Origin of the sequence: Sphingomonas sp. ERG5 (genome assembly GCF_000803065.1) — a bacterium.
GTDB lineage: Bacteria > Pseudomonadota > Alphaproteobacteria > Sphingomonadales > Sphingomonadaceae > Sphingomonas.
The window spans coordinates 1-57,671 of the sequence record NZ_JSXI01000048.1 but is presented as its reverse complement, the minus strand read 5'-3'; the positions used below and the strand labels follow the sequence as shown (position 1 = coordinate 57,671).

At 63.6% G+C, this 57,671-nt stretch carries 49 protein-coding genes (1 of these 49 running past the window's edge); 35 read left to right on the top strand and 14 right to left on the bottom strand.

Annotated features, from left to right (window positions below):
* From OO12_RS16590 to OO12_RS16580, 3 genes are all read left to right on the top strand, one after another.
* Nucleotides 1-3: the 3' end of a response regulator gene (locus OO12_RS16590; RefSeq protein ID WP_034159827.1), read on the top strand. The gene continues 387 nt to the left of window position 1, outside the view; the window shows 3 of its 390 coding nt (coding positions 388-390); its start codon lies beyond the left edge, outside the window; the stop codon is at nt 1-3.
* Between the two features lie 82 nt (nt 4-85).
* Nucleotides 86-1,024 carry a helix-turn-helix domain-containing protein gene (locus tag OO12_RS16585; protein WP_034159826.1) on the top strand — a complete coding sequence of 313 codons (939 nt, stop codon included), beginning with the start codon at nt 86-88 and terminating at the stop codon, nt 1,022-1,024.
* Nucleotides 999-1,760, top strand: coding sequence for a DUF1223 domain-containing protein (locus tag OO12_RS16580; protein ID WP_052215970.1), 762 nt, complete (start codon nt 999-1,001; stop codon nt 1,758-1,760). The genes OO12_RS16585 and OO12_RS16580 overlap by 26 nt, the downstream gene beginning before the upstream one ends.
* 44 nt (nt 1,761-1,804) lie before the next feature.
* Here the strand turns inward: OO12_RS16580 and OO12_RS16575 are convergent, their stop codons facing one another.
* Complete coding sequence (locus tag OO12_RS16575; protein ID WP_235364834.1) at nt 1,805-2,641, bottom strand: methyltransferase domain-containing protein; 837 nt, start codon at nt 2,639-2,641, stop codon at nt 1,805-1,807.
* Between the two features lie 42 nt (nt 2,642-2,683).
* On the opposite strand from OO12_RS16575, the gene OO12_RS16570 reads away from it, so the two are divergent.
* From OO12_RS16570 to OO12_RS16550, 5 genes are read left to right on the top strand one after another with little or no spacing between them, the layout of a single operon-like run.
* Entirely contained in the window at nt 2,684-3,415 is a 732-nt protein-coding gene (locus tag OO12_RS16570; protein ID WP_034159824.1) for a ComF family protein, read from the top strand.
* A 31-nt stretch (nt 3,416-3,446) separates the two neighbouring features.
* The gene (gene grxC, locus OO12_RS16565; protein WP_034159823.1) at nt 3,447-3,704 is read left to right on the top strand and encodes a glutaredoxin 3; all 258 of its coding nucleotides are present in this window, start codon (nt 3,447-3,449) and stop codon (nt 3,702-3,704) included.
* Nucleotides 3,701-4,522, top strand: a complete 822-nt coding sequence (locus tag OO12_RS16560; RefSeq protein ID WP_034159822.1) for a carbon-nitrogen hydrolase family protein — start codon at nt 3,701-3,703, stop codon at nt 4,520-4,522. The genes grxC and OO12_RS16560 overlap by 4 nt, the downstream gene beginning before the upstream one ends.
* Complete coding sequence (locus OO12_RS16555; protein WP_034159821.1) at nt 4,522-4,962, top strand: DUF1178 family protein; 441 nt, start codon at nt 4,522-4,524, stop codon at nt 4,960-4,962. Before OO12_RS16560 ends, OO12_RS16555 begins: the two co-directional genes overlap by 1 nt.
* Nucleotides 4,963-4,995: 33 nt before the next feature.
* Nucleotides 4,996-5,568, top strand: a complete 573-nt coding sequence (locus tag OO12_RS16550; protein ID WP_034159820.1) for a hypothetical protein — start codon at nt 4,996-4,998, stop codon at nt 5,566-5,568.
* Between the two features lie 23 nt (nt 5,569-5,591).
* Here OO12_RS16550 and OO12_RS16545 read toward each other — a convergent pair whose 3' ends face one another.
* Nucleotides 5,592-6,533: a LysR substrate-binding domain-containing protein gene (locus OO12_RS16545; protein ID WP_034159819.1), complete on the bottom strand. Its 942-nt coding sequence runs from the start codon at nt 6,531-6,533 to the stop codon at nt 5,592-5,594.
* 124 nt (nt 6,534-6,657) lie between these two features.
* Between OO12_RS16545 and OO12_RS16540 the strand changes: the two genes are divergently transcribed.
* The 6 genes from OO12_RS16540 to OO12_RS16515 all read left to right on the top strand — a co-directional run bounded on the left by OO12_RS16540 (nt 6,658) and on the right by OO12_RS16515 (nt 11,588).
* Nucleotides 6,658-7,527 (top strand): pirin family protein, encoded by an 870-nt coding sequence (locus OO12_RS16540; protein WP_034159870.1) that lies wholly within the window; start codon nt 6,658-6,660, stop codon nt 7,525-7,527.
* A 138-nt stretch (nt 7,528-7,665) separates the two neighbouring features.
* Complete coding sequence (locus OO12_RS16535; protein WP_034159818.1) at nt 7,666-8,568, top strand: pirin family protein; 903 nt, start codon at nt 7,666-7,668, stop codon at nt 8,566-8,568.
* A gap of 20 nt (nt 8,569-8,588) precedes the next feature.
* Nucleotides 8,589-8,990, top strand: coding sequence for an OsmC family protein (locus OO12_RS16530; RefSeq protein ID WP_034159869.1), 402 nt, complete (start codon nt 8,589-8,591; stop codon nt 8,988-8,990).
* Nucleotides 8,987-9,547 carry an NADPH-dependent FMN reductase gene (locus OO12_RS16525; protein WP_034159817.1) on the top strand — a complete coding sequence of 187 codons (561 nt, stop codon included), beginning with the start codon at nt 8,987-8,989 and terminating at the stop codon, nt 9,545-9,547. Before OO12_RS16530 ends, OO12_RS16525 begins: the two co-directional genes overlap by 4 nt.
* On the top strand, nt 9,544-9,972 hold the full coding sequence (locus OO12_RS16520; RefSeq protein WP_034159816.1) for an OsmC family protein: 429 nt from the start codon (nt 9,544-9,546) through the stop codon (nt 9,970-9,972). The genes OO12_RS16525 and OO12_RS16520 overlap by 4 nt, the downstream gene beginning before the upstream one ends.
* Before the next feature lie 74 nt (nt 9,973-10,046).
* Complete coding sequence (locus OO12_RS16515) at nt 10,047-11,588, top strand: DUF4403 family protein (RefSeq protein WP_082006596.1); 1,542 nt, start codon at nt 10,047-10,049, stop codon at nt 11,586-11,588.
* 13 nt (nt 11,589-11,601) lie between these two features.
* Here OO12_RS16515 and OO12_RS16510 read toward each other — a convergent pair whose 3' ends face one another.
* The 3 genes from OO12_RS16510 to bla form a co-directional block, all read right to left on the bottom strand.
* Nucleotides 11,602-12,924, bottom strand: coding sequence for an alpha/beta hydrolase family protein (locus OO12_RS16510; RefSeq protein WP_034159815.1), 1,323 nt, complete (start codon nt 12,922-12,924; stop codon nt 11,602-11,604).
* A gap of 227 nt (nt 12,925-13,151) precedes the next feature.
* Complete coding sequence (locus OO12_RS27550) at nt 13,152-15,542, bottom strand: serine hydrolase (protein WP_082006595.1); 2,391 nt, start codon at nt 15,540-15,542, stop codon at nt 13,152-13,154.
* Entirely contained in the window at nt 15,517-16,542 is a 1,026-nt protein-coding gene (gene bla, locus OO12_RS16500) for a class A beta-lactamase (RefSeq protein ID WP_034159813.1), read from the bottom strand. Before bla ends, OO12_RS27550 begins: the two co-directional genes overlap by 26 nt.
* A 300-nt stretch (nt 16,543-16,842) precedes the next feature.
* Here bla and OO12_RS16495 point away from each other — a divergent pair, with 300 nt between their 5' ends.
* From OO12_RS16495 to OO12_RS16455, 9 genes are all read left to right on the top strand, one after another.
* The gene (locus tag OO12_RS16495; protein WP_052215975.1) at nt 16,843-17,436 is read left to right on the top strand and encodes a helix-turn-helix domain-containing protein; all 594 of its coding nucleotides are present in this window, start codon (nt 16,843-16,845) and stop codon (nt 17,434-17,436) included.
* A 538-nt stretch (nt 17,437-17,974) separates the two neighbouring features.
* Nucleotides 17,975-19,024 (top strand): DUF1611 domain-containing protein, encoded by a 1,050-nt coding sequence (locus tag OO12_RS16490; protein WP_052215969.1) that lies wholly within the window; start codon nt 17,975-17,977, stop codon nt 19,022-19,024.
* Complete coding sequence (locus tag OO12_RS16485; RefSeq protein WP_052215968.1) at nt 19,021-20,190, top strand: YkvI family membrane protein; 1,170 nt, start codon at nt 19,021-19,023, stop codon at nt 20,188-20,190. Before OO12_RS16490 ends, OO12_RS16485 begins: the two co-directional genes overlap by 4 nt.
* Complete coding sequence (locus tag OO12_RS16480; protein ID WP_052215967.1) at nt 20,187-21,272, top strand: alpha/beta fold hydrolase; 1,086 nt, start codon at nt 20,187-20,189, stop codon at nt 21,270-21,272. The genes OO12_RS16485 and OO12_RS16480 overlap by 4 nt, the downstream gene beginning before the upstream one ends.
* Nucleotides 21,273-21,311: 39 nt before the next feature.
* Nucleotides 21,312-22,940 carry an N-acyl-D-amino-acid deacylase family protein gene (locus OO12_RS16475; RefSeq protein ID WP_034159811.1) on the top strand — a complete coding sequence of 543 codons (1,629 nt, stop codon included), beginning with the start codon at nt 21,312-21,314 and terminating at the stop codon, nt 22,938-22,940.
* A gap of 189 nt (nt 22,941-23,129) precedes the next feature.
* Complete coding sequence (locus OO12_RS16470) at nt 23,130-24,563, top strand: serine hydrolase domain-containing protein (RefSeq protein ID WP_052215966.1); 1,434 nt, start codon at nt 23,130-23,132, stop codon at nt 24,561-24,563.
* A gap of 51 nt (nt 24,564-24,614) precedes the next feature.
* Nucleotides 24,615-25,625, top strand: a complete 1,011-nt coding sequence (locus OO12_RS16465) for a dipeptide epimerase (RefSeq protein ID WP_034159810.1) — start codon at nt 24,615-24,617, stop codon at nt 25,623-25,625.
* A 37-nt stretch (nt 25,626-25,662) separates the two neighbouring features.
* A complete protein-coding gene (locus tag OO12_RS16460) occupies nt 25,663-26,958 on the top strand; it encodes a metal-dependent hydrolase family protein (protein ID WP_034159809.1) in 1,296 nt (431 codons plus the stop codon).
* A 501-nt stretch (nt 26,959-27,459) separates the two neighbouring features.
* A complete protein-coding gene (locus OO12_RS16455) occupies nt 27,460-29,454 on the top strand; it encodes a serine hydrolase domain-containing protein (RefSeq protein ID WP_034159808.1) in 1,995 nt (664 codons plus the stop codon).
* Between the two features lie 692 nt (nt 29,455-30,146).
* On the opposite strand, the gene OO12_RS16450 is transcribed toward OO12_RS16455, so the two are convergent.
* The gene (locus OO12_RS16450; RefSeq protein WP_235364833.1) at nt 30,147-32,729 is read right to left on the bottom strand and encodes a TonB-dependent receptor domain-containing protein; all 2,583 of its coding nucleotides are present in this window, start codon (nt 32,727-32,729) and stop codon (nt 30,147-30,149) included.
* On the opposite strand from OO12_RS16450, the gene OO12_RS29160 reads away from it, so the two are divergent.
* Both OO12_RS29160 and OO12_RS16445 read left to right on the top strand, forming a co-directional pair.
* On the top strand, nt 32,713-32,982 hold the full coding sequence (locus tag OO12_RS29160) for a hypothetical protein (RefSeq protein ID WP_235364832.1): 270 nt from the start codon (nt 32,713-32,715) through the stop codon (nt 32,980-32,982). The two genes, OO12_RS16450 and OO12_RS29160, sit on opposite strands and share 17 nt — an antisense overlap.
* 295 nt (nt 32,983-33,277) lie before the next feature.
* Complete coding sequence (locus OO12_RS16445) at nt 33,278-33,754, top strand: MucR family transcriptional regulator (RefSeq protein WP_034159807.1); 477 nt, start codon at nt 33,278-33,280, stop codon at nt 33,752-33,754.
* 80 nt (nt 33,755-33,834) lie between these two features.
* Here OO12_RS16445 and OO12_RS16440 read toward each other — a convergent pair whose 3' ends face one another.
* Nucleotides 33,835-34,134, bottom strand: a complete 300-nt coding sequence (locus tag OO12_RS16440) for a hypothetical protein (protein ID WP_160296831.1) — start codon at nt 34,132-34,134, stop codon at nt 33,835-33,837.
* Complete coding sequence (locus OO12_RS16435; protein WP_034159861.1) at nt 34,134-35,207, bottom strand: Glu/Leu/Phe/Val family dehydrogenase; 1,074 nt, start codon at nt 35,205-35,207, stop codon at nt 34,134-34,136. The genes OO12_RS16440 and OO12_RS16435 overlap by 1 nt, the downstream gene beginning before the upstream one ends.
* Before the next feature lie 122 nt (nt 35,208-35,329).
* On the opposite strand from OO12_RS16435, the gene OO12_RS16430 reads away from it, so the two are divergent.
* The gene (locus OO12_RS16430; RefSeq protein ID WP_034159806.1) at nt 35,330-35,794 is read left to right on the top strand and encodes an Lrp/AsnC family transcriptional regulator; all 465 of its coding nucleotides are present in this window, start codon (nt 35,330-35,332) and stop codon (nt 35,792-35,794) included.
* A 704-nt stretch (nt 35,795-36,498) separates the two neighbouring features.
* Nucleotides 36,499-37,251, top strand: a complete 753-nt coding sequence (locus OO12_RS27000) for a TetR/AcrR family transcriptional regulator (protein WP_082006593.1) — start codon at nt 36,499-36,501, stop codon at nt 37,249-37,251.
* 300 nt (nt 37,252-37,551) lie between these two features.
* On the opposite strand, the gene OO12_RS16420 is transcribed toward OO12_RS27000, so the two are convergent.
* The 6 genes from OO12_RS16420 to OO12_RS16390 form a co-directional block, all read right to left on the bottom strand.
* Nucleotides 37,552-39,021 (bottom strand): MFS transporter, encoded by a 1,470-nt coding sequence (locus OO12_RS16420; RefSeq protein ID WP_052215962.1) that lies wholly within the window; start codon nt 39,019-39,021, stop codon nt 37,552-37,554.
* A gap of 14 nt (nt 39,022-39,035) precedes the next feature.
* Entirely contained in the window at nt 39,036-41,561 is a 2,526-nt protein-coding gene (locus OO12_RS16415; RefSeq protein ID WP_034159805.1) for an alpha-L-rhamnosidase-related protein, read from the bottom strand.
* 460 nt (nt 41,562-42,021) lie between these two features.
* Nucleotides 42,022-42,444, bottom strand: coding sequence for a hypothetical protein (locus OO12_RS28120; protein ID WP_152616482.1), 423 nt, complete (start codon nt 42,442-42,444; stop codon nt 42,022-42,024).
* 132 nt (nt 42,445-42,576) lie between these two features.
* Nucleotides 42,577-43,794 carry a DUF3089 domain-containing protein gene (locus tag OO12_RS26995; RefSeq protein WP_082006591.1) on the bottom strand — a complete coding sequence of 406 codons (1,218 nt, stop codon included), beginning with the start codon at nt 43,792-43,794 and terminating at the stop codon, nt 42,577-42,579.
* A gap of 226 nt (nt 43,795-44,020) precedes the next feature.
* Nucleotides 44,021-45,151 (bottom strand): DUF3089 domain-containing protein, encoded by a 1,131-nt coding sequence (locus OO12_RS16395; RefSeq protein ID WP_160296830.1) that lies wholly within the window; start codon nt 45,149-45,151, stop codon nt 44,021-44,023.
* A 25-nt stretch (nt 45,152-45,176) separates the two neighbouring features.
* Nucleotides 45,177-47,519, bottom strand: coding sequence for a TonB-dependent receptor (locus tag OO12_RS16390; RefSeq protein WP_034159802.1), 2,343 nt, complete (start codon nt 47,517-47,519; stop codon nt 45,177-45,179).
* A gap of 283 nt (nt 47,520-47,802) precedes the next feature.
* Here OO12_RS16390 and OO12_RS26990 point away from each other — a divergent pair, with 283 nt between their 5' ends.
* The 8 genes from OO12_RS26990 to OO12_RS16345 all read left to right on the top strand — a co-directional run bounded on the left by OO12_RS26990 (nt 47,803) and on the right by OO12_RS16345 (nt 57,513).
* Nucleotides 47,803-48,690 carry an AraC family transcriptional regulator gene (locus OO12_RS26990; RefSeq protein ID WP_052215959.1) on the top strand — a complete coding sequence of 296 codons (888 nt, stop codon included), beginning with the start codon at nt 47,803-47,805 and terminating at the stop codon, nt 48,688-48,690.
* Between the two features lie 70 nt (nt 48,691-48,760).
* Nucleotides 48,761-49,942 (top strand): amidohydrolase, encoded by a 1,182-nt coding sequence (locus OO12_RS16380; RefSeq protein ID WP_034159855.1) that lies wholly within the window; start codon nt 48,761-48,763, stop codon nt 49,940-49,942.
* On the top strand, nt 49,939-51,543 hold the full coding sequence (locus OO12_RS16375) for a GMC family oxidoreductase (protein ID WP_034159801.1): 1,605 nt from the start codon (nt 49,939-49,941) through the stop codon (nt 51,541-51,543). Before OO12_RS16380 ends, OO12_RS16375 begins: the two co-directional genes overlap by 4 nt.
* Nucleotides 51,540-53,018 carry an aldehyde dehydrogenase family protein gene (locus OO12_RS16370; RefSeq protein WP_052215958.1) on the top strand — a complete coding sequence of 493 codons (1,479 nt, stop codon included), beginning with the start codon at nt 51,540-51,542 and terminating at the stop codon, nt 53,016-53,018. The genes OO12_RS16375 and OO12_RS16370 overlap by 4 nt, the downstream gene beginning before the upstream one ends.
* Nucleotides 53,008-54,159 carry an MFS transporter gene (locus OO12_RS16365; RefSeq protein WP_034159800.1) on the top strand — a complete coding sequence of 384 codons (1,152 nt, stop codon included), beginning with the start codon at nt 53,008-53,010 and terminating at the stop codon, nt 54,157-54,159. Before OO12_RS16370 ends, OO12_RS16365 begins: the two co-directional genes overlap by 11 nt.
* Nucleotides 54,160-54,163: 4 nt before the next feature.
* Nucleotides 54,164-55,261 carry a DUF2817 domain-containing protein gene (locus OO12_RS16360; protein ID WP_034159799.1) on the top strand — a complete coding sequence of 366 codons (1,098 nt, stop codon included), beginning with the start codon at nt 54,164-54,166 and terminating at the stop codon, nt 55,259-55,261.
* Nucleotides 55,262-56,038: 777 nt separating this feature from the next.
* Entirely contained in the window at nt 56,039-56,515 is a 477-nt protein-coding gene (locus tag OO12_RS16350) for an RNA polymerase sigma factor (protein ID WP_034159797.1), read from the top strand.
* On the top strand, nt 56,512-57,513 hold the full coding sequence (locus OO12_RS16345) for a FecR family protein (RefSeq protein WP_052215956.1): 1,002 nt from the start codon (nt 56,512-56,514) through the stop codon (nt 57,511-57,513). Before OO12_RS16350 ends, OO12_RS16345 begins: the two co-directional genes overlap by 4 nt.
* Nucleotides 57,514-57,671 lie beyond the last annotated feature (158 nt).

Genomic DNA, 57,671 nt, shown 5'->3' with positions numbered 1-57,671 from the left:
TAGCAAGCCGCCGAATTCTCCCGGCGCGCAGTTTGTAACCAGGACCGCGCGGCTCGCGAACAGGGTGCATAACCCTGGAGATGTCGTGCTGCCAGACCCCGTTCTCGACCGCTTGCTCGTCACGCTCGATGTGGCGGTGGATATGCTGGCGATGTGCGACGTGCGGCGCGACGCCCACCTGATCGCCGGAGCGAACGCGGCGATCACGCTGCATTATGTTCTGTCCGGCACGCTGCATCTGACGGTCGGCGTTCAGCCGGCGATCGTCTGCGGCCCTGGCAGCGTCGTGCTGGTCCCGCCCGGCATGACCCAGAGCATCACCGCGGATACCGTCGCGGCCGCTGGCGATCTGCGTATCATGCGCGGTCTGGTTACGGCGAACATATCCGGCTCATTCGGTCTGCTCGATGCGGTCACCGCGCCGATCGTGGAGAATCTCGGCGATCTCGAGATTGTCCGTCTGGCCTATACGCGCATGATCGAGGAGGTCGATTCACCCGACCTGGGATCGCGGGCACTCATTGCCGCATTGATGAAGATGTCGCTGCTGCTTCTGCTACGCCGCCACTTCATTCATGCCGGCCACAGTCTGAATTTGCTGCGCAGCATGCGCGATCCCCGGCTGGGCAGGGCGATCGGCGCCGTGCTCGACAAGCCGGCATCGGCGCACAGCGTCGCCAGCCTGGCTGGCGTGGCAGGGATGAGCCGCTCGGCCTTTGCACGCGAATTTTCCGGTGCGCTGGACATGAGCCCGATGGCGTTCGTGACTCGTACCCGGCTGCGTCGGGCGGCCGACCTGCTCGGGTCGACCGGCATGCCGATCAAGGTGATCGCCGCGACGATCGGCTTTGCGAGCCGCAGCCATTTCAGCCGGGCGTTCGCAGCGGTCTATGGTATGGATCCGAGCGCTTTCCGCGCGACGGGAAACGGGAAGGATGCGTCGCCGCCATCGCGGATGGCGGCGACGGTGAGGCGCAACGGCGGATTGGAGACAGGATATGAATCGCTTGGTCGGCAAGCATAGGATCGGCGTTATCAGTGCCGGGGTGCTGGTTACCATTGCCGCGCTCGGTGCGATCGCCTTGAACGCTGCGCCAAATCCCGCGCCAAATTCCGCGACTGACTCGGGCGCCAGCGCGGCGGCGCCGGCCGTGGTGGAGCTTTATGAAAGCCAGGGTTGTTCGAGCTGCCCGCCCGCCAACAGCAATGTCAACGCGCTGGCGGATCGGCGCGACATCCTCGCACTCAACTTCGCGGTGACTTATTGGGATCAGCTTGGCTGGAAGGACACGTTCGCCAAGCCGGCCTATACGGCACGGCAATGGGATTATGCCCGTGCCGCCGGGCGGCCGCAGGTGGCCACGCCGCAAGTGATCATCAATGGGCGTGGCGCGGTGGTCGGCAACGACCCGAAGCGCCTCGCGGCGGCGATCCGCGACAATGCACGAGGCAATACCGGTCCCGTCATCACGGTCGCGGCGGGCAAGGTCATGATCGGCAAGGGGCCGTCGAGCGGTCCCGCCACGGTCTGGCTGGTGCGCTATGATCCGCGCGATCTGGTCGTGCCGATCCGCGCCGGCGAGAATAATGGGCGGACTCTGGCGCATCGTAACATCGTGCGCTCGCTCGCGGCGGTCGGCACCTGGAAGGGAGGCGCGACGACGCTGGAGCTCCCCGCTGGCGGCGACGCCAATTATCGCAGCGCAATTCTGGTCCAGCAGGGACAGGGCGGAAAGATCGTCGCCGCTGCGCGCCTTTGACGGCTGGAGCTTGATCCAGCTGCGCCGTCTTGCTGGATCAAACTCTAATCGCGGCGCTTGAGCGCCTCCGCGAGCGAAGCAACGCCGCTGCCGCGTCGCGCCGGCTTGGGTTGCGACTCATCGGGCGCCCAGCCGGTCAGGAAGACGATATCGAACCGCTCGCCGGTTCGACTATCGCCATCGCCCCGCGCGGCAAACGCCTGCGCCGCACGCGCGAGCGTGTCGCGGCGCAGCGGCGGGGTGCCCGGCAGCAAGTTGGTCGCCGCCATCCCACGCAGGTCGCGGAACAGGCTCCAGATGTCGCGATACCGCACCGTCAGCGTCTCGACATCGGCGACGGGCAGGGCGAAGCCCGCGCGCATCAGCAAATCGCCTGCCGAGCGGACATCGACTTGGGGATGGATCCGTGCCGCCGGCCGTTCGCCCTCGGCATCGCGCAATACCGCACGAAGCGTCGACAGGCTGTTGCCGCCCGTGAACGCCGCCATGAACAGCCCGTCAGGCCGTAGCGCCCGGCGGGCCAGCGCCAGTGCGCCGGGCAAGTCGCTGACCGTGTCCAGTGTCCCGGCAGCAACGATCAGGTCGAACGAGGCGTCGGGAAAGCTCGGCTGGTCTTCATCGGCCTGAACGCCTTGCGCCCGGTTCGCAAACACCGCACCCGGATCGCTTCTGACGATCCGTGCGCCTGCTGGCGCGACGAAGGACCCGTCGAAACAGCCGAGGTCGAGCACTTCGGAGAAAGTCCGGGTCACCGACTCAAGCCGCTCGGCAATCCCGTCGAGCATTGCCGCGCGCAGAAAGTCATGCGCGGCATAATCCGGCGCCGCGCGGTCACGGCGCAGGCGGCGGAGATTACGATCGAAGATGTCGGGTGGCGTCACGGGCGGGCTTGTGCCGCGTACGCCAGGCCGCGACAAGGGGGCGTGACACCATTTGCGCCCTTCCGGTTCGTCGCTGGCCTGGCGTTGCCGCCACGCTGCCCCGGCTGTGGCGCGGTGACGATCGAGGATCATCGCTTCTGCGTCACGTGCTGGAGCGCGCTGCGCTTCCTTGGGCCGCCCTGGTGCGCGGGATGCAACACGCCCTTTGCCTATGACCGGGGCGAGGGGGCGCTTTGCGCCGAGTGCCACCAGGCGCCGCCGCGTCATGCCGGGGTGCGCGCCGCCGTTGCTTATGGCGATGTCGCGCGGACCGTCGTGCTCAAGCTCAAATATGGCGGCCGTACCGCCTATGCCGAAACGGTGGCGCGGCAGATGGCGCGGCTGATGCCGGCACAGGCCGATCTGTTCGTGCCCGTGCCGCTGCATCGCTGGCGGATCTGGTCGCGCGGCTATAATCAGGCGGCACTCATCGCGACCGCGCTGTCACGCGCCAGCGGCCGTCCAGCCGACCTGACCATTTTACAGCGCATTCGCGCCACGCCGTCGATGCGTGGGCTGGGGCCGCGCGAGCGCGAAAAGATGGTCGCGCGTGCTTTTCAGATCGATCCCGCACGCAAGGACAGCTTGCGCGGCAAGGCCGTCATTCTCGTCGATGACGTGCATACCAGCGGCGCGACCAGCGACAGCTGTTCGCGGATCCTGCTGCGGGCGGGGGCGGCCAGCGTTACCATCCTGTGCTGGGCGCGGGTGCTCGATGCCACCCGGAACGATTGACAAGCGGCGGGCCACACCACATTTCGGGGCCATGGCAAAAGTCGAAATCTATACCAAGGCCTTCTGTCCGTATTGTTCGCGGGCGATGAAACTCCTGTCCGCCAAGGACGCCCAGGTCGAGGAATTCGACATCACCATGGGTGGTCCGAAGCGTGCCGAGATGCTCGACCGGTCGAATGGGCGCAGCACCGTCCCGCAGATCTTCATCGACGGCTGGCATGTCGGCGGGTCCGATGAACTTGCCGCGCTGGAGCGCGAAGGCAAGCTGGACGCGCTGCTCGCGGCATGAAGATCGCTTTGCTTCAGATGACCAGCGGGATCGATCCCGCGGTCAATGCGGCGACTCTGATCGATGGCATCGCCCGGGCCGCAGCGGGTGGGGCAACCATGCTCTTCACTCCCGAAATGTCCGGCCTGATCGACCGTGATCGCGAACGCGGGGCAGGCAATATCACGACCGAAGAGCTGGATCCCGTGCTCGCCGCGGTGCGTGCCGCCGCTGCTCAACATGGCATCTGGGTCCATCTCGGTTCGCTTGCCTTGCGGCGGGGCGACGGAAAGCTCGCCAATCGCGGTTTCGTGATCGACGATAGCGGCGCGATCCGTGCGCGGTACGATAAGCTGCATTTGTTCGACGTCGATCTTCCGACCGGAGAGAGCTGGCGCGAATCCGCCAGCTATGGTGCCGGCGACACCAGTTCGGTGGTCGAGACGCCTGCGGGCAATCTCGGCTTGTCGATCTGCTATGATCTGCGCTTCGCCGATCTGTATCGTGCGCTCAGCAATGCCGGTGCGACTCTCCTCGCGGTGCCCGCCGCCTTTACCCGCCCGACCGGTGCGGCGCACTGGCATATCCTGCTGCGTGCCCGCGCGATCGAAGCGGGCGCCTATGTCGTCGCCGCGGCGCAGACCGGCGTGCATGAGGATGGCCGCGCGACTTTCGGCCATTCGCTGGTGATCGATCCCTGGGGTGAGGTCGTGCTCGACATGGGCGAGGATGCCGGGATCGGCTTTGCCGAGGTCGATCCGGCGCGCGTCGAGGATGTGCGCAGCCGCATTCCGGTATTGATGCATCGCCGTTCGATCCCGGCCGTGACGATCGCCTGATGATCGTCTTCGATCTGAAATGCGGCAGCGACCATGTTTTCGAGGCCTGGTTCGGATCGAGCACCGCGTTCGAGGAACAGCGCGAGCGCGGCCTGGTTTCCTGCCCTTATTGCGGCGCGACCGATGTGATCAAGGCGGTGATGGCGCCGAGCATCCCGGCCAAGGCCAACAGCAAACCCGCCACCCGGAATCTTCCGTCACCCGAGGTGATGAAGGCTGCGTTCGAGGCGCTGGCCGCGGCGCAAGCCAAGGCGCTCGAAAGCTCCGAATGGGTCGGCCGCGCCTTTGCCGACCGCGCCCGCGCCATGCATGTCGGTGATGAAGCGGCCGCTCCGATCCATGGCCAGTCGACCGCCGCTGAAGTCAAGGATCTGGTCGAGGAAGGCGTGCCGATCGCGCCGCTGATCGTACCGGTCATCCCGCCTGAGGCGCTGAATTGACGGTCACGGGTTAAGCGGGAAGGGCGGGCGCGGATGCTTCTGAAGCGCCGGGTTCTGGACGGTATCGCTGATGGAAGGATCACGCTCGTGTTTCGGCGCTGGCGCCGGCCGACCGTGAAGTCCGGCGGAACATTGACGACGGTCGTGGGGCTTCTCGCCATCGATGACGTGTCGATGATCGATGCGCAGGCCATCACCGAACGGGACGCCATTCAGGCGGGCTATGACGGCCTCGCTGCTTTGCATGCGGATCTGGCGTCGTGGCCCGTTGGTGATCTTTATCGTATCGCAGTCGAGCTGGCTGGCGATGATCCCCGCATCGCCTTGCGTGAGGATGATCGTCTCGGAGAGGAAAGCCTGGCGCAAATCCTGGCGAAGCTCGCGCGGTTCGATCGCGCTTCGGCCTGGACACGACGGACGTTGGACCTGATCGCGGCCCATCCCGGCATCCGTGCCGCTGAACTGGCCTCAATGGTCGGCCGGGATACCGCACCCTTCAAAGCGAATGTGCGTAAACTCAAGGCGCTGGGCTTAACGGAAAGCCTCAATGTCGGTTACCAGCTGTCGCCACGCGGTGCGGCGCTGCACCGCCATCTCCACCTCTGAGCAAGGCTTCGGGCCCGAGGTGATCAATCGACGGCCACCGCATCGAGATTCTGCAGCGATCGCCCGGCGGTCTGGCGCTGCCTGACGCACTCCTGCGCCAGGAACTCGATCAGCGCTCGCACTGAAGGCAGCAATCCGCGGCGCGAAGGAAATACGGCATGGATGATGCCGGCGCGGGGACGCCATTGCGGCAGAACATGGATCAGCCGCCCGGCCTCGACATCTTCCCATATCATCAACGTCGGAAGCTGGACGACGCCGACGCCCGCAACCGCCGCGTCACGCAGCGCGGCCATATCGTCGGTGACGAGCCGGGGCCGGTGCGGCACCATCGCCGTCCGGCCATCGGCATGATGGAGCTGCCAGTGATGGTCGCGGTGCGCCGGCCCGAGATCGAGGCTGGGAAGATCATTGAGGTCGGCCGGCGAACGGAGCGTGTCCGGCAGCAATGCCGGGCTGGCGACCAGGCACTGGGTGCTCTCGTCGAGCCGCCGCATGATGAGATCGCTTGGCTCCAGCGGCGGGAAGCGCACCCGAATGGCGATGTCGAATCCTTCGGCGATCAGGTCCACCCGGCGATTGGTGCTTTCCAGATGAATGTCGACCGCGGGATTCTCGGCCAGGAACCGCGCAATGATGGTGCCGAACTGGAAGGAGAGCAGGGCGGTGGGGCAACTCATGCGTACCACGCCGCGCGGTTCGGCGCGCACCGCGGCGATCACTTGCTCGGCGGCTTCCGCCTCGACCAATACGGCGACGCAGCGATCATAATATTCGCGGCCGATCTCGGTCACCGAGAAGCGGCGCGAGGATCGGTTGAGCAAGCGCACGTCGAGCCGTTCCTCCAGCAGTGCGATGCGCCGGCTGAGCTTCGATTTCTGGATATTGAGCGCGCGTCCCGCCGCCGCGAAGCCGCCATGATCGACCACCTGCACGAAATAATAAAGGTCGTTCAAATCCTGCATCGTCCTGTTGATAGGACGATGCGTCGATTTTGACAATCTTTCGACGTTGTCGTCGCGCGGCTATCTCCATTGCAACAGCGCGATCGGCCATCTGGACAAACGCCGACCGCTTCGGAGAAACGCCATGAGCAAGAAGATTCTCGGCCGTTACGGCAACAATCGCGGCCATTGGGTAGGCGACGGTTTTCCGGTTCGCTCGCTCTTTTCCTATAATGGCCTGGGCGCGCATATCAGCCCGTTCCTGCTGCTCGATTATGCGGGGCCGCATTATTTCGAGCCGACCACCGACCGGCGTGGCGTGGGGCAACATCCGCATCGTGGATTCGAAACCGTCACCATCGTTTACGACGGTGAAGTCGAGCATAAGGATTCCGCCGGCAATGGCGGCATCATCGGTCCCGGCGATGTGCAATGGATGACGGCGGGCGGCGGCATCCTGCATGAGGAATATCATTCGCCGGCCTTTGCCAAGACCGGCGGCCCATTCCGCATGGTGCAACTCTGGGTCAATCTGCCCGCGAAGGACAAGATGGCGCCCGGCGGCTATCAGGGTATCGTGAACGCCGATATCCCGGTCATCGATCTGCCCGACGGCGCCGGCACCGCCCGCATCATTGCCGGCGAGTTCGGCGGCAGCAAGGGACCGGCCAAAACCTTTACGCCAGTCAATCTGTGGGATGTGCGGCTCAATCGCGACGCGGACCTCATGCTTGATTTGCCCGAAGGCCATACCGCCATGCTGGTCGTGCTGACCGGCCATGTGACGGTCAACGCCACTCAGGCGGTTGGTGAGGCGGAAATGCTGCTGCTGGGGCGCGAGGGGAGCGATATCGCGATCCATGCCGACGGCGATGCTATGTTGCTGGTGCTGACCGGCGAACCGATCGACGAGCCGATCGTCGGCCATGGCCCGTTCGTCATGAACAGCGAAGCCGAGATCCACCAGGCTGTGGATGACTTCAACAGCGGCCGGTTCGCCCAGATGGCGGCCTGACCCTCCGAATCCGGTTCCCCTTTTCGGGGGACCGGATTCACGCCGTCGGGATCGGAGCCGTCACCTCGATTACGACGCTGCCAATTCCACATGTTCCGTTATGATCGGCGGCCAAGAGGCGCCGGCAGGAGAAATGTCATGATCGAGATGGTGATCGAACAACGCCGCCGCAGCCTGGGTGGCGGACTGGAAGTGGGCCGCGTGCTGCCTTTCGCGAAGCGGCGAATGGTCGGGCCATTTGTGTTTTTCGACCATATGGGGCCCCTTGATCTTGGCCCCGGGGTGGATCGTTCGCTGGATGTCCGCCCGCACCCGCATATCGGCCTTTCGACCATCACCTATCTGTTTTCCGGGGAGATCATGCACCGCGACAGCGTCGGTTCGGTGCTGCCTGTGCGCCCGCAAGAGGTCAATTGGATGACCGCCGGCCGGGGGATCACGCACAGCGAGCGGTTCGAAAAGGCCCGGGCGGAGGGCGATCATCTCCACGGCATCCAGGCCTGGGTCGCGCTGCCGCAAGCGGATGAGGAAACCGATCCTTCCTTCTCGCATCACGAAGGCGACGACTTGCCGCAATGGAGCGACGCGGGCGTGCATGGCCAACTCATCGCCGGCAGTGCCTATGGATTGTCCGCAGCGGTGCGGACGCACTCGCCGCTGTTCTACGCGCATCTCGAAATGGAACCCGGCGCGACCGCCGAAATCCCGACCGATCATGCCGAACGCGCGCTGTATGTCGCGACCGGCGCGGTGGAGGTTGACGGGGCCGTCTACGAAGCGGGCAAGATGCTCGTGCTGGGCCGGGGTGCGTCAAAAGTGCGCGCCACCTTGCATTCGACCGTGATGGTGCTGGGCGGCGAACCGATCGGCGAGCGCTTCCTGTACTGGAACTTCGTCTCTTCGTCGCAGGACCGGCTGGCCCAGGCGGCGGCCGACTGGCGGGCCGGGCGGATGAAGCTGCCCGACGCCGATGATCAGGAATTCATCCCGCTCCCCGATTTTCCGCCACCGCCGGTGGCATCGCCGGAGGCAGCGCGATGATTCCGGGCGTCGATTATACTTTGAGCCGGGTCAGCGCCGCGATTGGTCTTGCGCCTTATGCCGTTGCGATCGAGGCCGGCCACCACCGGCTGACCGCCGATGAACCGGTGAAGCTGGGCGGGCAGGGTGCGGGCCCGGCGCCGTTCGACCTGCTGCTGTCCGCGCTCGGCGCCTGCACTGCCGCGACGCTCAAGATGTATGCCGAACGCAAGGGCTGGCCGCTCGAAGGGCTCGACGTCGATCTGACGCTCATCCGCAACGATCAGGGCGACCGGATTGAGCGCCGGCTCCACCCGAAAGGGCCGCTCGACGCCGCGCAGCGCGCGAAGCTTGCCGATGTCGCCGAACGAACGCCGGTGACGCTGGCGATCAAGAACGGTGTCATGATAAATACCGAACTTGTGGGGGAAGCAGCATCATGACGCGGATCATCGGTATTGCCGGCAGCCTGCGGCGGCGCTCGTTCAATCTCGGCTTGTTGCGCGCAGCGGCGGAAGTGATGCCGGACGGAGCGACGCTCGACGTCCATACCATCAATGACATCCCGCTCTATAACGCCGATGTGGAGGCCGCGGACGGCCTGCCGCGCGCCGTGGTCGCGCTCAAGGAAGCGATCGTTGGGGCCGACGGCGTGTTGCTGGCGACACCCGAGTATAACAATGGCATTCCGGGCGTGTTCAAGAACACGATCGACTGGCTCTCGCGTCCGGCGGACGATATCGCCCGAGTGTTCGGCGCAAAGCCGATCGCGATCATCGGCGCATCGCCCGGCGGTTTTGGCACGATCCTGGCGCAGGATGCCTGGCTGGGCGTGCTGCGCACGCTCGGCACCCGGCCATGGTTCGAAGGGCGTTTGCTCGCCGCGCGCGCCGGCGGGCTGTTCGATGCCGAAGGGCAACTGACGGACGAAACCATCCGCGCCAGGCTGACAATCTTCGTTGCCGGCTTTGCCGCGTTTATCGAGCGGAGCAATTCATGAGCGATCTTGTCAGCGTCCATGTCACCGAGACTGGTGACAGCCCATTCTCCGTCCGGATCGAAACCGGCGGCCATGCCCTGGTCGGGGATGAACCCGAAGCGATGGGCGGCGCCGATCTCGGCCCGTCGCCCTATCAACTGCTGGCCGCGGCGCTGGGCGAATGTACTGCGATGACGGTGCGCTGGTTCGCACGCCAGCGGCACTGGCCGGTGGACCATGTCGCGGTGGACGTGACGCATGAAAAGGGTGCGGTCGAAGGGCGATCGGGCAGCGTCGATATCTTCCGCAAGACCGTGATGATCCGGGGCGACGCGCTGACTGAGGAACAGCATCTGCGTTTGCTCGACGTCGCGGCGAAATGCCCGGTGCATCGCACGCTCGAAAACGGCTCATCGATCGTCACGCTGGATGGTCGAACCGAATAGCGACGGCGGCATGGATGCCGGGCCGGTAATGCGATAGGCTCAGGTGGGCAGAGCGGCAGGATCACGACCTATCCATGATTGATACTTGGAATCCCGGTGCCGGCCGTTATCGAGCGATCGCGTCGCTGTCCCGATTTCTGCATCGACTTTTGTGGAAACCCGCGCTGCTGCTGGGCGTCACATTGCTATCGACATCCTGCAACAAGACGACGGGTAATCCGGCGCCTCCGAAAAATCAGTCGCCGGCGGCATTGCCGCAGCAGACATCGACGATCGTCGTTCCGATCACGGTCAATCTCGCCGATCTCGAAGCGGGCCTTAACCGGCAAACGCCGCAGATTTTGTGGCGGATCGACGAGTTCGTGCCGCAATGCGTGCCGGCTCAGCGGCTGAAGGTCTTCGGCAAGAAACTGAAGGTCACGCCGACCTTGCATTGCCGGATCGCCGGGCAAGTGACGCGCGGCCGCATCAGCCTGAGCGGCAGCGGCAAGGTGCTGAAGATCACCATGCCGATCCGGGCGGCGATCAGCGCGAAGAATGTCGGCGGCATCATCAAGCAGAAGACCGCGACCGGTGCCGCGATCGTGCGGGCACAAGCGAAACTATCGGTCGATCGCACCTGGTCTCCCGCCGCCAAGGTCCAGATCGATTATGACTGGACCGATCCGCCCGGCATCGACTTTCTCGGCCAGCGAATCCGCTTCACCAGCAAGGCTGACGCCAAGCTGAAGTCGGTCGTCGCGAAGCTCGAGCAGGATTTGCCGAAGGAACTCGCCAAGCTCCGCATGCGCGACCGCCTCCAGGGCCTGTGGAAACAAGGCTTCGCGTCGATCCTGCTCAACCGCGAGCGGCCACCGGTGTGGATGCGCGTCACGCCGCGCGAATTGGGTTTCGACGGATATCGCGTCGTTGGCCGCAAGCTCGAGATGACGCTCGCGGCGGAAGCGCTGACCGAAACATTCGTGGGCGATCGTCCATCCCCTGCGACGCCGACCGCATTGCCGCCCCCTTCGCCCCGGCCTGGCGCGAAGGGGTTGCGCTTCTTCATCCCGGTTCTCGCGGACTATGTGCAGCTCGAGCCGGTGGTCGAGCGTACGCTTGGCAAGCTGGCGAAGAAAGGCATCACGCTGACCGGTATTGGCCCCGTCGATGCGGAATTCGGCAAGGTGACGATCTATGCCACTGATGGCGAGCGCATGGCTGTGGGTATTCAGGCGAAGGTCCAGCAACGCGGCGGTCTGCGCGCTGCCACCAGCGGCGAGATCTGGCTGTCGGCCACGCCGTTCAATGAGCCGAACTCGCAGCGGGTCGCGGTTCGCGACCTGAAGATCGCAGGACAAACCGACAGTCGCGCCGTGAACCTCCTTTTCTCGCTGTTCGAGGATCCGGTGGTGCTGGAGAGAATCCGTACGTCGCTGACGCATGACTTTGGCGGCGATTATGAAAAGGTGCTGGTTGCGGCACGCAAGGCGATCGCCGGCCATCGCGAAGGCGATTTCGTGTTCGCCGCCACGGTGTCGACGGTGACGAACGGGACACTGAAAGTCACCGGGGAGGGGTTGTTCATGCCGGTGCAGGCCTATGGACAGGCCAGCATTCGCTACCAGCCACGCTAGGGCGGTCGGACGCTCAGATATAGTCGTCGATCCAGTCGAACAACCGATGGTTGCTCACCGCGCTCGCGCCTTCCTGGCAGTGCAGCAGGCCGGTATCCTCGGCGTCGAACAGCATGAAGGTCTTGGGGCAGCGCAGCGCGTCGTACAGCTGGCGTGCCTGGCCGACGCTGGTGTTTTCGCCGCTACCGTCCATCACCAGGGTGCGCGCCTTGATCTTGGCGACCGAGCTGACATTGGAATATCTCCTGAGTTCGATCAGCAAAGCCGATGGCGATCGGACGCCATGTTTGGCCATGGCGTCGCGCATGAACCAGCGAATGAGCTGCTGCTGCTCCATCAGTGCATATATCTCGCGGTCGAAGCGTGCGGGGTCGCTGTCCAGCAGCGGCAGCAATTCGGGAATATGGAGCTCCAGCTGCTGAAAGGTCGCGGCCCCCCAGTCGAGCACGCCGGGATTGGCGACGAGCAGTTTGATGCGATGCTCGAATGCGGCAGCGCGAGGCGTGAGCGCGCCGCCCATGCTCCAGCCGAGCAACGCGATCCGCTTCCGGTCCACGCCCGCGATGCGCTCGGCAAAGTCGATCATCGGGGTGACGACGCGTTCCCAGTCGTGGCGGAACGGCAGGCCTTGCGCGCGCAGCGCCATGCCCTGGCCCGGGCAGTGCACGAACAGGACATGATAGCCGCGCTCGATCGCATCGTCGCAAATATGCTTGCCCGCTTCCGGCCAGGCGTCGCGACCCTGTTGCAGGATGATCAGCGGCGCATCGCCCCGCGCTCGCGGCGAGCGCAGAAAATAGCCGGGCAGGGTCGTCTGCTCATACGGCACCTGAATCGGCTGTGCCGGCCAGCGCAATAGGCGTACCGCCTGCCGATATGCGCCGGACGACCGCTGGGCGGCGTCGCGATTGCTTGGATCAGCGGGCTCCGGATGGTGGATGACCACCTGGCGATAATAGGTGGCGGCGCGCAAATAGGCTTTGCCCGCGCTCACTCGCCGGTCTTCCTGTTCGCTCGCCTGGGCCATTTTCTCGACGCGCTCGGCCGTCTTCAGCCATTCGCGCGGCCAGCTCCACGCGTCGGCGCCGTCGATCCGAACGCCGGTGTCGAGCACTTCGCCAATGTCGGCGCTGCCCGAATAGGTGCCGCCAAGAGCATGCAGGAGCTGACTGTTCATCACTGCGTCCCCGAACAGCCCCAGATCGTACCAGGGCGCTCGCGGATCCTTCAATGCTTGCCGCCCCAGCGCCGAGATGGCGCCGCGATCGGCATGGAACAGCGCCGCCGCAAGCCCCGCGGCCTGGAGAAGCCTTCTGCGTTCGATCAGCGCTGCCATGTCGGTTGCTCTCCATTGGTTGGATTGCAGTCAGACTAGCGGTCGGGCGATGCGCCCGGATAACCTCGGCGTTTCAAGAGATGACGAAATGTGACCGGCTTCGCGCGCTGGTCGATATGCCCTCATGGAGTGCAGTCGGTTTGGGCGGAAACGCTCTTCCTTCGTTCGTGCGGAGCTTGTCGAAGCACCGTCCGCAAGAAGGGGGAGCGCCTCAGCTCGAACCCTCTTTAGTGCGGCGCGGCAAGGTCCTGGAACGTCCGATTGCCGATCGGATAATCCTGCCAGCCGACCAGGTCGAAATGCCACCATTCCTGCGAATAGACGGTGAACCCGTTGCGCTCCATCGCGGTGCGCAGCACCTCGCGCAGCCATCTCTGCTCATCGCTCCCGCCGACATAATTGGAATAGGACCGGCTGGAGAATTCGTCATAGCGGCCGGTCGTCACCATCGGCGCACCTGTTTTGAGATCGAACATGGTGAGATCGACCGCCGCGCCGCGATTGTGGCGGGATCCCTGCGTGGGATCCGCCACGAAGACCCGATTGGCCGGCGGCGTCGCATCCCAGAACATCTTGGTGACGTACCAGGGGCGATAGGCGTCATGGATCATCAGGCCGAAGCCCTGCGTGGCGAGCGCGCGGTGGATCCGTCCGACCGCTTCGGCCGCCGGGCGCTGCATGAACGCGCCGACCTGCTCATAGATTTTCTGACCCATGAAATTGTTGGTGGCGGCATAGCGCACGTCGAGGCGAATGCGCGGTTCGATGCTGGTGAGCGCCACCAGGTTCGACGTCTTGAACGTGCCGGTTTCAACCGGCGGCGTGGCCGCCCGCGCGGTGGCGCGCAAACTGTCCATGCCGGTATTCATGACCGATCGGACTGCGGCTTCCGCTTCCGCGCCAAAGTCGCGCCGAGGAAATCGGATCGCGCCGAGAAGCGCGGCGGTCACCTTGGCGGAGGGGGCCCGTTCGAACCGGAGCGACTCAAGCGGATAAAGGCCGTGCGTCTCCGGAAAGGCATAAAGATCGGCTTCCCGGCGCTGCAGCGGCAGCCAGTCGACCCATTCGATCCGGGCATAGGGTTTGCCGTCGCGCTGGAAGATGCGCAGGATATTATGGTCCCAGCCATATTCGCCGATCAGACTCGCCAGTTCGGCATCCGGCTTCGCCGGCCGCGACCAGGTCGCACGCGCATAACGCTTGCCGGCGAGTTCGACCCAGCTTGCGTCCGCCGCGAACGCCACCGCATCGCTGAAATATTGCGCGTCATCCAGATAATAATGCCCGTCGGCCTGCCGCACTTCGGCGGCCACTTCCGGGCCGTCGAGCACCAGTCCGCCGTCGAAAACCCGAACATTGACGCTGTCGCCGCCGTTCACGAAACGGCCGGACTTCGCAGTTGCTTCGCTGCCCGCTATCCGCTGGGTCTGCACCCAGTGCGGGAGCGCCTTTCCATCGCGTGCGGCAAGCAGGCTGCGCAACGCGAAGGTGCCGATGCGCTGCATCGTCGGCCCGGCGTCCACCGTGCTGAAAACGACCACGCCGATTCCCGCATCGGGCATGAAGCGGACATCGGTGGTATGGCCATAGACCGCGCCGCCATGTCCGACGGTGCGCTGGCCATCGAGCGTCCCCAGCGCGAAGCCAAGGCCGAAGCTGCGCGCGCCGGGCTCGGCCGGATATTGCGCCCGCCACATCTCCGTCAGGCTGTTTTCCCGAAGCAGGGCGCCTTTGCCGCCAGGCAAGGCGCCGGCGTTCAGCATCGACGTGACGAACACGCCAAGATCGCCGACATTGGTGTAGAGATTGCCCGCGGCTGACGTCCCGAGATCGAGTGCCGGGGCGGCCGATCGACCGCCATCGAACGACGCCATTTGCGCATAGGCGACCGGGCTCTTGAGGTCGGCTCGCACGAAACTGCTCGCCTGCATGCCGAGCGGTGCGAGCACCAGGCTTCGGACCGCGTCTTCATAAGCCATGCCGGCCACACGCGCGACCACTTCGCCCACCACGGCGATGCCGGCATTGGAATATTTCGTCACTGTCCCGGGGGCCGCGACCAGCGTCGTGCCATTGAGGCTGGATACGGTATCGGCCTGCCCCTTGGGCGTGGCATCGAAATAGCTCCCGCGCGGCGGTTCGCGGACCAGGCCACTGCGATGAGTCATCAACTGCCGCAGCGTGATCGCGACGCCGAAGGGATTATGCGGTGCGAATTCCGGCAAATAGCGCGTCACCGGCGCATCGAGATCGAGCTTGCCCTGTTCGACCAGTTTCATCACCGCGACATCGGTGAACAATTTGCTCACCGATCCCGCGCGATATATCGTGGCGGGCGTTGCTGGCCGGGTGCCCGCCGCATCGGCACTGCCCCAGGCCGCCGACCAGATCACCCCCGTCCTGTCGACCAGCGCGACGGCGATCGACGGGATCGCCTTGTCCTTGAGCTCGGCGCTCGCGGCGGCGTCGATGGAGCGCGCCGCCGCGGCGATGGCCGGGGCGGGTGTCGCTACAGGGCTGGATTGAGCCGCGGCCGGACTGGCGACCGCAACGATCACCGTCAGCAGGATGGGGAGGCGCCGGATCATGACCTCAGCCGACCAGCTGGAAATAATCATAGGCCGCGCGCGCAATATCGGCGATCACCCGTTCCTGTACGGCGGTGCCCTTGGTATCTCCTTTGACAAAGACGGCGATGGCGAACTTGCTCCCGTCCGGCAGCGTGACCAGCCCCACATCATTGGCAATGCTCATCAGCGTGCCGGTCTTGTGCGCGACCACGGTCCCGAGCGGCAGCCGCCCCTTGAGCCGCGCCTCCCCCGTGTGACAGCGCTCCATGATGTCGAGCAGCGCCTTGGTGCTGGTGGCGCTGAGCGCCTTGCCCGACTGGATCTTCAGCAGCAGGTCGAGCATCGCTTCCGGGGTCGAACTGTCGCGCGGGTCGTCATTGAAGGATTTGTTCGGCTTCCCGTTGACGTCCCGATCGCGCTTCGCGGGATCTGCTGCGAAAGCGGCTTCGATCTGTTGCGCAAAGGTGCCCGACCCCGGCGGAATATCAAAGGCGCGATAGATTATATGAGCGGTATCGGCATCGATCTGCTGACCGGTCACGCCAAGCTTGCGAACCCAGGCCGTCACGGCCACCGGGCTACCCGCAAGTGCTGTCAGCACGTCGGTCGCGGTGTTGTCGCTGCGCGTCAGCATGAGCTCGAGCAGATTATGAATCGACAGCGATACGCCGGGATGCGGCGTCTGCTCGGCGATCCCCTCGGACTCCACGATAACGGCAGGGTCTACCGCGATCATCTGGTCGAGCGTCAGCTCGCCCTTGTCGATCCGGGCAAGGATCGTCCCGGCCACGGCGATCTTGAAAGTGCTGGCCATGGGAAAATTCGTGCCGCCGTTCAGTGTTGTCCGGGCATTTCCGTCCACGCGCTGGACGGCGACGCCCACCGTGCCATCGGTCTGCTTGGCCAGGCGCGCGAATTCAGCCGTCAACCGCGCCTTGGCGTCCGCCGTTGCCGCCGCATTGGGTGCAGCCAGGGCAGGGGAAAGGAGCAAAGGCGCGCCGATCAGAAGCGCCAGCGCGGTTTTCACGGAGAGAGGCAGCCGTTTCATGAAGACCCTTTCAAAGATGCTTGAATGGAGGATTGACGCGATCCGTCCCGCCGATTGAGTGATCCTTTCAAATTTCTCCAATTTGTCAACTGTTGTCCTGATTGGGCGATCTTGACGAGCGTAAGGCGTCACTCTTCACGACTTGGATGTTTTTCCGGGTTTTTCCCGTGCGATAACAGTGATACCCAAATGTGCTAATTGAGAAAATCGCGTGAAAGGACCGAAATGCGGCCTGGCAGTCTTCGTGAATCATCGGCCGAAGATTCACGAGCGTTCGCGGAGGACAATCCGGGGGCGGTCTTGCGCGAGATCCGCAAGGAACTTGGCCTGACGCTCGCTGACGTCAGTCAACGCACCGGCATGCCCGTTTCCACGCTTTCCAAGGCTGAAACCGGCAAGATGTCGCTCAGCTATGAGAAGTTGCTGCGCATCAGCCGCGGGCTCGACATCGATATAACCAGGCTCTTTTCAACGGCGGCGGCGCCTCCTGCCGTGCGCCGGGCGGCCACGGGGCGCCGCAGCATCACGCTGGCGGGCGAGGGGCCTTCGATTCGCACCGCGACGTATAATTATGTCTATCCGTCCGCTGACTTGCTTCACAAAACGCTCAATCCGATGATCATTGATATCAAGGTGCGGTCGATCGAGGATTTTGGCGAACTGATGCGCCATCCTGGTGAGGAATATGCTCTCGTCCTTGAAGGGCAGTGCGAATTCTACTGCGATCTCTACGCGCCGTCGCTGCTCAACACCGGGGATTCGATTTATTTCGATGGCGCGATGGGGCATGGATATGTGGCTGTTGGCGAAGGCCCTTGCCGTATTCTTTCCGTATGCTCCGCCAACCAGGCTGACCTGAAATCGGCGCTTCACCCGATCGATGGCGAAGATTAGCCCCAAAGCTGAAGTTTCTCACGATCGACGCGACTTTGTGCCGGCCAATGATTGGCCGCGTACCGCATAGGCGCCGCGCGCCGCCAATTCCCGCTTGTTCCCGCGCAAACCTCGCGTCTCGCTGCCACACGCTATTGGGGTGTCGGCAGGTGCCGGCGATCGGCCGCAACGTTCCTGCAATCCATTTGCTTTGGGTGTGTTGCCACTCGCGTTGACAAATCTCCAGATGGGATCAATCTGCGCAATAATCCTATTGCAATTATCCTATATTGAAAATATGATCCTGATCAGGATAACAATGGCAAGCGGGGCGGATGGATGCAATCATTGTCTTAGGCGTCATGCAGCCAGCTGACCGCCGGCCATAAGATCGGGCCTGCAGGGCAGTTCCGCCCCGCGCCGCATCGGCGGTGACGGAGTGATCGGCCCCGGTTCTTCGATCGACCCAATTTAATGACTTTGTTCCGCCGGGCGAGTCCCGGCCAGCCATGCCTCGCGGCGTGGCTGCCGATCTTCCTTTTTTGATGTGCAAGGATGAATGGTGAGTATCAACACGCCCTTTAATGCCGACGCGAGCGCGTTGCGTTTGCCCCAGCCCTATCTGTTGTTCCTTGGTGACACGACCGAGGCCGGGTTTGCGAAGACTGCTTATGGCCTGCGCGACTGGGCGCCCGACAAATGCGCGGGCGAATATGCCTTGCCTCAGGCGACCGTGAGCACCGGATTGCCGGTACTCACGCCTGCCCAGGCCCATGCTCAGGGCGCGCGATCGATGCTGATCGGCGTCGCCAATGGCGGTGGGGTGATCCCCGCAAGCTGGATCCCGGCTCTCGTCGAGGCGCTCGAGGCTGGGCTGGACCTTGTTAGCGGCATGCATGTCCGCCTGGCGGAAGTGCCTGAACTGGCCGCGCTGGCCGAACGGCTTGGACGGCAGCTCATTGATGTCCGCCATCCGCCACTTGGCCTGACCGTGGGGACTGGCCGCAAGCGGACCGGCAAGCGGTTGCTGACCGTTGGCACCGATTGCGCGCTAGGCAAGAAATACACCGCCCTGGCCGTGTCGCGCGCCTTTGCCGATCGTGGGCTCGACGTGAACTTCCGTGCCTCGGGGCAGACCGGGATCATGATCGCCGGCGGCGGCATTCCCATGGACGCGGTCGTCTCCGATTTCGAGGCGGGCGCCGCCGAATTGCTCAGCCCGGATGCCGCGGCCGACCATTGGGATGTGATCGAAGGGCAGGGGTCGCTGTTCCACCCGGCCTATGCCGCGGTCTCGCTCGGCCTGCTTCACGGCAGCCAGCCCGACGTCCTCATCGTCTGTCATCAACCTGGCCGGACGATGATGCTCGGCTCCGCTTCCTATGGCCTGCCAACGCTGGAAGAAACGATCGACATCAACCTGCGGCTCGGCGCCCGGACCAACCCGGCGATCCGTTGCGCGGGCATTTCGTTCAACACGTCGCATCTCGGCGAAGAAGAGGCGATCGCGGTGATGGCCGAGGAAAGCCGGAGGCTGGGTCTTCCCGTTGCCGATCCGATCCGCGGCGGCGACCAGTTCGCCCGTCTGATCGACGGCTGTCTTGCATGAATCAGGTGAATGCCACGGCCGGGAAGGCTGGACCCTCCTGGTTCGAGCGCTTCCTGTTGCCGGGCTTCGCCTTCAAGGCGGTGGTGATCGGCGGGGGCTATGCCACCGGGCGTGAGCTTGCCGAATTCTTCCTGCCGAGCGGGCCCTGGGGCGGGCTGGCCGCGATGCTGCTCGCCACAATGTTGTGGAGCGTCATCTGCGCGGTGACGTTCGCATTCGCGCATAAGATGGGCACATTCGATTATCGCAGCTTCTTCGAAAAGCTGCTCGGGCCCGGCTGGATCGCGTTCGAGATCGGCTATGTCCTGTTCGTCACGCTCATTCTGGCGGTATTCGGTGCGGCTGCGGGCGCGATCGGCAGCGCCATGTTCGGCCTGCCGCCGATCGTCGGCACCCTGTTCCTGGCCGCGTCGATCGCACTGTTCGCGACCTTCGGCAACGCGTCGGTCGAGCGGCTGTTCAAATATGTCTCGTTCCTGCTCTACGGCGTCTACGCGCTGTTCATGGTGCTGGCGCTGAGCGATTTCGGCGACCTGATCGCAACCAATTTCAAAATTCCGGCACCAAGTGATGGCTGGGCATTGGGTGGACTGACCTATGCCAGCTACAATGTCATCGGCGCGGTGGTGATCCTGCCGGTGGTCCGCCACATGACCAGCCGGCGCGATGCGGTGATATCGGGGATCATCGCCGGGCCGCTGGCAATGGTGCCGGCGATCCTCTTCTTCATCTGCATGATCGCCTTCTATCCGGCGATCATGCACGAGACGCTGCCGTCCGATTTCATGCTCCAGCAGCTTGAGCTGCCGCTGTTCCACCTGTTGTTCCAGGCGATGATCTTTGCGGCCTTGCTGGAAAGCGGGACTGGCTCGGTGCATGCGATCAACGAGCGCATCGACGCCGCCATGCGGGCGCGCTGGCACAAGCCGCTGAGCCATCGGGCACGAGGGATCATCGCCGCCGGGATGCTGGTCGGGTGCATGTTCGTCGCCGATCGCTTCGGCCTGGTCGCGCTGATTTCGAGCGGCTACCGCGCCCTCGCCTATATATTCCTGGCCATCTATGTCGTGCCGCTGCTCACCATCGGCGTCTTCCGACTGATCCGCCGCCATCCAGCCGAAAAGAAACAGGCGTCCCAAGGCGTCGTTGAGGGGATAATATCATGACACCGATCGCCGATCCGGTACCCCGGCCCGCCAAACGCTCGCGCGTCAAGCGCTGGCTGAAACGGATCGGACTGGGCATCCTTGCCCTGCTGGTCCTCCTGATCGTGGTGGGCGCGATCTATGAGGCGTTGAGCCGGTGGAATGCGACGAGACATTATCCGCCGCCGGGAAAGCTGGTCGATATCGGCGGACGACGCATGCATATCGATTGTCGCGGCAGCGGATCGCCGACCGTCATTTTCGAAGCCGGGCTGGGCACGGGCGGATCGCTCGACTGGAGCCTGGTGCATGACAAGATCGCCGGTTTCACCCGCGCATGCGCCTATGACCGGGCCGGCATCATGTGGAGCGATGCCAAGTCCACGCCGCAGGACGCCGCCGCCGTTGCCGAGGACCTGCATGCGACGCTGAAGGGCGCGGGCATATCCGATCCGCTGGTGCTGGTCGGACATTCGATCGGCGGCCCGTACACGACGACTTATGTCGGCACCTATGGCGATCAGGTTGCCGGGCTGGTGATGGTCGATCCGTCCCATCCCGATCAGGTCGTCCGGCTCGGGAAACTGGCCCACGCCAATCTCGATCCGAAACAGTATCTCGGCATGATGAAGGTCGCCTCGGCCTTCTCCTGGACCGGTATCGTGCGGTTCTTGATGACGGGTGGCGAGGCGCCGGCGAACCGCAAGGAAGCGACGGCGAAGACGGCCGCCTATATCGGCACGTCGATCAAGGGCGCGCTGTCCGAAGTCGAGGGCTTCGACCGGACGCTGGATCAGGCACGCCAGGTTCACAGCTTCGGCAACCGCCCCGTGATCGTGCTGACCGCGATGGCGCCGATGACGCCCGATCAGTTGAAGGGGATGGGCCTGACGCGCCAGGGTGGTGATCGTTTCAAGCAGGAATGGCGAACGATGCATCAGGAGCAGGCGCGCCTGTCGACGCGTGGCCGCGAACAGAGCGTACCCGACGCGACCCATTATATCCAGGTCGACCGCCCCGATGTCGTGATCGCCGCGGTGCGCGACGTGGTCGATACGGTGCGTGCCGACGGCAAGCCAAAATCTGACGATAAGGCCCGGTAAAGAGGCCAGTTTTCAATCTGTCGTGATGGAGATGGAATAATGAAGCGTTATCTTCTCGGCTCTGCCGCATGCCTGCTGCTTGTCTCGAACGCGCCGGCCCCGGAACCAGCGCCGGAATATGATATCGTGATCCGTGGCGGTCGCGTGCTCGACGGTGCGGGCAACCCCTGGGTGAGCGCGGACATCGCGGTCAAGAATGGCCGTGTGGTGCATGTCGGCAAGATTTCCGGACGCGGCACGCGGGAGATCGACGCCACCGGCCGTTATGTCTCGCCTGGCTTTATCGACATGATGGATCAGTCGGGCGGCGTGCTGCTCGAAAATGGCGATGCCGAGAACAAGCTGCGCATGGGTGTGACCACTGTTATCGCCGGCGAAGGCGGCACGCCGGTCGATGCCGTGGATATCCCCAACTATTTCAAGAAGCTCGAAAGCCAGGGTATTTCGGTCAATTTCGGCACCTATTACGCATCCCACCAGGCGCGGGAGAAAATCATGGGCGATGCCGCGGGCGCGCCGACACCTGCGCAGATGGAGGCCATGCAAGGGGAGGTCAGGACCGCGATGCATGCCGGCGTGTTCGGGATCACCAGCGCCTTGATCTATTCACCCAGCAGCTTCCAGACGACCGCGGATCTGGTCTCGCTCGCCAAGGTCGCCGGGCAGTGCAACGGCTTCTATGCGACGCATATGCGCGACGAAAGCGCGAAGCTCGTCCCGGCGATCCAGGAAGCGATCGAGATTGGCGAAAAGGGTGGGGTGAAGGTCGAAATATTCCACCTGAAGGCCGCCTACGCGCCCGAATGGGGCAAGCTGATGCCGCAGGCGGTCGCGGCGATCAACGCCGCGCGCGCACGCGGCGTTGATGTGGCGGCGGATCTCTATCCTTACACTGCGGGCGGCACCGGCCTTGAAGTTACCGCGCCCAGCTGGGTCTGGGTCGATGGTGTCGAAAAGGGCATTGCGCGGCTCCGCGATCCCAAGGAACGGGAACGGATGAAGAAGGACCTCGCCGCGGGGTCGATGCCGGGCTGGTCCAACCTTGTTCAAGCCTCGGGCGGATGGGGCAATGTGGTGCTCGCCAATGGCTTCAGCGCGAAATATGCGCAATATCACGGCCAGAGCTTCGAGAAGATCGGCGCGGCGCTGAAGCGCGACCCTGCCGATGTGGCATGGGATGTCCTGCTGGACGGCCTGCCCAACCGCGCCGTCGCGCTCTATTTCATGATCAATGAAAAGGATATCGAGACCGCGTTGCGCCAGCCCTGGACCAGCATCGGCAGCGACGCGGCGGCATCGGTGAAGTTGGGCGGCATGGACGCGCTCGGCCTGCCGCATCCGCGGGCCTATGGCACTTTCCCGCGCGTCATCGCCGAATATGTGAAGCGTCGCCCGATCCTGTCGCTGGAGGATGCGGTGCGCAAGATGACCGGCTGGCCGGCGCAGCGCATGGGATTGAGCGATCGCGGCCTGATCCGCGACGGGATGCATGCCGATATCGTGATCTTCGATCTCGCCAAGCTTGACGACGTCGCGAGCTGGGCAAAGCCGACCGCGCTGCCCACCGGGATCGACACCGTGATCGTCAATGGCGCGGTCACGATCGAGGGCGGCAAGCATACCGGGGCGAGGAAGGGCGAAGTTCTCCGCCATAGCTGCGGCGACTGAAGCTGTAAGGCTTTGAGAGCATCTTCTCCCGTCATTCCCGCGAAAGCGGGAATCCCGCTTCTTCCCTTGTCACCGCAAGAAGGCAGCGGGATCTCCGCTTTCGCGGGGATGACATGGATGGGGAAATCAGATGTCTTTGAGTCCAGTTCGAGTCCAGGCGGACGCGACACCACGACGAAGGAATATCGCATGATCCGACACATTTCCGGGACTGGCCTTGCGGGCCTGGCGTTGCTGCTCTCGGCGCCGGCCTTTGCTGACCCGGTTCCCGCCGCGATTTCCGGTCCCGCCGATCTCGGCACGGCGGTGTCGGCGCAGATCGCCTGTGCCGGCATCTTCGTGACCGGGCGGGCCGAGGCGGACGTGCTGCGCGACGATGTCCATGCGCTCGCGCCCTTCACGAAGGCCGTCACCCTGGCGGTCGACCGCAAGGACCGCACCGTCACCGCATCGGCCCCGGGTGCCGTCACGCGCACGGCGCTGTATCGGCCGGCGGTGGGCTGCACCTTGCTCACCGGCAAGACCGGGCGTGACACGCTGCTGCGTCAATCGGCCGGCCTTGCGCCGCTGGCGTCGCAATCCTCGAAACCCTGGCCGCTGGGCGACGCCCAGCCAAAGGGGGCGGGGCCGAAGGTCGACAAGGCGGCGCTGGACAAGGCGGTTAACCAGGCCTTTGTCGAGCAGAACAAGGACGGATACCCCGATACACGGGCGATCGTCGTGGTGCAGGGCGGGCGGATCGTCGCCGAACAATATGCCCCGGGCTTCGACCGCAACAGCGAACTGCTCGGCTGGTCGGCAAGCAAGAGCATCGCCGGCACGCTGATCGGCCTGCTGGTCGATGACGGCGTGCTGAAGCTCGATGCGCCCGCCCCGGTGCCGGAATGGCAGGGCGCGGGCGACCCGCGCGGCAAAATCACCTTGCGGCAATTGCTGGCCATGTCGAGCGGCCTGCGCTTCGTCGAGAGCTACGAGCCCGGCAATGATTCGATCAACATGCTGTTCGCCGCACCCGATATGGGCGCGCTGGCGGCGTCGCTGCCGCAGGACAAGGCGCCGGGATCGGTGTGGAGCTATTCGTCGGGCACGACCAATATCCTGTCGCGCATCGTCTTCGCCGCGACCGGCGGGTCGCTTGAGGCGGTGACGCGGTTCGCGCGCAAGCGCCTGTTCGAACCGGTCGGCATGACCAGCACGTTGATCGAGCCGGATGAATCCGGCGTGCCGGTCGGCAGCTCCTATGCCTATGGCACCGCGCGCGACTGGGCGCGGTTCGGCCAGCTTTATCTGAATGGCGGCATGGTGGGGAAAAAGCGGCTGCTGTCACAGGCATGGATCGATTTCGTCCGCACGCCGACCGCCGCTGCGCCTCGGCCCTTTTACAGTGGCCAGTTCTGGCTCAATCGCGGCGACGATGCCGGGGAACATCGGCGGCTGTTCAAGGACCTGCCGCTCGATACCTTCATGGCGATGGGGCATAATTACCAGATGGTCGCGGTGATCCCGTCGCGCGATGCGGTCATCGTCCGGCTCGGCTGGACGCCCGAAGGGCAGGCCTTCGACTACAACAAATATCTTTCCCGGATCGTGGCGGCGCTTGCGCCCGGCGCGATCGCCCAATGAACAAAGAGTTCGGCACCCGTTGCCGGGCGCTCTGCTGAAGGAGTGTCGATAATGACTGTGCGTACCAGACTGTCGCTTGATTATGTGGTTGAATCGCTGCCGCTGGCCAAGCCGTTCCGCATCTCGGGACATGTTTTCACTGAAACGCCCGTGGTGGTGGCGACGATTTCCGATGGCGATCATGCCGGGCGCGGCGAGGCGTCGGGGGTCTATTATCTCGGCGACGATGTCGCGGCGATGCGCGTCGCGATCGATGGCGTGCGCGATGCGATCGAGGCGGGGGTGACGCGCGAACAATTGTTGCAGCTTCTGCCCGCCGGCGGGGCGCGCAACGCGATCGATTGCGCGCTGTGGGAACTGGAGGCGCGGCGCAGCGGCACGCCGGTCTGGGAAAGCGCCGGCGTACCCCAGCCATGTCCCTTGCGCACCACCTTCACGCTCGGCGCCGATGATCCGGAGGTCATGGCGGAGGGCGCTCGGAGCTATGCCCAGGCGCTTGCGCTGAAGCTCAAGCTCACCGGCGACCTCGATATCGATATCGCACGGGTCCAGGCGGTGCGTGCGGCACGGCCCGAATGCTGGATCGGCGTGGACGCCAATCAGGGCTTTGCCATTGGGGATCTCGACACGCTGGTCGCGGCGCTGGTGGCGGCGAATGTCCAGTTGCTCGAACAGCCTCTGGCGCGTGGCCGCGAAGCCGATCTCGATGGCTATCAATGCCCGATTCCGCTCGCCGCGGACGAAAGCGCGCTGACCCTTGGCGATGTCGAGGGACTGGTTGGCCGGTTCAACGTGGTCAATATCAAGCTCGATAAATGCGGAGGCCTCACCGAAGGGTTGGCGATCGCGCGGCGTGCACGCGAACTCGGGCTGGGCGTGATGGTCGGCAATATGGTCGGATCGAGCCTGGCGATGGGGCCGGCCTTTGTGCTTGGCCAGCTCTGCGATATCGTCGATCTCGACGGCCCGATCTTCCTCGCGACCGATCGCATCCCGTCGATCCGCTATGAACATGGCAATGCCTGGTGCGGCGAGGATGTCTGGGGCCGCACGGCTCTCTGAGCGCGCGAACAGTCAACGAAAACAGGGGAGGGTACCGATGAAGACGGCCATTTTTGCAGCGATGATGTGCGCGACGGCTGCTCAGCCGCTTGCGGCGCAGGGCCCAGCTGCAACGTCCAGGACGTATATCCAGGCCGGGCGGCTGCTCGCCGATCCGGCCAGCGGGCGGGTCGAAACCAACAAGACCATCGTGGTGGACGGGGGCCGCGTCACCGAAATTCGCGACGGTTTTGTCGGTGACGGCAAGGTGATCGACCTGCGCGACAGCTTCGTCATGCCCGGCTTCATCGACAGCCATGTGCATCTCACGTTCCAGTCCGGGCCCACCAACCAGCTCGACGCGGTGACCAAATCGGCCACGGATCAGGCCTTTGACGGCCTGGTCCATGCGCAGCGGACGCTCCGCGCCGGCTTCACCACCGTCGTCGATCTCGGTGCCGATCCGCTGGCGATCAACGCGCTGCGCGACGCGATCGCGGCGGGCAAGGTGACGGGACCGCGGATCATCGCGGCCGGCGGCGTCGCGGCGCATGGCGGGCACGGCGATATTCATGGTTATCGGCAGGAAATCCTCGACCTGTTTCGCTCGCCGACATTGTGCTCGGGCGCCGATGATTGCGCGCGCGCCGTGCGGCTCGCGGTGCAGCAGGGGGCCGACATCATCAAGACCGCCTCGACCGGCGGCGTGATGTCGAACACCGCGGCGGGGCTGGGGCAGCAGATGAGCGATGCCGAGCTGGTCTCGATCGTCGAGACCGCGCATCACCTCGGGCGCAAGGTCGCGGCGCACGCGCACGGCACCGATGGGGTCAATGCCGCGCTTCGCGCCGGCGTCGATTCGGTCGAACACGGCACCTATCTCGACGCCGAATCGATCCGGCTGTTCAAGGCGAAGGGCAGCTATCTCGTGCCGACTCTGCTGGCGGGTGACACCGTCGCGCGCCAGGCCGAAACCGCCGACTGGATGCCGGCAAATGTTCGCGCCAAGGCACGGATTGTCGGACCGTTGATGATCGACGCATTGCGCCGCGCCCATGAAGGCGGCGTGAAGATCGCGTTCGGAACCGATTCCGCCGTGTCGCCTCATGGCGAGAATGCCCGCGAATTCGCGCTGATGGTAAAGGCCGGTCTGACGCCGATCGAGGTGATCCGGTCCGCCACCGTCTGGGGTGCGACGCATATCGGCCTGCAGGATGAGATCGGCACGCTCGCCAAGGGCAAGGCGGCCGACATCGTTGCGGTGAAGGGCGATCCGCTCAGCGACGTCAAGGCGCTGGAGGCGATGGCCTTTGTCATGAAGGGTGGCGTGGTGACGCGCGCCGTCGGCGAATAGGGACGGGCATTTCTGGCCGGGATGATCGCCATCCTGGCCAGGATGTTTTGCTATTCGCGCGGGGCCGCGATGCGTTCGCTCGATTCAAGCCGCTATCGGGTGCCGTCATATCTGCTCTCTCGTCACAGTCGGGTTGCCCCTGTCCCGGGTAAAGCCTGTCCGACGGACGATTTGAATCAAGCGAACCGGAATCGAGCCGACCATGACCCCAGCCGCGATATTTCCCTTCACTCCCGCAGCACGCCGGTAAAACTCCCGTGCGGATCCATCAAAACTCCCGCAGCTTTTCCCGCAGACTCCCGCAGAACCCTCAAAAAACCATTCTCCCGCAGAAACTCCCGCAGCTGCGGGAATTTGGCCGCTTTGCTGGCGTGGCAATTTGCATTGACAGTTTTCTAATTAGGATCGTAATGTTTCAAAATTAGAAATATTATCAGAGATAGTGCTTTGCATGTGGCCCGGCAATCCCGGCTGCGAAAGCGAAAGGGAGGGTCGTTGGATATGCGCTCAATCAAATTGTTCGCGTCGCTGGCATTGCTGCTGATCGGTGGCGGCGTGGCGGCCCAACTCGCGCCATCTCCCGCGACCCCCGCCGTTTCCCAAAAGCAGGCCCAGAAACAGGCATCACCATCGCAGCCCCTTGCCGCTCCGGGGGGACGAGCGCTGACGAAACAGGATTTGGATAGCTGGCTCGACGGCTTCCTTCCTTACGCGCTCGCCAAGGGCGATGTCGCCGGCGGCGTGGTCGTCGTGGTCAAGGACGGGCAGATCGTGACCAAGCGCGGTTTCGGCTATGCCGATGTCGCGACGCGCAAACCGGTTGATCCCGACCTCACCCTGTTCCGCCCGGGCTCGGTGTCGAAGCTGTTCACCTGGACCGCCGTCATGCAGCAGGTCGAGGCGGGCAAGATCGATCTCGACGCCGATGTGAACAAATATCTCGACTTCAAGATTCCGCTGAAGGACGGCCTGCCCGTCACCATGCGTCAGATCATGACGCACACCACCGGGTTCGAGGAACATGGCAAATATACCATGTTCAACGATCCGAAATATCTCATGCCGCTGGGCGACTATGTGAAGAACGGGCTGCCCCGGCGCGTCTTCGTGCCCGGCACGACGCCGTCCTATTCCAACTACGCCACGGCCCTGGCCGGCTATATCGTTCAGCGCGTGTCGGGGATGCCGTATGACGATTATGTCGAGCAGCGCATCTTCAAGCCGCTTGGCATGGCGCACTCGACCTTTCGTCAGCCGCTGCCGAAGCAATTCCAGTCGCTGATGGCCAGCGGCTATATGGAGGCCTCGGGCGAGCCGCGGAAATTCGAAGTTCTGGCGACGGTCCCGGCCGGCGCGCTGTCGTCATCCGGCACCGACATGGCCCGGTTCATGGTCGCGCATCTGAATCAGGGGGCCGGGCTGATGAAGCCCGAGACCGCGCGCCTGATGCACAATAGCCCGCTCACCTTGCTGCCGCCGCTCAACCGGATGGAGCTTGGCTTCTTCGAAACCAACATCAATGGCCGCCAGGTGATCGGCCATCTCGGCGATACGATGGCCTTTCACACAGCGCTTCATCTGTTCATGAACGAGAATGTCGGTGTGTACGCATCGTTCAACAGCATGGGCAAGGACCGGTCTGTCGGGTCGGTGCGCCGCGCGCTGTTCGAAGGATTCGCCGATCGCTATTTCCCTAACATCGCGCCGGCCGACGGCAGCGTCGATGCGAAGACCGCGGTCGAGCACGCGAAGATGATGGTTGGCAACTGGCTCAACAGTCGCCGGTCGGAAACGACAATTTTCGCGTCGCTCAAGCTCCTGAGCCAGGTATCGGTCACGGTGGGGCCGAAGGGCGAGCTGATCGTTCCCTCGGCCCGCGGCATGGACCGCGAACCGATGAAATGGGTCGAGATCGCACCGTTCGTCTGGCGCAATATCGGCGGACATGAGCGGCTCGCCGCCAAGGTCGTCGATGGCAAGGTGGTGCGCTGGAGCATGGACGGCATGTCGCCGTTCATGGTCTATGACCGGGCACCCGCCTCGCAATCCTCTATCTGGCTGCTGCCGTTGCTCTATGCGAGCATGGGCGTCCTGCTGCTCACCTTGCTGCACTGGCCGGTGTCCGCACTGATCCGCCGCCGGTACAAGGCGCCGCTCACGCTGCAGCGCCGATCGCTGCTCGCTTATCGCAGCGTGCGGCTTGGGTCGGGGCTGGTGCTGGCGGTGCTTGGCGGCTGGGTCTGGGCGAGTAGCTGGATCTCGAACCTCGACAATATGACCTCCCGCTCGGATGTGCAGATGTGGTCGCTGCAGATCATCGGCCTGATCGTGTTCGTCGGCGCCGTCCTGCTGGCGGGCTGGAACCTGCTGCTCGCCGTAACGGAAAAGCGCGGCTGGTTCGGCAAGCTCTGGGCAGCCCTCATCCTGATCGCGACGCTCACCGTGTTGTACGTCGCCTGGACCTTTGGCCTGCTGACGATGTCGGTGAATTTCTGAGGTCGAGAGTGAACTCGGGGCGGCAAGCCGAAGCGTTTCGGCTGCCGCTCCGGGTTTTCAGTCATGTCGTCGGCGGGTGCGACCTTTCGTCGTGATGCTCGATCATGCCCCGGGGCCGATCGAACTCGGGAGCATCGTCCGTGAGGAGGATCGCTCACGCTCTCCGTTCGTTTCGAGCGCAGTCGAGAAACAGGCCACAAATGCTGCGCAGCATTTCTCGGCTTCGGCCCGATAGGCCGAGTTCTACCTGAGTGCCTGCCTTGGCAGGCAGTCGAAGGGCTCGAAAAGAACGGAGAAGGGGGCTGCCTGGCGCGCAACCGCGCCAGTCAACGCCATCTCGCTGCGGCGCTCGTGCCGCCGCAACGGCGATTCAACCGAGCTGCGGGATACCGCAATGTGATGGCTGGATGAGACGCCGGTCTCGCGCTCTTTTCCTGTTCTTTCGCATGGCCGCGAAGCACCGGGCGAGTGTCGTCCCGGTTCCGATCGGAGTGGCCCCTGTCATTACCCCCTGTTCCTTCCTGTTTTTGCAACAGGGCGGTTCTGAACCAACGTGTCGTCCGGCGATCGGGTTTAACGAGGACAGGGATGACTCTCGGGCCCGTCATTCACAAAAGCGTCGGGGCAGCGGTGGATCGCACCGCTGCCCCGATTGCCGTCTCATGAAGTCCGCTTGGGAGCGGTCGTAGCGATCAGAACTTCAATTTGACGCCACCCGAGAAATACCGCCCGATCACGTCGTAGTTCGGGTTGTTGTAGGGCGTATAGGGCGGATTGGCGTCGAACAGATTGTTGATGTTCCCGAACAGCGTGAACGGCCCCGTTTTGAACTGTAGCCCAAGGTCGATATAGGTCCGGGCGCTGATCTGGTTGTTCAGGATCGGTTTGTCATTTGGCCCAACCTGGGCACTGAAGATTCCGCCGCCGACATAGCGGGCGCGCAAATCCGCACCGAAGCCACCATTTTCATAAGTCACCGAGCCGGTCAGCCGCCATTTCGGCGTGGAGAAGGCGGTGTCGCCACCAACGATACCCGCGACGTCTCTCGGCTGGCCGCCGTCACGAATCGTCAAATCGAAGATGTGATTGGCAAGCACCCGGAAGCCCAGTTTGCCGCTACCCAGTGACGTCCGATACGATGCTTCGATGTCCAGGCCACGCGTGCCGTATGAGATCAGATTGCGGTAGGTGGCGGAAAGAGACTCCAGCTCGCCATTCGCCTTGCGGGTGATCACGCCGCCGCAGGTGGGGTCGTTCGGGTTCGCCTTCAGGCATTGCGTGAGGGTGTCGGTAGGCGTGATCGTGGTGATCACATTGTCGATCTTGATGTCGTAATAATCGACCGAAAAGCTCAGGCCACGAACATAATGTGGCGAATAGGAGCCACCAAGCGTCAGCGTATGGGAGATTTCCGGGGTCAGCTTCGGATTGCCGCCGGTGTAGATCGATACGCTGGCTTGGGTTTCCTTCCTGAACGGATCGTAGAGATCGGCCTTGTTGGTCGCGCGGCCGAGGAAATATTCGACGATGCTGGGTGATCGGATGTCGCGCGAATAGACCGAGCGCAGCAACAGGTCGTTGGCGATACGCATGGTGCCACCGGTCTTCCACGACCAGATACCACCACTGGTGCTATAGTCCGAATAGCGTGCGGCGCCGTTGACCTCGAGATGGATGGCGTCCGCGATGTCGAGCAGCGGCACATTGACCTCGCCGAATGCTTCCCTGACGCTGAAGCCGCCATTGGTCGGCGCGGAGTTGAGTGTTGTAAATGCCTTCGACAATGACAGGGGGTCGATATGGTTGGTGGTGAGTTTCTCCCAGCGGAAATCGGCACCGAACGCGATATCGACCTTGCCGGCCCAGGTCGAAAATGGCTGGCCATGCATACTGGCACCCGCCGCATCGAGCTTGGTCGTCACGATGGACCGGGTGCCGCCAAAGGCATAGGCGACGCCGGCAGCCGAGATGTTGCCGTTGCCGAGGAGATTGATCGGCGCACAGCTCGGGTCGTCATTGGCGGTGCTGGCATCGGCGTTGATGCGGCACACCGGCTTACCGTTCACCAGCACTGCGTCGACGGCATTGTTGAACTTGGCTGTGATCCGCTGATTGTAAAGTGACTGGTCGGCCCTGAGCTCACCATGATCGTAATAGGCGTCATAGCCCCAGCCATCGCCAAACGATCCTTTGAGGCCGAACGCGCCCTCGAGATTGCGGCGGGAGAATTTGAAGTTGAGCATCCGGTCGGGACCGGCATCGTCCATGATTCGGCCAAGCGCGAATGGTCCGGTCACGCCGGCTGCGGCGAGCTGGTTGCGCGCGGTCTGGGTCAGGAACGCATTGTCGGGCATGATCGCCACGATCGGCGTTTCCGGGAAGAAGGTGTAGTTCGACCACATGCGGCTATAGCTGCCGTCCACCCACAGCTTCAACGAATCGGTGATGTCATAGGTGGCGCGCGCATAGACATTGTTGCGCTGATACGGGGAACTCACGGCAACATAATCATAGATGTTCTGGCCGTTGCCGCCGACCGTGAACTGACCATAGGTATCGCTGCCGAGCGGCAGGGGGCCGACGCTGCCATCGGGATTGAAGGAGAGATTATACGGCGTGGCATTGAGCCGCAGGATTGATCCGCCATTATTGATGATGGTGTAGTTGACGTCGCGGGCGAGGACCAGCTGGCCGTCGGCGCGCTGGAACACGCTTGATTCCAGATTGGGGCGGCTCTTGCGGCCGAACGCGCCCTGTTCGCGCATATAATCAGCCGAAATCATGAAATGACCGCGGCCGCCCGCGAATTCCGTGCCCCAGGCGATGTCCGCGCCGTAGCGCGCCGTGTCGCCGCGCGAGGAGACGCCGGTCTGCGCGCCCATACGCCAGCCCTTCATCTCATCGTCGAGGATGATGTTGACCACGCCTGCGACCGCGCCCGAACCCCAGGCCGCCGATGCGCCGCCGGTCACCACGTCGACGCGCTTGATCAGGTTTTGCGGCACAGTGTTGAGATCGCTGGCGCCGTTGAAGCGGTGCCCGTTGAGCAAGGTCAGTGTGCGCACCGCGCCAAGCCCGCGCAGATCGGCGGTCGAGGTGCCGCTGGTCGTATTGCCGGTCGTCGTCGCAGGGGTCGATGTGGCGCGGAACTGGGGGCTGTCGTTCAGGACCTGAGCAACGCTCGGGCGATTGCCTTGACGCAGTTCGGCCTCGCCGATGACAGTGGTCGGTGTCGGCGCGTTGAAGCCGGAGCGCTGAATGCGCGAGCTCGTCACCACGATATCGTCGTTCGATGCAGCGTTGTCGCTCGGCGCAGCCTCGGCGATCGATGCTCCATCCGCGGCATCTGCTGTCTGCGCCGATGCCGGCGCCAGGCTCAAGGTCATCGAAAGCGCGGTGCTAGCGTACCAGAACAAGCGAATGGACTTCATGCATTCCCCCCTTTGTTTGCAGATCGGAAAAAATTCGTTGCATGCGCCCGACTTCATCTCTTTCTCACCGGAAGCCGTTGGCGCGCTCAACATTTAGCGATTATGATAAGATCAGGTTGTTGCAGAGAATGCAATCCTAATTAGATAAAATTGTCATATTTAGAAAATTATCAGCGCGCAATCCGATCAAGCAAAGGGGAATTGGAGTGCGGCCGCGCCACCCTTGCTGCGGCCGCCATGCGGTGTGGTGACCGTTGCATGGCGCGTCGAAACTGAACGCCATTGCAGATCGTGGCCGTTAGGCTCAGAAGCGGCAGGCCGGGCGAGGGACAGGCTTGCTTGGCAAATTCGGGAGTATCGCGCTAAAAGGGGGCTATTATCAGGAGCAGCCAGTGCCAACAGACAATGAAACCTTGATTTCCCTGACCGCCGACATCGTGTCCGCGCATGTGAACAACAACAGCGTCGCGATCGGCGATTTGGCCCCGCTCATCCAAAAGGTGTTCGGCGCGCTTCAGGAACTGGAAGCGCCGGCCGCAGAGGCTCCGGATGAAAAGCCGCAGCCCGCCGTCTCGATCCGCGCGTCGATCAAGCCCGACCATCTGATCAGCCTGATCGATGGGAAGCCGTACCGGATGCTCAAGCGGCATCTGTCGCTGCACGGCTATACGCCCGATGGATACAGGGAAGCCTTCGGCCTGCCGAAATCCTATCCCATGGTTGCGGCCAGCTATGCCGAACAGCGTCGCCAACTCGCGCACAAGATCGGCCTGGGCCGCAAACCCACAGCGAAGGCGGCATCGCCCGAACCAGCGGCGGTGAAGCCTGCGCGCAAGCCGCGGGCGAAAAAGGACGCGCCGGCAAGCTAGGCGTCAGAACGCATTACGGAGCATGCTCCGTCGATATGTGAGGAAGTCGGCAGTCGTGTTTGTCACGATTGCCGACTTCGTCACGCCGTCTCATCGGCCATTGCGCGTGCCGGATGGTCGACCAGATCCACACGGACGACACCGATCATCGATCGTATCTTCTCTGCGATCAGCAGTGAGCGATGATGATCAAGCCTTTGCTCGTCCAGGATGATCGTCAACTGATTGTCATCGGCTTCGGCGTGCAAGCTCACCGGAAGAACGTCCTGAAGCGCAAACAGGCCGAGCACTTTCAACAGGAGTTGTGGTCCAGGGGTCGCGACGACCGTCCATTGCCTCAACGCCGACAATCTGTCTGGATTGAGCTGGGCGGCCGGCATCATGCGTGGATCGCTTCTCGATCCACAGGGGTGCCGATGGCGATCGCATCCTTTGCCAGCCGGTGAGCCATTTCCGCTGGTGGAATATGGTGCGCATCGGCCTGGTCCAGCACCGCAACCAGCCGGCCGGCGATGGCCGCGACGCGATCCTGCACTTCTGCTCCGGTCCAGTTCAGATATTCGGCGGCGACGTTGATGATTCCCCCGGCGTTCACGACGAAATCGGGCGCATAGTCAATGCGGCGCCGGGTCAGGCGCAGGCCGTCCGCTCCGCTGTCGGCAAGCTGATTGTTGGCCGCGCCGCATACCAGTTTCACGCGCAAGCGCGCGATTGCGTGTCCATCGAGCACGCCGCCCAGTGCGCAAGGGGCGAATATATCGGCCTTCGCGTCGAGAATGTCGTCAAGCGCCACAGCCTTGGCGCTCCATTTCTCTTCGGCCGCCCTGACCGCCTCGGTGCGAGGGTCGGTAACGATCAGACGTGCGCCGGCCTCATGGAGAAGGCTGCAGAGCGCATTTCCCACGGAACCCAAGCCTTGGACGGCGACAGTCGCGCCATCAAGCGATCCGCCGGATCGCCGTTGGACAGCGGCTTGCATCGCGACGAAGACGCCGCGCGCTGTCCAGGGGGAGGGATCGCCGCCCGGGCGGTCACCCATTGACGCCAGGCCTGCCACATAAGCTGTTTCGCTGCTGGCGGCCGTCATGTCGGCAACGCTCGACCCGACGTCCTCCGCGGTGATGTAGGTGCCTTCCAGCCGCTGGACTGCGCGACCAAATGCCTGGAACAGCGCCGCGCGGTCAAAATCGCCTGCGGGCCGCTGAAGCACCGCCTTGCCACCGCCGAGCGGCAAGCCGGCCATCGCGTTCTTGTAACTCATCCCCTCGGCGAGCCTCAGCGCGTCGTTCAGAAGAGCATTGTCGTTCGAATAATGCCACAGACGGCAGCCCCCGGCCGCGGGGCCGAGGCGCGTGGAGTGAATCACGATCGCACCGCGAAGACCGCTGACCGGATCCTCGATCATCTCGATATGCTCTGGAAGCGCCGCCTCCCTGCCAACGCGATGGGGCATTTTCATTCTCCTGTTGTCGGGAGAAAATTGCCACGGATTTAGTGGGTGATCTCACTTAATATTGGCGATTATGGGCGATATATGGGATATATAAACTCATTTCAAATGGGATATGAGTTAAAATGACCGATGTCTTGGATGCGTATGAGCGCAAGATCCTGATTGCGCTCCAGCGCGACGCGAGCCTGACCATGGCGGCGCTGGCGGAGGAGGTGGGGCTGTCCGCCACCCCGTGCTACCGCCGCGTCGAGCGCCTTGAACGCGACGGAATCATCACGCGCAGGGTTGCCCTCGTCGATCGCCGGAAGGTCGGTCTGAACGCGCAGGTCTTTGCCCAGGTGAAGCTGAACGCGCACGGTCGCGCCAATCTCGACGAATTTTCCGAAGCCATCCGCGACCTGCCCGAAGTCCTTGAATGCTATGTCCTGATGGGGTCGGTCGACTTCATGCTGCGCATCGTCGCTCGAGATATCGAAGCCTATGAGCGGTTCTTCTTCGACACTTTGTCGCACCTGCCAGGGATCCAGGAGATCAACTCGATCGTCGCGCTGTCGGAGATCAAGGCGACCAGCGCATTGCCCATTTGAAAGCGCGGACAGAGACACAGGCCGGTCTGCCGCAGCCTTGACCCGCAGCCTTGACCCGCAGCGGGAAGAGGTGGGGGCGTCGTCTTTGCGAGGATGAAGGCGGAAATGATCTTGTCGAACGGAGCGGTTCGATCCGATGTGATCTCGACCCGAGCTCGGCATCCCGTGGCAGGCGGCGTGCCGGGTGGCGCTGATTCAATAGCGACAGGAGCCGTGCGACAATGGCGGTGGATGGGAAGCCATCAGGCTTTCCGTCCTGCTCTTTCGCATGACTGGGAAAATATTGGACGTTCCGGGCTGTTGTTCCGATGAAAGCAGCGTGCTGTTCGATGCTGTTATGCCTGCTGTTCCTTGCTGTTATTCAATAACAGCATATTGTCCTCCAAGTTATTGAAAATAAGAAGAAAATTCTGGTCGAAAATCCAACTTAACAGCATGGAAAAAATTACGCCGAAATATCAGCGCGAAACAGCGTGCAAACACGTCGGTCGTCGGACGCGAATCGTTGCGGCTCATCGTGAAAGTGGCGATTGCCCTGACCTTGCCTGGCTTTGCCGTGTCTGTCCGGAAAGGCGGTCGACACGGGCATGTCGGTCATGCGTCGAGGCTGCTGCGGGGATAGTTGGCCGGTAGGTGCTGACGACGGTTCGCGCCCAGCAAGCAATCGCCGCAGCCATACGAGCGGCGAGGGCGGCTGTCGCTGAATGAGCGTCAGCCTCACCTGGTCTAACTGTTGGCATCCGGACGGGCTGTGTGCTTACGTGCCGGGTGCCCTTATCGGCCCCCTCATGATCAGGCTCCAAGCGAAGCACATGTCCTCCTCGTCCTCCGCCGCCCCAAAACCCGTCCGCCGCAAGCAGGAAGACCGGACTGCCGATACAAGACGGCGGATTCTCGATGCCACGATCGGGTGCCTGTACCGAATGGGCTATAGCGCGGTGACAATCGCCGAGGTGGCGAAAGAAGCTGGTGTCAGTCGCGGCATCATTTCCTACCATTTCGCCAGTAAGGCGGATTTGATGGTGGCTGTGCGCGACGCGGTCCATCTCGAAGAGCGGCGGCTGATCGAGGAGACTCGCAAGCGGATCGGGACCGAGGCCTATCTGAAGGAGTTGCCCCGGCATGTTCTCTCGGGGATGCTGCGCGAGCCGGGGATCGCGGTGGACGAAATCCTTCTGGCGGCGCGCGCGGACCCCGATCTCAGCGCGAAGCTGCGCGCGGCCGAAAGCAATATCGAGCACCGCGTCCTGAGCGGGCTCAAGGGCTATTATGCCGAACTGGGCATCGAGCCTCCCGCTAATCTCGCGGTGGCCATGCGCGTGTTCGTGGCCGCGTTTCGCGGGCTTGCCATCACCGAACTGGTCCAGGGCGAAGAGGCCCAGACCGAGGCGAGCGTCGCCTATCTGATGGAATTGTTCGGCCATGTGAACGCTGAGCGCGACCGCGCTCGTTCCTAGGACGGATCGACAGTCATCACCGGACGGCAGGCGGGCTGCGTCGATTCAATCCTGCCGCCGGTCGTGTCAGCGCGTCGGCGGACTGGGATGCCAGCCGGTGCTCCGCCACGCTCTTTGACATGACTGGACAATATTGCGCCTTGTGCCCGCTGGTTTGGCAAGAACAGCGTCAGCTCACCGCTGTCATTGAAAACAAGTGGAAAATCAGCGTTCCAAATCCCGCTTATCAGAGGTGGTTTTTTATTCGAAACAAGGGCGGAAATCGGGGCCGGTGATGACCGCGACTCACACCGCTCATGGTCATGCTCCGACCTTCATGGCCAGTCGCCGACTGCTCAACGCGGCGATGTTCCGGGCATGGGCCTCCCGGTCGATCCGGTATTTCAGGATCGTCAACACTGCCATCAGTGAAAACAGAGCGGCACCGGGACCATAAACGAGGCCGAGCAAGTGCAGGCTGCGCTCCGGCACATCGCCCCCGGCGAGATGCCCGGTGGCATCCTTCGGCAACGCGATGAAACCGAGCAGCAAGCCGGCAACAAGCGTACCGCCCGCCGATGCAGCCTTGTTGGCAAAGGCGTTGCCCGCCGCGAACAGGCCTTCGCGCCGGGTGCCGAACAGCACTTCATGCTGGTCGGCCACGTCCGGCCCCATTGCGTTCATGGCAATTCCGGCCGCGCCCATGAACATGCCCATCATCAGCGCGAAGAGTGTCAACACCGTTGCGAGAGCACTGCCTTCGAACGGGAAAAGGCCGGCAAGGCGCAGCAGTACCGGGGCGGACTGGCACGCCAGCAGCATTGAAATGCCCAGCGCCAGGACCGTGCGCTTCTCCAGCCGCGCGAGCAGCAGGCCACCCAGCGGCGCGCCGAGGAACAGGCCGAAAAACAGCGCCATGGTGACGGCCTGGGTCTGTCCGCCGGTCAGCTTCCAGAACAGCGTATTGGCATGGATTCCGAGCACGCTGTTGACCCCGAAACCGACGAAAAACAATATGTTGGTTGCCAGCACGATGCGGAATGACGGATTGCGCAGGCACTCGGCGAGTTCTCTGGAAAAGGCTGAGGCGGAATGCGATCCGGCCATGGGCGGATGTTCCCGCCCGCGGGTCGCCAGCGCCGTCCGGCAGGCCACCAGTCCGCCGCCGATGACGATCAGTGATAGCGAGATCGCGAACGGCGTATACTGGCCGCGCGCCATCAGGCCTTCGGGCCCGGCGAAGAACACGCCGAAACCGAGCAGGAGTCCGGCGATACCGCCCGACATGAAGAAGAACCAGCGCAGCGTCATCAGCGTGGAGCGTTCGCGATAATCGTCGGAGAGCTCGGCGCCGAGGGCGGTCACCGGCAGCAGGAACAGCGACACGGACACGCGCAGCGCCACCGACAGGACGGCCACCCAGGCGAATAATCCGATGCCGCCGAGCGATACCGGCAGCGAAAAGAGCAATGTGAGACTTAAGGCGATCGGCAGCAGCGCGCCGAGCATGAAAGGAAGCCTGCGGCCAAATCTCGACCGGCAATGATCGGACACCGAGCCGATGAGCGGGTCGGCAATCGCGTCCACGACCAGGCCCGCCGCAATCGCTGCGCCAGCCAGGCCGGGCGCCATCCCCGCGACGCTGGTCAGATAGAAGAGCAGGAAGATGTTGAGCGGGTGCAGCGCCGTGCCGTCGACCAGGCCGCCGACGGCAAAGCCGAGCTTGTGCTTGAGCGGCAGCCGGCGCGCACGCGCCGCCGCTGCTTCGGCTTGACCGGCTATGGTGTCCATTGCGTATCTCCGCGTCATTTGTTCAACTTGGCGAAGAGCGCATGGGTAGCGCCGTCGCGATCGTGGAGCGACTGCAGCCTGAAACCGCGCGGTGGCGTCACGTCGAGGGGAATTGATCCCGCACGGATCACTGCGCCGAATCCCTCCGGTTTGCGACACAGTTCCACCGAAATCCCCGCATCGCCTGCCGGTACCACGCCATCGGCGAAATCGAGATCGAACAGATTGGGCATCACGCGCGCGCGGGCAAAGCCGGGCTCGGCGGGAGCGACACCCAGCACGTGCCGGGAAAGAAAGTGCGTCGGTGATGCCGAAAAGCCGTGGCAGAGGCTCGCCCAGGGCGTGATCGCTTCCCACAAAGTGGATGAGCCGGCTTCGATCATCGGTGCGAACCGCCGCCTGATATTGTCGAGCGCGGTTCCGCCCCGGCCGTGCCTGGCCAGCGCCTCGTTGACGAAATGGCTGTAGAAGGTGTTGGCCACGACCACGCCATGCTCCTCGTCGAGCGGGGTGCCATGGGGAACGACCGGCGGCGCCGGCGTCACCGTTTCGCGGTTCGGGTCGGTCGCCCAGTCGAGCGCGCGCGCGATCCGTTCGGGCACTGCTTCACCCCATAAGGCCAGCGCGGCGATGCCATGCTGCGATGTCCGTTTGATCTGTGCACCGCTGAGTGGATCGACCATATCGACCCACGCGCCGCGCTGCTGGTCCCAATGCTCGGCATCCAGCCTGGCCGAGATGGTGCGCGCGCGCGCCTGATAGATGCGGGCCACCCGCGGGTCCTCCAGCGCGCCGCTGATCGTGGCGGCGGCGCGGTACGCACCGGCCAGTTGTGCGTTGAGTGCCAGGGCCTGATGGTCGCGGCCGAGCCCGGCCCAGTCCATGAAATGCCAATAGGGCATGTCGACCACCAGCCCGTGCGGCCCGGCAACCCGTTCGAACCAGCCGAGCGCCTTGCGTATCGACGGCCAGATCTGCTCCATCGTCGCCAGGTCACCGGTCAACTGCCAGTAATCCGCCGCGCAGAGGATCCATTGCAACGTCCAGTCCGGTATCAGGCGCGCATTGTGACCATGATCGCCGGGCGCGAACATCTGAGTCAGGCCGTCGGGCCGCTGGCTCTCCGCCGCCTGCATCAGATATTTGGCGGTCAGCGCCGATGCGGAGCTGCCGAATGCCGCGTGCGCGGCAAGGTTTTCGACTGTTACATCGCCCAGCCATTGGCGTTGTTCGCGGCTCGGGCAATCCTCCCAGGCATCGTGCATGCATTGCTTGAGCGTATAGGCCCCGGCGGCCCATAGCTTGGTCAGGATCGGATCCGAACATGAGAACCGGCCACGTTCCTCGACCGGGTAATGGGTCTCGATCGCGCCCAGCCGGCGGATGGCGACACCGGACGGCGCGTTGCGCACCACCACATGCATATAGCGGACGGCGCACCACTCGAAACGTCGGAAGCGCTGCCGCCCTGCACGGGCGACATAGCGGCAGAGATGGGCGTCGGTACCAATATAGGGTCTGGGCTCGATCCGCGCGTCTTCGGCAACCTCGCCGAACCACTCGCCGGGCAGTCGCTCGGCGCATGCGATTTCGATCACTTCTCCCCCTTTTGCCTCGATCTCGAAAAAGGGATGGCCCGAGAAGATCCGGCCGAAATCGAGCGTGAACGCGGTGTCGATGCCGTCCGTGGTGCGGATCAGGGTCGATGCCTCGCCATCCCCCAGCAGATCGTCGACCCGGCGCGCGGCGTCGAGTGGCGCGGGCACGAGCTCTTCCTCATAAAGCCGCTTGTGCAACGGCAGATCGGGCAGGGATCGCTGGCCCTTGATCCAGCGGATGCGCCGCGCGTGCGTCGGGAATTCGCGAAGCTGGGGAATTCCCCTTGGTAACAGGATAGGGAAGGGGCGCACGGTCATGCCTTGGTACAGTGATTCCGGGCCGCCTCCGCCGGCTAGCAGGGGCCGCGCGATGTCCCAGGCCGAATCGTCAAAACCCAATGCCGCCCAGTCTGCGGGCAATTCATTGGCATCGTGTGCTTCGATGAAGCCCAGGCTATGGTTGGCCTGCGCGACATCCTGGATCCAGGCGGTCGACTGCGTACAGCGCCATGGCTGGCGCGTGTCGATGACTGGCCCCTCGACCCATAGCCCGCCGTCACCGAACACCGGCTGCCATAGTCCGCGAACACCTTCGTAAAAGGCGGTGTCGACGCCGTAAGTGTGAACGAGCACGGCCATGACATTCCGCCCGGGACGGAGCGCGGGGGCGATGTCATGGGTGTCGTAGCGTTGCGCGAGCGGACTGCACCGCACCGGACCTCGCCCTTGCTCTTCGCCGTTCACATACAGGATGTAGCGGCCATCGACCGTGATGTCGGTGCGAGCCGTGGCGGGCGGCGCCTCAAGCGTCACTTCGGCGCGGAACAGGAACCATCGATTCCTGCCATCATCCCGTGCCGGCAGGTCCCGTGATGCGAGCAGCCAATTCTCGGCGATCGGCTGCTGTGGCGTCCAGATGAACGGGGCACGGAAAAGGGTCATGGTGCTGGCGTCTCTGCGGGTGTCGGGAAGTGCGATATGGCCGCGACCGTCGGGCCGGGACCGGGCTGGTCGATCAATGCCGGAGCCGCGGCGTCACGCCACAGGTGCGGGGTTCGTTCACGAACACTGACAGGATCCCGGTTCGACGCAGCAGTCGCGACGATGTCGTCCAGACCCGTACCGGTCGACTGTTCCGCCGCTGGCCGATCGGCGTCAGCGGCGTTGTGGTTTGCGCAATGACAGGCGCCGCCTGCGAGGCTGCGCTCATGCCAAAAGCCGAGCTCAAGATCGAAAATTTCAGCATCGAGAACGCCCCTCCCTCGTTGGTGGCGATCCGTCACGCGCCCGCGCGACCGCTTTCCTGCGGATCACACACACGCTGTAATAACATATTTACTGGCCGTACAGCCAGTTTATGCGATCACGGGAAGACCGCCACAACGACGGACTCGGTATTTGGTCAGTTCTGGGGCGACGGCGGTGGATTGCAGACATGGACCAGGATGGCGAAATCCTGACCGCCATCATCGGTGACAACCTGGCGAACCTGTTTCAGCCATACAAAGCGGCGCAGGGCTGCGGAGCCCCGGATTGTACGCTCTCCGCAGGCGATCTGCCGTTCCTGATCGACGATGCGGACACCGCGAAGGCTTGTCCCCGGCTCGCCGATGGTCTCGAGGATCTGCTTTTCAACTAGGGCGAGCGTTGCGGCATCGGCCCCGGCCGCTGGCGACGGAGGCGTGAGCAACGCCTCCGGGCTGGCCGTGGCAGGTACCACAACGATTTCATCCTGGCTTGGCTGCGGTCGACAACCGGACCACCAGAACAACCCGAACAGGACAAGCACGGCTAACGTGGCGAATGCCGATACGCTTTTGATCATGCGGGTATCCTGCCTCATACAAAAGTACCGGCCCGACGCTCCGGGCGGCATTTCCCAACGACCATGAATTTGCCGCTGAAGACGTGCCGCCCGAAGAACTGCGAAACTAGCCGGGTCTGGTGACAATCGGTGCTAAGGGCGTCGCGCCGCGACCAGGGAGACCATGTCCTGCATCGGAAACTGCATATCGAGGATATGCAGCCCGACATCGCCAATCAGTATTTGGCCAATCTGGTCCAACACATTCGGCGTGAGTTTGACGATGCCGTGACGGGGATCGGTGGCCGCCATTTCCTCCCTGATCGAGAAGAAACGCATGCGCGGATCGGTCGCGGTGGCGCAAGCGCCACTGTACGCGCCGCTCAGGCGGGTGAAGGACGCGGTCTGCGCATCGTTGCGAACAAAGCCCGACGAGTTCGCCGCCGGCATCAGGAGTGTCCCCTGCAGCAGTGCGCGTCCGTTTCTGCGCGCGTCGGGAGAAAGTGTTGGGTCATCGAGCGTGGCGGGATTGACGCACACGCGCTCCTGTCCGGCGGGAGTCGGGATACGCGTATCCGTTCCGGGGTTTGATCCCTCGACATAGGTGCCGAAAGCGATGAAACAGCCCACTTCTCCGGGCAGAGTGCAGACCGGAACATTGTTGAACGTACCGCCGAGCTTCTGCCCAACCGGTACATTGACCGGGATGCCGGCGAGTATTCCCAAAAGGAGCTTTCCACGCAGTTCAGGCGAGGTGTCGAACCGGCTCTGGATGAGCTTGATCAGCATTTCGCCACCCTGCGAGTGACCGATCAGAACTATTTTGCGGCCCTGATTATAATTCGCCAGATAATAGTCAAACGCAGCGAGAATATCGGACGCCGCCACCTGAATATACATCTGCCGAACAAACTCCGGCAGCACATAGGCACCGATCGTTGCCTGCCGATATTGCGGTGCGAACACACGGCATTCGCTGCTGAACGAAGCGGCTTGAGCTGCCGTTGCCGCCTCGATGGCGCTTGTATCCGTGTTATAGGGATCGGGATTGCCCGGAATGAGATTCACACTGGCCGTCGGGTAGATATAGAAGCAATCGACCGAGCTTGTGGTGGCCGGCGCCCGAGGGGGAACAGGCGCCGACGAACCGTTTGCGAACAACTGAACGGCCTGCAAATCTCGTGAACAGACATCATCGCGTCCGGGCAGGCATACCCATCGGCCTGCATTGGCATATTTGGCGTAATTATCTGCGCTGGTGAGCGGCAGCGCTTGGGCGTCCGCCGGACTAAGTCCCGCGGCGGCAGCCAAGAGGGCAACGGCCTCGACAATGCGTCGATACCAGGAGGATGCTTTGGTTTGCCTCAACATGGAAGATCCTTTCCCGCTCTGTGCCGATCAGACTCGACGTCCGATTTCTTGTCCGGCGGGGCTCCGCCAGTGGCTTATGAGCACCGCGATAATGCATGATATTACGCGCAATTCAATTACTAACTGTTCGACCAACAAGTTATGATACCAGGCAGGCACGAAGTGTATTGGTTCGAGCGGGAGAGCCCCGCGCAATGACGTGCGACCGGGCTTTCCCGTCCTCGCTTCAATCTCGCTTTGGCTTCCTGCGCGCCGCCTCCCAGGCGACGACGCGGTCCGCAGCATTGCGCCTGATCGCGGCATAGAAGATGCCGTAGTCGCCAAGATGATAGCTGCCATAGAGAAGGCTCAGCGCGTCGTGAAAGCCCCTCGGTGCAGACCAGGGAATATCGACCTTGAGCAGGCTCTCGTCGCACACTGCGCCGGTCAGATGCGGCGTCAGGGCGGGCAGCGATCGGCTCGTCTTGTCGGCGCTCGGCTTGGGGAATGGCAGGCTGTCGGGGTTGGCGTCGGCGGGTGCCGCACCTTCACTGCGCCAGGTCAGCGGATTGATGCAGATTGCCGGCGGCTGACCGCTACTCTTTTCGCTGCCGCGCCACCAATAGGTCTTGTCGCGCACCAGTTGGAATGCACCGGTGCGCCCGGTCTGGCTGGTGTTCCAGGACAGAATGCAGCCGGTTTGGCGTGGCCCGTCGCAGACCGGCAGGCCGATCGTGCCGAAGTCCGCCGGCGCATAGGCACCGACAACATAAGCGGCGACCAGACGCGCCTGCAGCGGCGTGCCGAGAATCTCCGCCTGAAGCAGCCGGACGGCGTGCATCGCGCCTTGGCTGTGCGCGGCGATCAGGAATGGGCGGCCCTTATTCTCGTGCGCAATGAAATAGCGAAAGGCACGTGCGACATCGGCATAGGCCAGCGCCACTGCCGGGCGGCTTTTGTCCAGCGCGCGCAACGATGCCTGGCGGTAATGCGGTGCGAAGATGCGGCAGCAGCCGTTGAACGCGCTGGCCTGGCCGAGCAGGACAGCGGGGTCGAACTCGGACGGGTTATCATAAGCGACATTCCAGACATCGCTTTGCTGATAGGTGGTCGGATGGATGAAGAAGACATCGGCCGGCGCACTCGCTTCATCGACAGCCGTCACGCCCGGCATGGTCGAGCGTTCGAGTCCGCCACGCCCCGGATAGGCCAGCCATGCATCGGCCCGGGCATAATCGGGCTCGGGCGGAACATGCGCGGCATCGAAGGGCAGCGACGGCGACTCGAAGGTTGCAATGACGGTCGCGACCGGACCGATACCGGCCATGCCGAGCAGGATGGCCGCGCCGCCGCCGGCAAGAGCGAGCAACGCCGCCATCTTCGCGATCCTCCAGCCGCGCACCCTAGAATTGCCGGCGCACGCCCAGGCCGATCGTCCTTGGCCGCAGCGTGATGGCGGCCTCGATCCCGCTGACAACATTATGGTCGAGCAGCGGGGCCTTATCGAGCAGGTTGTTGACGAACAGGTTGACCTGCCAGGATCCGGTGTCGATCAGCACACCCAGATTGACCACGTCATACGACTGTTGCCGTTGCGTGAAATTGTTGCTCAGGACCGGGCCGGTGGGCGTCGTGACGACGAAGCTGTCCTCGAACATCCTCAGGCTGGAACTACGATACTGATAATCGGCCCGTGCCGTCGCGGTGACATCGCCGCTAATCGGGAAGTGATAGGCGATATTGGCGTTCGCAATCCATTTCGGCGTGTCGAGCACAGGCTGCCCCACTTTGGCAGAGACGCCGGTCGCGCTTCTGGAGATCTTGGCATCGGTATAACTTGCCGCGACGCCGAGCGTCAGGCCGTCCACCACGAACTGGCTGCTCAGTTCCGCGCCCTTGATCTTTGCCCCGCCGACATTGCCGCTGAACGAAAAGCCGCAGCCGGGCAGAAAGACATTCTGCTGGATATTCTTCCAGTCGGTACGAAAGGCTGCGGCGTTCAGTGTCAGGCGGCGATCGAGGAATTGGTTCTTGCTGCCGACTTCATACGTCCAGAGCGAGTCCGACCGGTAGCTGATCGGCACCGAGGATAGGCCGAGATTGGCCAGATCGGCCTGGCACTGGCCCGGCGCCACGGCGAACGGATTGCCGCCGCCGGGGCGGAAGCCCTTGGCCGCGCTGGCATAGATCAGCGCGTCGCGGCTGGCGCGGTAGGCGAGTTCGAACTTCGGATTGACCCCGCTCTGACTGGTGTCGGCCACGCCGTGCGTGACGCCGCCGTTGAGCACGCCGCTGCCGCGTGTGTCGATCGTCTGCTTGAGGTGGAAATACCGCAGCGCTGCGGTGGCATCGAGACCCGGTACTATCTCGAAGGTAAGGTCGGCAAAGGCCGCATATTGGGTGAGCTTACTGACGGTGTTGCCGTGATAGACCGTGTCGGTGCCGGTCCCGAGCAAGGCGCCGACTCCGATCGAGTTGACGGTCTGGTCGAGCTCGTCACGCTGATGCGAATAATAAAGGCCGGCGGTCCAGCGCAGCCGCGCGGCGGGATTGGACGATGCCGCACGCAGTTCCTGGCTGAAGGTCTTGGTCGTGCTGTTCGACGCGTTGGGCGAATTGACGCCGTACAGCGCGGGAACCAGCGTCGCGATATAGAAGGAATAGTCGCGGTTGAACCGGACCGACCGGTCGACATAGGCGGTCAGCGATGTGAGATCGACGCCGCCCAGCCGCTTGACCATGTTCAGCGAATAGACGCCGAGATCGTCGTTGGTCGGCTGCGCCAGCCGGAACGAACTCTGCAAATCGGGAAGGTTGGTCCAGAAGGCGCCGGTATTCTTCTGGCGATAGGCCTGGCGGAACAGCGACGGGGTGATGTCGAGCGACGGATCGGGTTGCCACAGCAACGCCGCTTTCACCGCCAGCACATGGTCCGAATTCTGATCCTTGTCGGTCAGGGTGCTGAGCGAGGGCCGCGCGAGCGGCGTCAACGTCGCGGGTGGCGCGGTTGTGCTGGTCCGCACATCGACGGCAGTCGCGTTCGCGACATTGTCGATATAGCCGGCATTGTTGCGATAGAGCACACCTGTGCGCAGCGCGAGCTTGTCGGACAGCGGCAGGTTGAGCACTGCTTCGCCCTGATAGGAGACGCCGCCGTGCGCGGTGGTCGATATGCCCGCCGCGGTATCGACTGTGGTCTTGCCCAGTTCCGGCGCATGGCTGACATATTTGATCGCGCCGCCCATTGCGCTGCCGCCGTACAAGGTGCCCTGCGGCCCTTTCAGGATCTCGACCCGGCTGAAGTCGAAGAACACTGGATCGGCCGCGCCGCTGAACGCGTTGGTCACGCCGAGCAGCGATATGTCGTCGAGATAGATACCGACGGTCGGGCTGGGCGAGGTCGTGCTGACGCCGCGAATGCTGTAGCGACTCTGGCCCAGCTCGGCGCCTGAGAAGGACACGCCGGGCACCTTGCGCAGCACATCTTTGAAATCGCGGGCATTGCCCTGGCGCAGATCTGCTGCGGAGAATGCGGAGACCGACAGCGGAGCGTCCTGCAGGCGCTCGTTGCGCTTGCGGGCGGTAACGACGATGTCGTCGTTCTGGGCTACCTCTTCTTGCTGTGGCTGGGGCTGAACCTGGGGCTGAGGCTCTGTTTGAGCTTGCGCCGATGCTAATGGGATCACGCCGCCGATGGCCGCGAGCGCGAGCGCAGTCCAGGCGGTGGTGCTAAGATGATGTCGCATAATGTCCCTCCGTCCCAACCGGGCGTCCCTCGCCCTGTACGCCGCGCCTGATTGGGGGTCGCGTCGCCTTTTTGGGTATTTCAACCCGATCACTCATCCACGCCTTTTGATCGGATGTTGTTATGCGCGGGGGCGGGCGACTTATGGTGCGCGCAGAAAATCGACCGTGCCGGCGGCAATTTGGCAAGGGCCGGCTTCCATGCGAAGCTGACGCCTGGCACGCTGCTTACCCGAGGCAAGATCAATGGCGCTCGCAGAATTACATGGAGAGGTCCCGCACTATGTGAGCGGACGCTTCGAACACTTTCTCCGCGATGACGAGATCAGCGGCGTTGTGATCGATGGCCGTTCGCGCAGCCGGATCGACGAGCAACTGGTCGGCGACGATCGTCTGACGTTCAAAGTGCAGCTAACCGGGGCCGGCGAATATCAGTTCAACGATGCGCCGACGTCCGAGATCGCAGGCGAATGTCTGGTCATTGCCCATCAGCCGTCGGGGGTGGTCAAGCGCCAGATCATCCTCAGCGATACGGAGGAGCGGTCGGTTACACTGTTCTTCCCCCGTCTCGGCAATGGCCGGATCGCCGGGTTCGAGGATGAAGGGCAGGAGGTTCGCGCGGCCAGCGAATTCCTGTCGCAGCGTCTCCTGTTCCGGCGGTACCAGCTGCCACGTGCCGCGGCGCTTTGTGCCGCGGATATCCTCAATGCGCGCCGGTCGCCCTGGACGCAGGAGCGATTCAAGCGCGCCAAGATCGATGAGTTGACCTGTCTGCTGCTCGATTTTTTCATCGGCCAGTTCAAGCGCTCCGACGATCATGGCCTGACCGAACGCGAAGTCCGTCGGGTGCAGCAGGTTCGCGCGATCATCGCCGAGCATCTCGATCAGCCGTTCGGTGTTGCAGAACTGGCCCGCGCGGTCGGCACCAACCGGACTCGTCTGAACACCGCGTTCCGCGCTTATTATGGCGAGACGATTGGTCAGGCGCTGCAAAAGGAAAGAATGGAAAGCGCGCGCACCTGGCTTGGCGAGGAGACCCTGTCGGTCAGCGAGATCGCCGAGCGTTGCGGTTATGGCCATCTCAGCAATTTCTCGCTGGCCTATAAGGCTTATTTCGGGATGAGCCCATCGGTTGCACGCGACGCTGCCACACAAATAGTGCGGCCCGCATAATCCATCCGCTGCGACCATAAGCGTTTCGCCGGCGTCTCGGCCTAAGGTCGGAGCCATGATGAACCCGGCCATGACCCTGGATCGAGAGATCGCCCCGCTTGTCGCCGAGATGACGGCGTGGCGGCGGCATTTCCATCAGCATCCCGAGCTTGGTTTCGAGGAAGTGGAAACCGCTGCATTCGTTGCCGAGCGGCTGCGCTCCTGGGGCATTGAAACCCATATAGGGGTAGGTGGCACCGGCGTGGTGGGGGTGATCAAGGGTGATCGCTCAGGGCCGGCTATTGGGCTGCGTGCCGATATGGATGCGCTGCCGATCGAAGAACAGGGACGGGCGGCCTATCGCTCGACTCGGCCCGGCCTGATGCATGCCTGCGGCCATGACGGACATACAGCGATGCTACTTGGCGCTGCGCAAGTGCTGGCCGGGCGGCGTGATTTTGCGGGAACGGTCAATCTGATCTTCCAGCCGGCCGAGGAAGGCCTGGGCGGCGCGCAAGCAATGATCGATGCGGGGCTGTTCGAGCGCTTTCCCTGCAACGCGGTGTTCGCGCTGCACAATGCGCCGCCCTTGCCGCTCGGCACGGCGGCGGTCCATGTCGGTCCAGCCTGTGCGGGGGCTGCGCGGTTCCAGATCGAGGTGCGTGGGCGCGGCGGTCATGCGGCGATGCCGCACCTCACCGCCAGCCCGGTATCGGCGGCGGCAGGGCTTGTCGCCCTGATCGAAGCGATACCGGCGCGTAAGATCGTCGCCAGCGGCATGGCAGTGATCACCGTTGCCTCGATCAACGGCGGCGGCGCGTTCAACGTCGTGCCCGATGGTGTGACACTGACCGGGACCGCGCGCGCGTTCGACGCACCCACGATGCAGGCGCTGGAGGCGGAGCTGCGCCGGCGTTGCGCGGGTATCGACCTGGCGCATGACGTGACCTGCGACGTGACGTTCGACATCTTGTTCCCGCCGACCGTCAACAATGCCGGTGAAGCCGCGATCGCGGCCGCTGCCCTGGGCGAGATGCTCGGCGCGGACTCGGTGATTCGCGATATGCCGCCGGTCACCGGATCGGAGGATTTCGCTTATATGCTGGAACGCTTGCCCGGTGCCTATGTCCTGCTCGGCACCCGCACCGCCGGCGATACGCCAATGCTGCATAGCCCGGATTATGATTTTGAGGATCGGCTGTTACCAGTCGGGGCGAGCTTCTTTCTCAAGATGGTTGACCTAAAGCTTGGTGCGGGATGCAAAACGGCATGAGCAAGGGCGGTAACGAGACGTTCGACTATGTGGTGGTTGGTGCTGGCGCGAGCGGGTGCGCCGTTGCCGGGCGGTTGGCTGCTGTGCCGGGCACCCGCATCGCGGTGCTTGAAGCGGGGCGGGCGGGGCGGCTGAAGATCGAGGCGATTCCCGCCGCGACGATCCACACCAACGGCCATCCTTTTTACGACTGGAAGCTGGTGTCGCAGCCCGACCCAAGCCGGCTCGACCGGACCGAGGATTGGCCGCGCGGGCTTGGTCCCGGCGGCAGCACGCGGATCAACGGAACGATCTTCGTTCGCGGTGCACCGGAAGATTTCGACGCGTGGCGCGATCTTGGAGCGCATGGCTGGGGTTATCGCGATGTGCTGCCCTATTTCCGACGGATCGAGACCTGCACGGATGCCGAGTCCCAGGTCCGCGGCGCGACCGGGCCGCTGCACGTGTCGCCGTTGCCCTATGTCCATGAACTCACGCCGCGCTTCATTGCGGCGGCGGGTGAGGCGGGGTTACCGTTCAATCCGGACATCAATGGCGAGCGGCAGGACGGCATTGGCTATGTGCAGAGTTCGGCGAGAAAAGGCCGCCGCCACGATAGCTTCACCGCCTTTCTGGAGCCGGCGATCGCCAACTGTGCTGCGGTCATGCTGCAGGGTGCACGGGCGCGGCGCGTAATCTTCGAGGGCGGTCGGGCGACTGGTGTTGAATTCGAGCAGGACGGCCTGATCCGCACGGTCAGCGCGCGAAAAGGGGTGATCCTCTCGGGCGGCGCGATCCACACGCCGCAATTGCTGATGCTGTCAGGCATTGGGCCAGCGGCGCGGCTGGTTGAGCTTGGCATTCCGGTTGTGGTCGATGCGCCAGAAGTTGGCCGCAATTTGATGGAGCATGCCGGCATCTGGATGGGCCTGAAGGTGACGGTCCCGACCATCAACCAGCAAGTCGGTCTGCTGGGGATGGCGCGAGCGATGCTGCTCTGGCTGGTGGGGAAGGGGCCTGCCGCCGCGCCGACCGCACAGGCGGTCGGCTTTGCCCGAACCCTGGTCGGGGCGCAGTCACCGGATATCCAGATCCATCTGACGGTGTTCGGCCATATCGGCCGCGGCGCCGACCGCAAGCTGGCGCCGTTCCCGATGGTCAGCGTGGTTCCCAGCGTCAATCATCCGCGCAGCAAGGGGCGGATCGATCTGGCGAGCAATGATCCGACCGCCGCGCCGCTGATCTATCCGCAGCTGCTCGACGCGCCCGAGGATCTGGCGACGCTGCGGCGCGGGGTCGAATTGTGTAGCCGTATCGTCGATGCGCCGGCGTTTCGCGACTTTGTCGTGGAGCGGATCGGCTGGCCCGATCTGAGCGGAGACGACGCCGCGGCCGAGCGCGAGATCCGCAGCCTGGCGGGGCCGATCTATCACCCGGTCGGCACCTGCCGGATGGGATCGGACGCCGCATCGGTGGTCGACCCGCAGCTCAAGGTTCGCGGCGTTGCGGGGCTGTTCGTCGCCGACGCCTCCGTCATGCCCCGCCACATCAGCGGAAACACCCAGGCCGTCGCGATGATGATCGGCGACAGGGCCGCAGACCTGATTGGAATGCCCGTATGAATTCCCCCGCCGCTGTCCGGACTTTGCCTGACTGGGATGCACCGTTTCCGGAAACGCTGGGCCATGCCTGGATTCACGGCGAGACCCGGGCGTTCGGCAGTGATCCGATCGTCAGCGTCAATCCGGCGACTGGCGAGGTTCTGGGCGGGTTCGATGATGGCGGGGCCGAGGCGGTCGAGGCAGCGGTGGCCGCGGCGCGCGCGGCTTTTCTTGGTGACTGGGGGCGGATCGGCACGGCCGATCGTGCTGGGCTGCTGCTCGGCTGGGCCGCGCGCATTGCCGAGGAGGTCGAGCAGCTTGCCTGGCTCGAGACGCTCGAAGTGGGTCGCCCGACGGCCGACGCCAAGGCGCTGATTGCGCAGGGACCGCTGCTGATCGGTCATTATGCCGGCATGATCCCCGCACTGGAGGATCGCGCCGACGGCGCGGTGCGGCGGCCGCGCGGCGTGGTCGGGGCGATCACGCCGTGGAATTTCCCCACCGCCAATGTGCTGATCCGTGCCGCGCCGATCCTGGCGGCGGGCAATACGCTGGTGCTCAAGCCATCGGAACTATCGCCGCGCTCCGCCGTGCTGCTCGCGCAGCTGGCGAGCGAAGCGGGCCTGCCGCCCGGCGTGTTCAATGTCGTGCCAGGCGCCGGCCGCACCACCGGTGCGGCGCTGGCGGCGCATCCCGGTGTCGACATGATCGCCTTTACCGGCTCGACCCGCACCGGCCAGGCGATCATTCAGGCCTCGGCATCGCGCTCGCTCAAGCCGCTGATGATGGAATGCGGCGGCAAGTCGCCGCAGCTGGTGCTGCCCGACATGATCGATCAGCCCGAGATCTGGCCCGGTGTCTTTGCCGCTGCCTTCTGGAATACCGGCCAATGGTGTGCGGCGCGCACCCGGCTGCTGGTGCCCAAAGGGGGCCTCGACGCAGCGGTCGAGGGTTTACGCGCCGCCGCGGCGGACTGGCCGATCGGTGATCCGCGCGATCCGGCGACGCGGCTTGGGCCGCTCGCCAGCCGCAACCAATATGAGGTCGTTCAGCGCTTCCGCGAGATTGCGCGCCAGACCGGGCGGGTCGTGTCGCTGTCGGAGGTACCCGGTGGTCTGTCGGCGGACGGCTTCTATGTTGCGCCGGAACTGGTGCTCGATCCGGCCCAGGATGGCGCGCTGGTGCAGCAGGAGATATTCGGCCCGCTGCTGACGGTACAGGAATATGACGATGCGGAAGAAGCGATCAGGCTGGCCGATAATGGCCCTTATGGTCTCGGCGCAACCGTCTGGGGGGCGGACCGGGACGCGGCCGAGCGGATCGCTGCCGGCCTGTCGGTCGGATCGCTGGACGTGATCGTCACGCCGTCAGCCCGGCCGGGTCTCGCGCTCGGCACGCCGTTTGAACCGCGCAAGCAATCCGGCTTCGGGATCGAGGGCGGGCTGGCGGGCCTTGCCGCCTTCACCGCGCCACAGGCAATTACTTATGTCGGGTGAGCGGTTGCTGGAATCGCCGGCCAGCCTCGCCGCGCTGATCGTCATCGGGACCGGCGCAATGACCAGCGCCACGCTGAGCCCGGTGATGCTTGGGCTGTATATCGACGAGCTTCATCTGACTGCATCGCAGGCAAGCCTGGCGCTCGCGGCGGAGAATGGCGCTTATGCGCTCGGGCTGCTGCTCTTCTATCTCATCCTGCACCGGGCGAAGCGTCCGATGCTCGCCGCGACCGGGCTGGTGGTAATGATCGTCACCAGCCTGCTGACAGCCAGAGCAGGCGGCTTCGTGCCGCTGCTTGCAATCCGCGCCGCCTTTGGCCTGGCGATGGGCTTCACCGCATCGACTGTGTTCGCCGCCTATGCCGGGCGCGCCGATCCGCAACGGGTCTGGGCGATCGCCACCTTCGTCAACCTGACCTATGCCGCCGTCCTCCTGACCTTGTCGGGCTGGATCGCGCAGACGTTCGGCTTGCTGGGGATCGTCGCAGTGCTGGCAATGGTCGCGGTGATCGGCCTGATCTGTACGCGACTGATCCCGCCCGCACCGCCGCTGGCGGCACTGGCGAGCAAGGTGGTGGAGAGTGGCTGGACGATCAATGTTCCCGCGATCTGTGGCGCGCTGGCGCTGCTGTGCCTCTATGCCGGTCACACCACCTTATGGTCGTTCCAGGAGCGGATGGGGCTGGCGGTCGGTCTCGATCGCAGCCAGGTCGGCGTGCTGCTGGGGATTTCAGTGCTCGGCGCGATCGCCGGAGCGATATTGTCGATGACCGCCGGAAGCCGTTTCGGTCAGCGCGGTCCGAATGCGCTCGCCTTTGCCGGGCTGATCGCGTCGGCGCTGCTGCTCGCGCTGCCGGTCATGGCCGCCTATGTGGCGGGTGCGGTGATTGTGAAGACCGCCTGGTTCTTCGGCCTGCCCTTCATCCTGGGCGCGCTGGCGCGGCTCGATCGCAGTGGCCGGTGGAGCAGTATGGGCGCGGCACTGCTCGCGCTGGGATCGGCAATCGGCCCGGCGATCGGTGCGACGCTGGCCGGTTATGGCGCGCATATGATCGGCTTTCTGGCGGCCGGCCTGTACCTGACCAGCTTCCTGTTCACCGTGCCGCTGCTGGCAGTCGAGCCCTCCAGCGATCGGCGCTGAGATCATGCCGTTGTTCGTCGAGAGCTATGAGGAGGCCCGCAGCGCATTCCGTACCGCGATGGCCGCACTGGATGGCCGCCTGAGGTGTGCGATCATTCCCGGGACGGGCGTGCGCGGTGAAGAACTGACGATCGACTGGGCCGTTATCGGGCCGGAGCGCGCGCCCGGCACATTGTTGTCGATTTCGGGCGTGCATGGCGCGGAAGGGCAGGCGGGATCCGCTGCGCAGCGCGCCTTTGCCGCCGCACTCGACCCCCGCGACCTGGGCAATGACTGCAATGTGGTGATGATCCATACGCTTAACCCTTGGGGTGTTTCGCACGGCCATCGGGTCGATGGCGACAATGTCGATCTCTCGCGCAATTTCGTCGATTTCGATGCCGCGCTTCGGCGCAACCCCGATTATGCGCGGATTCACGATATCGTTTGCCCAGGCCGCTGGGACGACGGTTTGTCGGGCCGTGTCGGGGCGCTGTTCCAATCGCTCAGCAGCGAACTGGGCGCAGGGGCGGCACTGACGGCGTTTACCGGCGGGCAGCATAGCCATCCGGATGGCATCGGCTTCGGCGGAGCTCGACCGTCGCCGTCGCACGATGTGTTCAAGCGCATCGTCGATACCGAACTCAGCGCCTGCCGGAATATGGCGTATCTGGAATGGCATACCGGGTTCGGTGACTATGGCCGGCCACTGGTCGTTGCGCTCGATGCACCGGGCTCGGCGGCGCGGTGCCGGATGGCAGGCTGGTGGACTGATCAAGGCCTCCAGAGCGAAGATGAGGCCTTTGATTCGGGTGAAACACCGGATTGGTCAGGCCTGTTGCTGCCTGGCCTGCGCCGATTGGCGCCGCACATCGACATTGTTGGAGCGCCGATCGAGATCGGCACCGTCTCGAACTTCGCCGCGTTTGAAGCCGTGATGATCGACCGGTGGCTGCGCTTGGGGCGTGAACCGGAGAATGTCGGTCTGCGCTCCATACTACGAGCGAGATTACGGGCGGCTTATGATCCGGCTGACCCGATATGGCGCCAGCGCGTGGTCGAGATCGGCGGCACGATGCATGCTGCGGCCTTGCGGGGCCTCCGCGCCTGGCGGGAGGAATGACGACAATATGGCGAATGCCCAGACGGCCGCCCCGCAAGTGAGCGGCCCGCTCTCCGTTAATTAACAATAACCGGGAGAAGCGTGATGCTCTCCGCTCTCCTTCCCGATGAGAACGGTTGTTGCGACAATCGTCATGACAAACAGTCGGGCGGACTGCTGATAGTGGCTCGTCCGGTACGACATTGTCATGATCGGTGGAGTATTAGTCTCGCGGAGCATTGGTTTATGAAGTACTTATAAGACAGCTACATAGAATAGCATGTTGTATTCGGGTAGGCATATCATCTAGGGGGCGCCAAATTGTCGCCGTAATAGGGCGATCGACGTCGCCCATCGGGCAGGCTAAAATTTCACCGTGCTCTAACCCATGGACACACCTGGGCATATCTCTCCGCGCTGGCCTCCAAAAACCAGCGCTGAATCAAAATTGCCTCAGGCCCTAGGGCACTTCCTTAATAGCAGTGATCAATTGGATTGCCCTGATCTCGATCAACCTCAACTCGATAATGATTTACCCTTGGAAGCAGGCGCCGCCCGAAGGTCAAATGACCGTCGGGACTATGGCGAGGCGTGCAATGATCATTTTCGCACCTCTTGCCCAGACCTTCTGTTTCTTGAAGTGGGCGTCACGCTGGCGTGATATTCTGTCGGGTCAATTTCTCTCGTTTGAAAGATCACTCGATCGCGTAATCAGCGCCGGTCTGAAGCAATTTTGTCATGTAACTGCACTAGGGACGACGGTGCCGCGCTGGGCGGGTAACGTCGTGTTGGAGTAGCATGGCAGCTCTGCAGAAAATACTGCGCAGAGTGGGCCTCGCATTGAGGCGACGCGGTGTGCTGGATCAGGATATCGAGGATCTCGTCCAGGACGCCTATGTGCGGCTTGAACAATATAGCGCCGACCAGTCGGTGCGCGAGCCCGAGGCCTTTCTCGTGCGTGCTGCCTATAATCTGGCGGTCGATGCGGGCCGCCGTCGTACCCGCTCGCCGGTAGTCGATACCGAACTCGACTTCGACGTCGCTGATGACGCGCCCCGGCCTGATGAAGCCTGGGGATCGAAGCAGCGCATCGAACAGCTGAAACGGGCGTTCGACGCGCTTGACCCTTTGACAGCCCAGATGCTGCGCGCGCAAAGGCTTGAAGGACTGCGCGTGGATGAAATAGCCCGCTATCATGGGCTCACGAAAAGCGCAGTCGAGAAGAGGCTCGCCAAAGGGATGGTTTTTCTGACGCGATGGATGGGCGAGCAGTGAGCGGTAGTAACATCGCGCCGCGGTCCGGCGACGCCGTTGCGGCGGAGGCGGCGCTGTGGGTGGTGCGGACCGCCGGGCCCCGCTTGTCCGGCCAACGCGATCCAGGGTTCGAACGTTGGCTGGTCGAGCATCCAAGTCATCGCAGCGCCTTTGTCGAGGCATCGGCGCTGTGGCGCGATTTCGGCGTTGCGGTTGCGGGCGATCGGGCCGGAGCGCGCGCCACGCCCGCACGGCGCTGGTCGTGGCCGAAATTGACGCCGGCTTATGGCTGGTCGGCCGCGCTTGCGGTTTGCCTGTTGCTGTTCATCGGCGTTCAGCGCCATTTCGCTGCGTCGCCCGTTTATATGACGGCGGTCGGCGAGCAGCGCTCGATCCGGCTGAGCGACGAAAGCCGGGCGGTCCTCAACACCGACACCCGGCTGGAGGTGGAGTATACCGATGCCGATCGCCGAGTCATTCTCGATCGCGGTGAGGCGTTGTTCGAGGTCGCGCATAATCCCGATCGGCCCTTTTATGTGGAAGCGGGCGACGATTATGTGCGCGCCGTCGGGACATCGTTCACGGTTCGCCGCGACCCGAGCGGTGTCGAAGTGACCTTGCTGACCGGTAAGGTCATCGTCGGCAAGATCGCGGCGGCGGCCGGAGCACCCCATCTGACGTTACGGCCGGGTGATCGCCTGAAGCTGAACGGGGCTGGCGCGGCGCCGATCATCGATCGCCCGGTGATCGATAATGTCACGGCATGGCGACGAGGCGAATTGGTGTTCGACGCGACGCCGGTGCCCGCGGCCATTGCGGAAATGAATCGCTACAGCAATCGGCGTATCGTGCTGCGTGACGGTGCCGATGTCGCGCGCGCGCGCCTGAGCGGCGTCTTCGACATTGGCGAGAATGAGAATTTTGCGAAGACTTTGGCGGCGATCTACGGACTGAAGGCCGCCAAGACGACCGATGGCTTCGTGATTTCCGGCCAATCCGCAGCATCGCCCGCGCGGTAAAAAAATCCCGTTTCACCGGTGCGGTTTCGGTTGCGTCGTTCGTCCTCGGTTCAGGCGGCAAGAGCGCCGGGCTGATACGTGCGCTGGCGCGGGCCTTGTCATGCGTATTTAACTCTGACTCTATTTGAGAGTCCTGGAGTAGCGCAGTTATACTAAAG

Coding starts and splice junctions, on each gene's coding strand:
- OO12_RS16580 (WP_052215970.1), top strand. CDS start 999: ATGAATCGCTTGGTCGGCAAGCATAGGATCGGCGTTATCAGTGCCGGG.
- grxC (WP_034159823.1), top strand. CDS start 3,447: ATGGCAAAAGTCGAAATCTATACCAAGGCCTTCTGTCCGTATTGTTCG.
- OO12_RS16560 (WP_034159822.1), top strand. CDS start 3,701: ATGAAGATCGCTTTGCTTCAGATGACCAGCGGGATCGATCCCGCGGTC.
- OO12_RS16555 (WP_034159821.1), top strand. CDS start 4,522: ATGATCGTCTTCGATCTGAAATGCGGCAGCGACCATGTTTTCGAGGCC.
- OO12_RS16550 (WP_034159820.1), top strand. CDS start 4,996: ATGCTTCTGAAGCGCCGGGTTCTGGACGGTATCGCTGATGGAAGGATC.
- OO12_RS16545 (WP_034159819.1), bottom strand. CDS start 6,533: ATGCAGGATTTGAACGACCTTTATTATTTCGTGCAGGTGGTCGATCAT.
- OO12_RS16540 (WP_034159870.1), top strand. CDS start 6,658: ATGAGCAAGAAGATTCTCGGCCGTTACGGCAACAATCGCGGCCATTGG.
- OO12_RS16535 (WP_034159818.1), top strand. CDS start 7,666: ATGATCGAGATGGTGATCGAACAACGCCGCCGCAGCCTGGGTGGCGGA.
- OO12_RS16525 (WP_034159817.1), top strand. CDS start 8,987: ATGACGCGGATCATCGGTATTGCCGGCAGCCTGCGGCGGCGCTCGTTC.
- OO12_RS16520 (WP_034159816.1), top strand. CDS start 9,544: ATGAGCGATCTTGTCAGCGTCCATGTCACCGAGACTGGTGACAGCCCA.
- OO12_RS16515 (WP_082006596.1), top strand. CDS start 10,047: ATGATTGATACTTGGAATCCCGGTGCCGGCCGTTATCGAGCGATCGCG.
- OO12_RS16510 (WP_034159815.1), bottom strand. CDS start 12,924: ATGGCAGCGCTGATCGAACGCAGAAGGCTTCTCCAGGCCGCGGGGCTT.
- OO12_RS27550 (WP_082006595.1), bottom strand. CDS start 15,542: ATGATTATTTCCAGCTGGTCGGCTGAGGTCATGATCCGGCGCCTCCCC.
- bla (WP_034159813.1), bottom strand. CDS start 16,542: ATGAAACGGCTGCCTCTCTCCGTGAAAACCGCGCTGGCGCTTCTGATC.
- OO12_RS16490 (WP_052215969.1), top strand. CDS start 17,975: ATGGTGAGTATCAACACGCCCTTTAATGCCGACGCGAGCGCGTTGCGT.
- OO12_RS16485 (WP_052215968.1), top strand. CDS start 19,021: ATGAATCAGGTGAATGCCACGGCCGGGAAGGCTGGACCCTCCTGGTTC.
- OO12_RS16480 (WP_052215967.1), top strand. CDS start 20,187: ATGACACCGATCGCCGATCCGGTACCCCGGCCCGCCAAACGCTCGCGC.
- OO12_RS16475 (WP_034159811.1), top strand. CDS start 21,312: ATGAAGCGTTATCTTCTCGGCTCTGCCGCATGCCTGCTGCTTGTCTCG.
- OO12_RS16470 (WP_052215966.1), top strand. CDS start 23,130: ATGATCCGACACATTTCCGGGACTGGCCTTGCGGGCCTGGCGTTGCTG.
- OO12_RS16465 (WP_034159810.1), top strand. CDS start 24,615: ATGACTGTGCGTACCAGACTGTCGCTTGATTATGTGGTTGAATCGCTG.
- OO12_RS16460 (WP_034159809.1), top strand. CDS start 25,663: ATGAAGACGGCCATTTTTGCAGCGATGATGTGCGCGACGGCTGCTCAG.
- OO12_RS16455 (WP_034159808.1), top strand. CDS start 27,460: ATGCGCTCAATCAAATTGTTCGCGTCGCTGGCATTGCTGCTGATCGGT.
- OO12_RS29160 (WP_235364832.1), top strand. CDS start 32,713: ATGCGCGAGCTCGTCACCACGATATCGTCGTTCGATGCAGCGTTGTCG.
- OO12_RS16440 (WP_160296831.1), bottom strand. CDS start 34,134: ATGCCGGCCGCCCAGCTCAATCCAGACAGATTGTCGGCGTTGAGGCAA.
- OO12_RS16435 (WP_034159861.1), bottom strand. CDS start 35,207: ATGCCCCATCGCGTTGGCAGGGAGGCGGCGCTTCCAGAGCATATCGAG.
- OO12_RS16430 (WP_034159806.1), top strand. CDS start 35,330: ATGACCGATGTCTTGGATGCGTATGAGCGCAAGATCCTGATTGCGCTC.
- OO12_RS27000 (WP_082006593.1), top strand. CDS start 36,499: ATGAGCGTCAGCCTCACCTGGTCTAACTGTTGGCATCCGGACGGGCTG.
- OO12_RS16420 (WP_052215962.1), bottom strand. CDS start 39,021: ATGGACACCATAGCCGGTCAAGCCGAAGCAGCGGCGGCGCGTGCGCGC.
- OO12_RS16415 (WP_034159805.1), bottom strand. CDS start 41,561: ATGACCCTTTTCCGTGCCCCGTTCATCTGGACGCCACAGCAGCCGATC.
- OO12_RS28120 (WP_152616482.1), bottom strand. CDS start 42,444: ATGATCAAAAGCGTATCGGCATTCGCCACGTTAGCCGTGCTTGTCCTG.
- OO12_RS26995 (WP_082006591.1), bottom strand. CDS start 43,794: ATGTTGAGGCAAACCAAAGCATCCTCCTGGTATCGACGCATTGTCGAG.
- OO12_RS16395 (WP_160296830.1), bottom strand. CDS start 45,151: ATGGCGGCGTTGCTCGCTCTTGCCGGCGGCGGCGCGGCCATCCTGCTC.
- OO12_RS16390 (WP_034159802.1), bottom strand. CDS start 47,519: ATGCGACATCATCTTAGCACCACCGCCTGGACTGCGCTCGCGCTCGCG.
- OO12_RS16380 (WP_034159855.1), top strand. CDS start 48,761: ATGACCCTGGATCGAGAGATCGCCCCGCTTGTCGCCGAGATGACGGCG.
- OO12_RS16375 (WP_034159801.1), top strand. CDS start 49,939: ATGAGCAAGGGCGGTAACGAGACGTTCGACTATGTGGTGGTTGGTGCT.
- OO12_RS16370 (WP_052215958.1), top strand. CDS start 51,540: ATGAATTCCCCCGCCGCTGTCCGGACTTTGCCTGACTGGGATGCACCG.
- OO12_RS16365 (WP_034159800.1), top strand. CDS start 53,008: ATGTCGGGTGAGCGGTTGCTGGAATCGCCGGCCAGCCTCGCCGCGCTG.
- OO12_RS16360 (WP_034159799.1), top strand. CDS start 54,164: ATGCCGTTGTTCGTCGAGAGCTATGAGGAGGCCCGCAGCGCATTCCGT.
- OO12_RS16350 (WP_034159797.1), top strand. CDS start 56,039: ATGGCAGCTCTGCAGAAAATACTGCGCAGAGTGGGCCTCGCATTGAGG.